Origin of the sequence: Bacteroides sp. AF25-38AC (assembly GCF_003602995.1) — a bacterium.
GTDB lineage: Bacteria > Bacteroidota > Bacteroidia > Bacteroidales > Bacteroidaceae > Bacteroides > Bacteroides uniformis.
The window spans coordinates 57,672-115,342 of record NZ_QTMD01000009.1 but is presented as its reverse complement, the minus strand read 5'-3'; the positions used below and the strand labels follow the sequence as shown (position 1 = coordinate 115,342).

Here is a 57,671-nt window from a genome sequence, read left to right as displayed (position 1 = left end):
CCTCTTCACGCGCCTTTTGTGTCTGGCGCACAATCTCCAGTTCCGTATCAAGGGCTACCAGCTCATAATAAGCCTGCGCCACTTCGGCAACGATGGTCATGCGCAACGCACGCTGCGCCTCCACACTTTGCAAATATTCGGCCACAGCAGCCACTTTCTTCCATCTCAAGTTTCCCCAAAGGTCCAGTTCCCAAGAGAGCAACGCCTTGGCTTCGTAAGTATTGCCTACATCACGGCTATGACCACCGTAATTCTCCACCTCGCGCTCAGCCTCCACCTTTCCGGTGAGCTGCGGCAGAAGGTTGGCAACACTGATACGTTTTTGGGCAGCCATCTCCTTGACACGGGAAGCTGCAATCAGCATGTCTTTGTTATATTCCAGAGCACGGTCTATCAAAGCACGCAGCGTGCTGTCCGTATAAACTGCCTGCCACTGTTCATCGGCTACGCTCATGCTATCCTGCTGCTGTGCCAGGCTATCCGGCAATGCCATCTCCGGACGCACATAGCTCTTGCCCACCTTGCATGAGGTAAGGGCAAACATACTCAGCAACAAAATAATATATATGTTCTTTCTTTTCATAAACGTTGTCTTTAAAATCAGTCTTTCTTAATCTTATGCTGCACTTTGGCTTTTGTCTTGTATACCAGGACAAAGAAGAACGGTACAAGCACAATACCGAATACAATGGCAAATATCATTCCGAAGAAAACACCCGTACCGATGGCCTGACGGCTCGCCGAGCCCGGTCCGCTTGCCAACACCATAGGAAGCATTCCCAATACAAAGGCGAGGGAAGTCATCAGGATAGGCCGGAAACGGAGTTGGGCAGCATGGATGGCAGACTGTATCAAGTCTCCTCCCTTGTCAACCTGCACCTTGGCAAACTCCACAATCAAAATGGCATTCTTTGCCGCAAGCCCCACCAGCATCACCAAGCCGATTTGGAAATAAATATCATTCTCCAATCCGCATATCACAACGCCCAGATAGGCACCCAAAGCGGCAACCGGCAGTGAAAGCAATACAGCGATAGGCACCGTCCAACTTTCATATTGCGCAGCCAAAAAGAGGAATACGAAAAGGAATACCAGCGTAAGCACAAGACCCGTCTGTCCTCCCGCCTTCTTTTCCTGATAGGAAAGGCCACTCCACTCCAGACCGATATTGTCCGGCAAGTGGTCACGTGCAATCTGCTCCATAATCTCCATTGCCTGGCCGGAACTGTAGCCTTGTGCCGCAGAACCGCGGATGACGGCAGTGGTAAACATATTGAAACGCTTGATACTGCCCGGACCGGTGGTATAAGAGGCATTTCCCAAGGAAGTAAGCGGCACCATCACTCCGTCCTTTGCCTTTACAAAGAACAAGTTGATATTGTCCTTATGCTCACGATAAGGAGCCTCGGCCTGGATATACACCTTATATATACGGTTGAACATATTGAAGTCATTCACATATACTGAACCGGTATAGGCCTTCATGGTAGAGAATACATCCGCCAGGGGCACACCCAGCATTTTCACCTTATCACGGTCCACATCAAAATAAAGTTGCGGTATTTCAGACTGCAAGGATGATGAAAGCCCCGTCAGCTCCTTATGCTTCTGGGCATAATACATCAGCGTATCTGCCGCCTGCACCAAGTTGTCAAACGTCGCCTCTCCACGCGCCTCAAGCTGCATTTCGAAACCTCCCGAGGTACCCAATCCCGGAATGACCGGAGGCGTGGAAAGATAGACCTTGCATTCGGGATATTCCTTCAAATCCTGCTCCACATTCTCCATTATCTTATCGATGGAAATCCCCTTACGCTCTTCCCACGGTTTCAGAATAACCGTCAGCTCACTGCGTGCCTGGTTGCTACCCACACGGGGGCTGCTACCCGTCACGTTCTGCACATAGGCCACATAGGGATTCTTCTCCAAGTATTGCACGGCACGGTCGGTCACCACACGGGTTCGCTCCAAAGTAGCACCTTCCGGCAACTCCAACTCTATCTTAAAATAGCCCTGGTCTTCTACCGGCAGGAAGCTGGTAGGCACCAACCGGTGGATAATGAAAATGGCAACCAGTACCAGGCCGAACGCACTCATCAAGCGGCGGGGATTCCTGATGACCCGGTTAATGACAGCCACGTATTTGTGATTGCCCAAGTTCAGCCATTCATTGATTTTGCGGAAAACTATGTTCTTTTTCTTTCCACTGTCGGGCTTCAATATGAGCGAACACATGACGGGACTAAGCGTCAGGGCCACTACCGTAGAAAGCAATACGGAAACGGCGATAGTAATGGTAAACTGACGGTATAACTGTCCGGTGATTCCGCTCAAGAAACTTACCGGCACAAACACGGCACAGAGCACCAATGATGTGGCAATCAAGGCACTTGCCAATCCGTTCATCGCCTTTTTGGTAGCTTCATACGGGCTCAATTTCTCCGTCTCCATAAGATGTTCTACATTCTCCACCACCACAATGGCATCATCCACCACAATACCGATGGCGAGAATCAATCCAAGCAAAGTCAGTATGTTCAGAGAGAAACCGAAAATAAGCATGAAACCGAAGGTACCAATCAGGGAAATAGGTACCGCAACAATCGGTATCACCGTCGCACGCCAACTTTGCAAGGATAGAAATACAACCAGCACCACCAGAATCAGCGCTTCGAACAACGTCTTGTACACTTCGTGAATGGATTCGGAAATATAAGTCGTCATGTCGAAGGGAATCTCATAACTCATCCCCTCAGGGAAATTTGCACTGATTTCCTCCATAGCAGCCTTTACGCTCTTTGCAACTTCCATTGCATTGGCCCCGGGAAGCATATAGATACCGAGAACGGCAGCATTCTCACCGTTGATGCCACTCTCTGTGCTATATGAAGATGCTTCCAATGAAACACGCGCCACATCGCGCAGACGGATAATGGAACCGTTGGCATTGGCACGGACCACAATGTCCTCAAACTGCTTTGCCGAACTTAAACGTCCCTGGGTAGTGATAGGGATAGTAATGTCGAGTCCCTTCACCGGCTGTTGTCCCAAAACACCCGCAGCAGACTCACGGTTCTGGTCCTTCAGGGCATTCTGCAAATCCTGCACCGTCAGTCCGAAGTTGGCAAGTTTGTCGGGCAACGCCCATATCTGCATGGCATAGTAGCGGCTACCGATGTTGGAAACACGTCCCACACCGGGGATACGGCGCAACAAGTCGAGTACATTGATAGTAGCAAAGTTACTCAAATAAATTTCGTCGAACTTCGGGTCACTGGAAGTCAGACAGATAGTCATCAATTGGCTGGGAGCCTGCTTTTCCACAGAAATACCGTTCTGAATCACTTCGGCTGGCAAACGGCTCTCCGCCAGTTTCACACGGTTCTGTATTTCTACGGCAGCCAAATCCGGGTCGGCAGACACGTCGAAAGTGACCGTAGCTGAAAATCCTCCGGAATTAGAACTGTTGGACTCCATGTACAGCATACCGGGAGTACCGTTTATCTCTTGCTCGATAGGGGTTGCCACCGCCTGCGAAACAGTCAATGCACTGGCTCCCGGATAGGAAGCACTGATTTTCACTACGGGAGGCGTTATCTGCGGATATTGGTCTACCGGCAGCATGGTCAGGCCAATGATACCGACAATTACAATCACAATCGATATCACCGCCGAGAATACCGGGCGGTCTATAAAGAAACTTACTTTCATAACATCATTACTTTGAAGGGTTGTTGTCCTTTGATTTATTCTCAGCCGGAGTAGTCTGCTTCGTTTCGGAAACAACCTGCTTGTTCAGAGAATCACTCGTCTGCTCTTCCTCCTTTTTAGGAACGGCAGCCTGGGCACGTACTTTCATACCCGGAGTCAGCTTGTGGAAACCTTCAGTCACAATTTGTTCTCCGGCAACCAGACCACGCTCAACCACCCAATTGTTGCCAAATTCAGGTCCCAGTTCAATGAAACGCTTTTCAACCGTAGAGTCCCGGCGCATCACAAAAATATATGCACCACCTTTCTCAATGGTAACCGCCTTTTGAGGAACGGCGACAGCACCCTCACGTACATCCAGCAATAGCTTAACCTTTGTAAACTGCCCCGGTAACAACACTTTGTTAGGGTTCGGCATTTCGGCACGCACGGAGAATGTTCCGGTCTGAGGGTCCACCTGAGGTTCGGCAAAATCCACATAGCCCTTATAAGGATAGACGGTATTATCCGCCAAAGTAATCGTAATGTTCGGCTGCCAGGAACGTGTAGAGTCCTGACGCCCTATATCGATATTCCGTTCCTTGCTTTTCAGGTAATCCAATGCCGTCATGCTGAAATCTACCAGAACCGTATCACTTTTCACAACCGTAGCCAGCAAGGACTTGCCTCCCGGTCCGACCAATGTTCCCAAATCCACATTTCTTTCACTGATATGTCCCGATAGCGGAGAACGGACCAACGTATATCCCAATTCCAATTCAGCCTGGTCCAAATCGGCCTGGCTCATCGCTACTGAGGCTTCTGCAGTCTCGTAAGCAGCCTGGGCATTGTCCAAATCCAGCTGGCTGGCAGCGTTCTGCGCATAGAGGGGGCGGATACGCTCCAAATCGCGCTTTGCCTTCAATGCCTGCGCTTCATCCTTCTTTAACTGTGCACGAGCTTTGTCAGCCTTTGCCCTATACTGGTCCTGGTTTATCACAAAAAGTACCTGGTTCTTGGTGACATATGTTCCTTCTGCGAAAAGCATATTCTCCAAATACCCTTCCACACGCGCACGTACCTCTACAAACTGCTGAGCGCGAATACGTCCCACGTACTCGCCATATATCTCCACATCTCCTTTTTCCGCAGATTCCACAATCACGGTAGGAGCTTCCGATTCCACCTTCTTAGGCCAAGTCAGAATAACGTAACCTGCCAACAATACCGCCATGCAGGCAACCATCATCAGCAACCTCTTCTTCTTTAGTTTCAATTCTTTTTTCGTAAAAAACTGTCTCATGCTTGTTTGTATATTAAATTTAACCCTGTTTCTTTCTATTAAAGCAAATCCGATGCCAATCTATCACTATCTCATCCATTACGTCTAACAAACTATATATCAAGCAGAAAAGCAGACGGCAGTTCTTTATTCATGGTGGCATCCTCCATTTTTCCCTGTGGAATGTGTCCACAGTTTGTGGAATAATTCCACAAAACTACTAAATTAAAAACACATAAAAACCCTTTTTTGCTCTACACTAACAAAGAAAAACATTATCTTTACCGAAAATAATTCAGATTATTCATTTTAAACGTAAAGATTATGGCAAGTAGAAAAGAACTAAAGAAGAATATAAACTATATTGCAGGTGAATTGTTCACAGAGTGTCTTGTAAACAGCTTATATGTGCCTGGAACAGACAAACAAAAAGCCGATGAACTGATGGCTGAAATTCTGAAAATGCAAGATGAATTCATAAGCCGCATCAGCCACACCGAGCCAGGAAATGTAAAAGGTTTCTACAAAAAACTTCGTGCTGACTTCAATGCAAAAGTAGACGAAATTATTGACGCAATGGGCAAACTGAAATAAGATGAAGAAAGCCTTTTATAGCTTCATTTATTATCGCCTGCTGGGCTGGAAGACAAACGTGACGGTGCCCGACTACGACAAATGTGTAATTTGTGCGGCACCCCATACTTCCAATTGGGACTTATTTATCGGTAAATTGTTTTATGGTGCCATCGGTCGCAAGACCAGTTTCATGATGAAAAAGGAATGGTTCTTTTTTCCTCTGGGACTGATATTCAAAGCCGTTGGCGGCATTCCGGTGAACCGGGGACGTAAATCTTCCTTAGTGGACCAAATGACCGAAAAGTTTGCAAACAGCAAGCATTTCCACCTGGCTATTACACCGGAAGGAACCCGTAAAGCCAATCCCAACTGGAAGAAAGGTTTTTATTACATAGCACTTAAAACACAAGTGCCCATCATGCTTATCGGGATTGATTATCCTTCCAAGACCATCTCCTCTACCAAGGCTGTCATGCCTACCGGAGACATCGAAAAGGATATGCGCGAGATAAAACTGTACTTCAAGAACTTTAAAGGAAAAAATCCCGAAAATTTTGATTTAGGAAATATCTAATCAGGTATTAAGCATTAATGCCATGCGAATAAGCATCTTGCAAACAGACATTGTCTGGGAAAATAAACAAGAAAATCTCCGTCGTCTCCGCGAGAAGTTAGAAACTCTTCGTGGAACAACGGAGATTGTTGTTTTACCGGAAACATTCTCCACCGGCTTTAGTATGGACACCGCCAGCTTGGCCGAACCCACAACGGGAGAAACCATCGCAACACTGCGCCAATGGTCCGAAGAGTACCGGCTTGCTCTTGCCGGCAGCTATATTGCCTGCGAAACAGCCTCGGAAGGCGGAAAGCCATCCTACTACAACCGCGCATTCTTCCTTACGCCCGAAGGCAATGCTTACTATTACGACAAACGCCACCTCTTCCGGATGGGGCACGAGACAGAACATTTCACCCCCGGCAACCGGCGTCCCATCATCCGATATCGCGGCTGGAATATACTGCTGCTTGTATGCTATGACCTTCGTTTCCCGGTCTGGAGCCGCAATACGAGCAATGAATACGACCTCCTGATTTACGTCGCCAACTGGCCCATTCCCCGCCGGAAAGTCTGGGACATCCTGCTGCAAGCGCGCGCGCTGGAAAACATCAGTTATGTCTGCGGTGTCAACCGTATCGGCAAGGACGGCAGAGACATTCCACACAGCGGAGGCAGTGTGGTCTACTCTCCGAAGGGGGAAGTGCTTGCCACTGTGCCCGACAACGAAGAGGCGATTGCCACCGCCTCCCTCAACCTTTCCTCCCTGCAGGAGTTCAGGCTAAAGTTTCCCGCTTGGAAAGATGCGGACGAGTTCGTTATTTCTTCAAATAATAGTTCACAGTAGTCACTACACGTACGCTTTTTATATAAGGAGTATAGGCATCGCGGTCACTTATGGAGAACTGCCCTTGCGAGGCATTGCGGATTTTCCCCAGTTCACTGTCCGAATCCTTGGCAAACTTCTCGGCTGCAGCACGAGCGTTCTTCGTGGCCTCCTCTATCATTCTGGGCTTCACTTCGTTGAGACCGGTGAATTCATAAGACACATTATATTTATAATCCCCTCCCGTGATGGCAATACCCTGCTTCAAGAGTTCAGCCTGCCCCGACATGAGCTTACGCACCCTATCCACATTCTTGGAAGTGACAGTGATGACAGACGTGGCATTATAACGATAGGCCACGTTGCGGTCAACGTAACGTTCGGCCTGCATATCAATCACTTCGGGCGGTGCAATACTGATTTCCTCCTTCTCAATACCGTTGTTTTCAAGGAAACTCACGACGGCAGCGTTTTTCTTCTCCATATTGGCATAAAGCAGTGCAGGGTCATTACCTATGTCTTTGTAGACAAGAGGCCAGACTACCTTGTCGGCAGGCACTTCCATTTCGGCCAGCCCTTTCACACTGACCACACGGTCCTTATTCACAAAATTGTTGATACCGCCTTTTACCATGATTCCCAACAAAAGCAGCCCCACGGCTATGATGGCTGCTTCTACTTTCCAGCTTTTCATACATTGATATTTTAGAGTTTATAAACACACACAAATATAACAAACCCAAACGACAAAAAGTGCGATGAATGGTCTATTTTTATATGATTATCCTCACTTATACCCCAAACGAACGAGACATTATACAAAATGCACCAAATCCTCTTTTTTAGAGTATTTAATGAAAATACCCAAAAGAAGGAGTACATCTTCTCCAAAAAGTACCTATTTTTGTCCTTCGAAACAATGTCAAAGCGACAACATGATTAATTTAATAATTCTAACCCCTAAATCCTATGTTGACCCAACGTAAAATCCATACTCACGGTGGCGGTTGGCCGTGACTTTATGGAATGACCGAAGACACTTTCCGTACAACCGTCAAAACCCATATGAGATATGGGACGACCAGTATTTCTTAATTAATCTTCAGCAATATGCGGATGAACATTGTTTTTCGTATATTTGTTGATTGAAAGAACAGTTCAATACTTAATCATTTATTAATAATAAATTTTATGAAAACCAATCTAAGCTCTCAAATCACTCTCAACAGAGTCTCCCCCAGGTACTATAGACCTGAGAATGCATTTGAACGGTCGGTATTGACCCGACTGGAAAAAATCCCGACTGATATTTATGAGTCTGCAGAAGAAGGCGCCAACCAGATTGCCCTTGACATTGCACAGTTAATCCGTGACAAGCAAAAGGCGGGACGTTTCTGTGTCTTGGCACTGGCAGGCGGTAACTCTCCGCGCAATGTATATGCAGACTTGGTACGTATGCACCAGGAAGAGGGATTAAGTTTCCGCAACGTAGTCATATTCAACCTCTACGAATATTATCCATTAGCTCCCAATGCCATCAACAGCAACTTCAACGCATTGAAGGAAATGCTGATAGACCATGTGGACATTGACAAACAGAATGTTTTCACCCCCGACAGCACCATCGCCAAAGACGCCATCTTTGAATATTGCCGTCTTTACGAGCAGCGCATTGAAAGTTTCGGTGGCTTAGACATCGCTTTGCTGGGCATTGGCCGTGTAGGTAATATAGGTTTCAATGAACCGGGTTCACGCCTGAACTCTACCACTCGTCTGATATTGCTGGACAACGACTCCCGCAATGAAGCTTCCAAGATGTTCGGTAGCATTGAAAATACCCCCATCAGCTCCATCACCATGGGAGTAGCCACCATCCTCTCGGCAAAGAAAATATATCTGCTGGCATGGGGTGAGGAGAAAGCGCAAAAGGTGAAAGAATGCGTTGAAGGTCCGGTAACAGATACTATCCCTGCATCTTATCTGCAGACTCACAACAATGCACATGTAGCTATCGACTTGTCTGCCGCCGCCAATTTGACGCGTATCCAACGCCCCTGGCTGGTAACCTCCTGCGAATGGAACGACAAGCTCATCCGCAGTGCCATCGTCTGGTTGTGCCAACTCACCGGAAAACCCATTCTGAAACTGACCAACAAGGACTACAACGAAAACGGTCTGAGCGAACTGCTGGCATTGTTCGGCTCAGCCTATAACGTGAACATCAAGATATTCAATGACCTGCAACATACCATCACCGGATGGCCGGGCGGCAAGCCGAATGCTGACGACACCTATCGTCCTGAGCGTGCAAAGCCCTATCCAAAACGTGTGGTCGTATTTTCTCCGCATCCCGATGATGACGTTATCTCCATGGGAGGCACCATCCGTCGTCTGGTAGAGCAGAAACATGACGTGCATGTGGCTTACGAAACTTCCGGTAACATTGCCGTAGGCGATGAAGAAGTTATCCGCTTCCTGCACTTCATCAACGGGTTCAACCAAATCTTCAACAACAGCGAAGACCAGGTCATCAATGACAAATATACTGAAATCCGTAAATACTTGAAGGAGAAGAAAGACGGTGACATGGATACACGCGACATCTTGACCATCAAGGGACTGATTCGCCGTGGCGAGGCACGCACTGCATGTACATACAATAATATCCCTCTGGATCACTGTCATTTCCTTGACCTGCCATTCTACGAAACGGGCAAGATACAGAAGAATCCTATCAGCGAAGCAGACGTGGAAATTGTACGCAACCTATTGCGTGAAGTGAAACCCCATCAGATTTTCGTTGCCGGCGACCTGGCCGACCCGCACGGCACACACCGTGTTTGTACGGACGCCGTATTTGCCGCCATTGACTTGGAAAAAGAAGAAGGTGCCAAATGGTTGAAGGAATGCCGCATCTGGATGTACCGCGGTGCATGGGCCGAATGGGAAATCGAAAACATCGAGATGGCTGTGCCCATCAGCCCGGAAGAACTGCGTGCCAAGCGTAACTCTATCCTGAAGCATCAATCGCAGATGGAAAGCGCACCGTTCCTGGGCAATGACGAACGTTTGTTCTGGCAACGCAGCGAGGACCGTAACCGCGGAACAGCTGCCTTGTATGACAGCCTCGGACTTGCTTCCTATGAGGCGATGGAAGCCTTTGTGGAATACATTCCGCTATAAACGGATAAAATATTAACAATAGGATGAGATGTATTGCTCCGGCAATGCATCTCATTTTTTCATGTCTCAGCCTTCTTATATTCCCAAGGAATATTTGCAGATATAAAAACAATCAAATAATTTTGTTACTTATTTATCGAAACGACAAAACTTAAAAACAAACACCATTATGAAAAAGTATGCTATCAACATCCTTGTCATTTTATTCCTACTCACGCCATTTACATTGTTTGCAAATGGATGCCATGCCAATAACGACACCATCAAAGTATTGGCAATAGGCAACAGCTTTTCACAAGATGCAGTAGAGCAATATTTGCACGAACTGGGAGAAGCTGAAGGTATCACCATGATTATCGGCAATATGTTTATCGGAGGATGTTCACTGGAACGGCACGTGCAAAACATACGCAACAACGCTCCGGCCTATGCCTATCGCAAAGTAGAGAAAGACGGGGAAAAAACAGAAACCCGGTCAATGACTATTGAGAAAGCACTGGCCGATGAGAAATGGGACTATATCAGTGTTCAGCAGGCCAGCCCTTTGTCTGGTATCTATGACAGCTACAAAGCTTCCCTACCTGAATTGGTTAACTATATCAGGGAACGAATTGGAAAGGAAACCGTATTAATGGTGCACCAGACATGGGCTTATGCTACCAATGCCAACCACACCGGATTCAAAAACTATGACCAGAACCAAATGAAAATGTACACCAGCATTGTGGATGCAGTAAAGAAAGCCGCCAACCTGGTGGGTATCAAGAAAATTATCCCTTCGGGAACCGCCATACAAAATGCACGTACCTCCTTTATCGGCGACCATATGAATAGGGACGGATACCACCTTGACTTAACCATAGGCAGATATACAGCTGCCTGCACATGGTTTGAGGCATTGACCCATCAGAATGTAACAGAAAACCCATATTCTCCCGAAGGAATGGACCCAATCCATAAGAAAGCAGCTCAAATGGCTGCGCACAACGCCATCCTCTATCCGGACAAAGTTACGGAACTGACAGAACTGAAAAAGATTGCCGATTAATGCTTTTTAATTCTTAAGACTTACTTATATGTCTGCAAAATAATAAAAAGAAAGTAACCCGCTCATCAGTGAAGCTTTCTTTTATGTACTTTTGCACGCACCACCGTCTGGTAAAAGCAGATATTGGCAACTTCAATATTTCATCAGTATGAAAAAACTTATCCTAACCGGCATATGGCTCTTGTGTGGATTCCTCCTTCCGGCACAAGAACTAGAGCAGAATGTGGAAGAACGCCTCCAGACATTCTTTAGGGAATACACCACCCATACGGCCAACATAGGTACCTGCAAGCTGGATAGTTTCTGCATTGACTTCCGGAAGAAGAAATTGCTTGTCTATACAAACGAGCGCTTTGCCTACCAGCCTCTACGGCCTGAAACCGTTGATGCCATTTACCGCCATCTGGGACAAATCCTGCCAGGACCGGTGAACTATTTCGACCTCACCGTCTTTGCTGACGGGAAGAGCATCGAAGAGCTTATCCCCAACCTCTACCGGAAAGGGAAGAAAGACAAGGCACGTCTGTTCAGCCACCTGGAATACAAAGGTACCCCCTGGGTAACCCGTACCTCGCGCCCCTACGACATCACCCGCGGACTGGAAGGACGCCACATCGCCCTTTGGCAAAGCCACGGGAAATATTATATCAATGACAAGGACAAATGGGGATGGCAACGCCCGAGGCTGTTCTGCACTACAGAAGACCAGTTCACCCAATCCTTCATCCTGCCCTACCTCCTGCCCATGCTAGAGAATGCAGGAGCCAATGTATTCACTCCCCGCGAAAGGGACACGCAGAAGCAGGAAGTCATCGTAGACAATGACGGTAGCCTGAGCGGACATGGAGGACAAGGTTCCCTTTATCTGGACGTGAAAAGCCGGAAAGCACGTTGGGAACAGACCTCCCGACCCGGATTTGCCCAACGGAAACGAGTCTATCAAGACAATGAAAACCCTTTCCTCTCCGGCACGGCACGCTTTGCCAAAACTGAAAAGAAGAAAGACAAGGCTTTTGCCGAATGGGTACCCGATATTCCGGAAACGGGAGAATATGCTGTATACGTATCTTACCAAACACTGCCGGGCAGCGTAAGCGATGCCAAATATCTTGTATTTCACAATGGAGGCGTCACGGAGTTCAAGGTGAACCAGCAAATAGGAAGCGGCACATGGGTGTACCTCGGCACATTCACTTTTGACAAAGGCCGGAACGACTACGGCATGGTGGTATTGAGCAACGAAAGCAAAGAGAAAGGCGTGGTCTGTGCCGATGCCGTCCGCTTTGGAGGGGGCATGGGCAACATTGCCCGCGGGGGACAAACCAGCGGCTTGCCCAGATACCTGGAAGGCGCACGCTACTTTGCCCAATGGGCAGGCATGCCCTATCCCGTCTATGGAGGCTATGAGGGAAAGAATGATATGAACGACGACATCAACGTACGTTCCCGTACAGTGAATTACCTTGCAGGAAAATCACTATTCAACCCAACGGAAGAAGGTTTGGGCATCCCCTTTGAAATGAGTATGGCCCTGCATAGCGATGCCGGTTTCAGTAAGGAAGATGAGATTATAGGCACTCTCGGCATTTATACCACCAACTTCAACAACGGCCGACTGCATGCCGGTACAGACCGCCATGCCTCCCGTGACCTTTCGGACATTCTGCTAACGCAGTTGCAGCGTGATATCCGCTCTACCTTCAACGTAGACTGGACACGCCGCAGCCTATGGAACCGCAACTACAGTGAAACACGCCTGCCCGCCGTCCCTTCCACCATCGTAGAACTGTTGTCGCACCAGAACTTCGCAGATATGCGCTTGGGACATGACCCTAACTTCAAGTTCACCGTCGGGCGTGCGCTCTATAAAGCCATTCTGCAATACATATGCAGCCAGCACGGCAGAGACTACGTTGTCCAACCCCTTCCCGTCAGCCACTTTGCCATCCGCTTCGGTCAAAAGAAGAATACTTTAGAGCTTTCCTGGCAAGGAGAGGAAGACCCGTTGGAGCCGACTGCCAAACCACGTGAATACATTGTATATACACGTATCGGTCGTGGAGGATTTGACAATGGCGTACGCGTCAGCTCCCCATCCCACACCGTAAAAATAGAACCGGGCATCGTCTATTCCTTTAAAGTAACCGCCGTAAACCGGGGTGGCGAAAGCTTCCCTTCGGAAATTCTTGCCGCCTACAAGGCAAAGCGTGAAAAAGGACAGATACTTATCGTCAACGGATTCGACCGCATCAGCGGGCCTGCCGTTATAGACACCCCCGATGCGGCAGGCTTCGACTTGTCACAAGATCCCAGCGTACCCTATCTCTATGACATCTCCCTCTGCGGCGCCCAGCAGAATTTTAGCCGGAAGGAAGCAGGACGACGTCTGGGAGAGAGCAGTGACGAATACGAAGGCATGAAAATCATCGGAAACACTTTCGATTACCCCTTCGTACATGGCAAAGCCATCCAGGCAGCCGGAAATTACAGCTTCGTCTCATGCAGCGACGAGGCTGTGGAAAAGGGCATCCTCTCATTAGAGGATTATCCGATAGTGGACTATATCCTCGGACTTGAGAAAGAAGACAATTCCAGCAATCCGGCACGCAATACCTACTACAAAACATTCTCCTCGCCCATGCAGCGCATACTGACTTCCTATTGCCAGTCGGGAGGTCATCTCCTGGTCAGCGGTGCCTATGTAGGCAGCGATATGGACAGCTCGCAGGGCAATAAAGAATTTATTCAGAATATCTTGAAGTACCGGCATGGCAACTCTCTGAAAACAGACGGGGACAAAATCGCTGTCCGGGGACTGGGGCATACCTTCACCCTTCCCCGCCTGCCGAATGAGCAAAGCTATCCGGTCACTTCCCCTGATTGCATCCTGCCCATGTCTCCCGCTTTTCCAGTCATGACCTATGCCATCGGCAACACACCCGCCGCCGTAGCCTATCAAGGCAGTGATTATCGCACTTTTGTCATGGGATTCCCTTTTGAAAGCATCCGGGAAGAAACATCCAGAAATGTAATTATGGCATCCATACTCCGCTTTCTCACCACAGATTACACAGATTAACACAGACAAAATAGCAATCCCTATAAATAATCTGTGAAAATCTGTGTAATCTGTAGTGAAAAAACTATCTTTGCTTCCATTAATCATTAAACATTAACCACTAAACATTAAACATCATGTACACTATACAAGCCAACCCCAGCGGAACCCGTAGTTTAGAAGTTTCTGAAGAGAATCTTGCCACCATCGAGAAATACGGCCTCTTCCGCCATCTCATCGACAGCAACGGTATTGTGGACGAAACCGTGCTCGACAAGTTGAAACTGAACATCCGCTCCCTCATCGCCGCGCAAGAGGAAGACAGCAAAGACCTGCTCGACCTCTGTATCGACGTTATCTATCACAACAACATGAAGGCCTTCGGACTACAACAGCTCATCAAGCTCTATCTGCAATGGCTTTCCCAACAAGACACCATAGAAGAAGAATAAATGAAAACCATCGACACCTGCGGACAACAGCATTACAGCCCTTTAATCCCTGCCATCAAAGCCATGTGCGAGGCCGGAAAAGGCGAGAAGCTGGAAATCATCATGGACGACGCTGCTGCCTTCAATGACATGAAAGAGTATCTTTCCGAACAGCAGATAGGCTTCCGTGAGATTTACGACGGAGAACGGATGACATTACAGTTTTTAATGTGCAAATGAAAGAATATCGCCTTACAGACTGGCTTCCTACTACCAAGAAAGAAGTGGAACTGCGTGGTTGGGACGAATTGGATGTAATACTTTTCAGCGGTGACGCCTACGTGGATCACCCTTCTTTTGGAGCCGCTGTCATAGGCCGCATCCTCGAAGCAGAAGGATTGCGCGTAGCCATCATCCCCCAACCCAACTGGCGCGACGACTTGCGCGACTTCAAAAAACTGGGACGTCCCCGTCTGTTCTTCGGCATCAGTCCCGGCTGTATGGATTCGATGGTCAACAAATATACTGCCAACAAACGCTTGCGCAGTGATGACGCCTATACCCCGGATGCACGTCCGGATATGCGTCCGGAGTACCCTTCCATTGTATATACCCAGATATTAAAGAAGCTATTCCCCGATGTCCCCGTCGTACTGGGCGGCATCGAGGCAAGCATGCGCCGCCTGACGCACTATGACTATTGGCAGGACCGTGTACGCCCCAGCATCCTCCTCGACAGCGGAGCCGACTCACTCATCTACGGTATGGGAGAGAAACCGGTGGTGGAACTTGCGGAAAGGCTGAAACGCCAACAGACACAGATGGACGCCCCAAGCTTCAAAAAGCTCATCGCCGATATTCCCCAAATGGTTTACCTTGACAAGGAAGTAGTGGTACAAGAAGGGGATATCACCCTCTTTTCCCATGAAGAATGTCTGAAAGATAAAAAGAAAGAAGCTGCCAACTTCCGTCATATCGAGGAGGAAAGTAACAAATATACAGCATCCCGCATCTTGCAAAAGAGCGGCAAGCTGACGGTAGTAGTCAATCCTCCCTATCCCCCTTTGACGGAAGCTGAACTCGACCGTTCTTTCGACTTGCCATACACGCGCCTACCCCATCCCAAATACAAGGGAAAACGTATTCCGGCATACGACATGATAAAGTTCTCCGTCAACCTGCATCGCGGATGTTTCGGAGGATGTGCCTTCTGCACCATCTCCGCACACCAGGGCAAATTCATCGTAAGCCGCAGCAAGGAGAGCATTCTGAAAGAGGTGAAAGCCATCACGGAGCTGCCAGACTTCAAGGGTTATTTGAGCGATTTGGGAGGCCCGTCGGCCAATATGTACCGCATGAAGGGACGGGATGAGGCCGTCTGCAGGAAATGCAAACGCCCGTCGTGCATCTACCCCAAGGTATGCCCCAACCTGAATACGGACCACCGTCCGCTGCTCGACATCTATCATGCCGTAGATGCCCTGCCCGGCATCAAGAAGTCCTTCATTGGCAGCGGTGTACGCTATGACCTGCTGCTGCACCAGAGCAAGGACCCGAACACTAACAAAAGTACGCAGGAATATACCCGCGAGCTCATTGCCCGCCATGTCAGCGGTCGCCTGAAGGTAGCACCGGAGCATACGTCAGACCGCGTGCTCAACATCATGCGCAAGCCTCCGTTCAGCCAGTTCGGTGAGTTTAAGAAGATATTCGACAGGATTAACCATGAAGAAGGACTACGCCAGCAGCTTATTCCTTATTTCATCAGCAGCCATCCCGGATGCAAGGAGGAAGATATGGCGGAACTTGCCGTCATCACCAAGCGACTGGACTTCCATCTGGAGCAAGTGCAAGACTTTACCCCTACTCCCATGACTGTTGCCACCGAAGCATGGTACACGGGCTTCCATCCTTATACGCTGGAACCGGTATTCAGTGCCAAAACGCAGCGCGAGAAACTGGCTCAACGCCAATTCTTCTTCTGGTACAAACCCGAAGAGCGCAGGAACATCATAAACGAACTGCGCCGGATAGGACGGACGGATTTGATAGACAAGCTATACGGGAAACGATAAAAATACGATATTTCCAAGAAACTCACAGCAACTGCATGAAACGATTCCTCCTCCTCTGCCTATCCCTACTCCCCATCGGAGCGACAGGTCTGCTGGCACAAAGCGAATGCCTGCCGCAAAATTACAGTATCATCTTCGGTGGCGGTGTATCCTTACCTCATGTAGAGGGAAACCGTAACGACTTCTTCAGCAAGAATGGCAACCGGGTGGGATATGACCTGATGACAGAAGGCCGCTACTACATCACGCCCCTATTTGCCGCAGGACTTCAATATGACTATCTACGCATGGCACGCCTGCCGGATAAGGCACATCTGCACTGCATACGCCCCAACATCACATACCGGCCCTTGTGGAGCAACGGGAATCAAGGACTGTTCCTCTCGTTCGGCATCGGGTATATGAACTATCAGGAACGGACATATAAACGCGGTGAACGGAACGGACACCTTTTCCATAAAGGATATTGTGGAATAACTTTCGCAGCAGGCTATGAGTTCCGCATCAGCCGTAAACTCTCGGGTATGATTCGCTGTGATTTCCTAACAGCAGACTGGTTTGCCAACCCCGATGCACGACTTTACAACACGGACGGCTATGATGACGGAGTAGACCATAGCTGGTTCAAAAACAACATCACTTTCTTCAATTTGGGATTCGCCTTGCAGTTCGGACGTTAGTGGCAGGAGTGGCAACAGTTTACTCTTCCACCTGCATTGCCACTACCTCCTGCAACACACAGACAGCTTCTTCTACCGTCCTGACATCCTTCACCAGCATACTCCGTTTGTTGTTCTGTTCGCGCAGGTCACAACGCCGGGTGTACTTCATCATGTAGGCAATGACCTTACCGAAAGCCTGGCTCTGATAGTACGGGCTGTCCGGATTGGAGACGAAGAACAGGGACATGCGCCCACCTTTCAGAAAGACTTTCTCCACGCCGAGGCGGGCAGCCAGGCGTCGCAAGGGAACGATGCGCAGCAGTTCTTCCGTTTCGGGAGGAATCGGGCCGAAGCGGTCTTCGAGGCGGGAACGGAAAGCATCCACATCCTTGTCGAGTGTCAATCCGTCCAACTCGCGATAGAGCAACATACGCTCGCTGCTGCCAGTCACGTAATCGGCAGGCAACAGAAGTTCGAGGTCGCTTTCCACCTGGCATTCGTCGACAAACTGTTCTCCACTGATGACGCCTCCGTCTGCTTTCAGTTCTTCGGCATAAAGGTCGGCAAACTCGTCGGTCTTCAGTTCATGCACAGCTTCGGAGAGAATCTTTTGATAAGTCTCGTAGCCCAAGTCGGCAATGAAACCGCTCTGTTCGGCACCGAGCATATTGCCTGCGCCACGGATGTCAAGGTCCTGCATGGCAATGTGGATGCCACTGCCCAGGTCGGAGAAGTTCTCGATGGCTTGCAGGCGTCGTTTTGCTTCGGGAGTAAGGGAGGACAAAGGCGGTGCCAGCAGGTAACAGAAAGCTTTTTTATTGCTCCGCCCCACACGTCCGCGCATCTGGTGCAAGTCACTGAGGCCGAAGTTCTGCGCCTGGTTGATGATAATGGTATTGGCATTGGGTATGTCGATGCCACTTTCGATGATGGTAGTGGCAAGCAGCACATCGTAATCGTAATTGACGAAATCAAAGATTATCTTCTCCAGTTCGGCAGGCTCCATCTGTCCGTGTCCGATACAAACACGGCAGTCGGGAATGTGCCGCTCTATCATGGCCTTCAACTCAACCAGATTGGAAATACGGTTATTCACGAAGAATACCTGCCCGTTACGGCTCATCTCAAAATTGACGGCGTCGGCAATGATTTCCTCGTTGAAGGTGTGCACTTCCGTCTGGATGGGATAGCGGTTAGGCGGCGGTGTCTGGATGACGCTCAAGTCGCGCGCACCCATCAGCGAAAACTGCAAGGTACGGGGAATGGGTGTAGCCGTCATGGTCAGCGTATCCACATTCACCTTCAATTGGCGGAGTTTCTCCTTGACGGAGACGCCGAACTTCTGCTCCTCATCAATAATCAACAAACCAAGGTCTTTGAACTTAACGTCTTTTCCCAGGATACGGTGGGTACCGATAAGAATATTCACTTCCCCTTCGGCAAGCCCTTTCACTACAGCCTTTGCCTGAGCAGCGGTGCGGGCACGACTCAGATACTCCACCCGGCAAGGCAAGCCTTTCAAGCGCTCCTTGAAGGTCTGGAAATGCTGATAGGCAAGTACGGTAGTGGGCACCAGTACAGCCACCTGCTTATTGTCCGCCACAGCCTTGAAAGCGGCACGAACAGCCACCTCCGTCTTGCCGAAGCCCACGTCACCGCACACCAGGCGGTCCATCGGACGGGTACTCTCCATGTCGGCCTTCACGTCGGAAGTAGCCTTGCTTTGGTCGGGGGTATCCTCATAGATGAAGGAGGCTTCCAACTCCCGTTGCAGGAAGCTGTCGGGACTGTATTGGAACCCCTTCTCCTCGCGGCGTTGCGAGTAGAGTTTTATCAAGTCGCGGGCAATATCCTTTATCTTCGTCTTGGTGCGGTCTTTCAGCTTCTCCCAGGCTCCGGTGCCGAGCTTGTTGAGGCGGGGCGCTTCACCCTCCTTTCCCTTGTACTTGGAAACCTTGTGCAGAGAGTGGATGGAGACAAACACCACATCTTCGTTCTGATAGACAATCTTCATCACCTCCTGCGTGGTGTCACCGTTGGGGATACGTACCAGTCCGGCAAAACGCCCCACACCATGGTCGGTATGCACCACATAGTCGCCGGGGGTGAATTGGTTCAGCTCCTTCAGGCTCAAGGCCACCTTGCCGCTGCGTGCCTTGTCGCTCTTCAAGTTATACTTGTGAAAGCGGTCGAACAGCTGATGGTCGGTAAAGACGCAGATACGCAAAGTGTCGTCGGCAAAGCCTTCGTGCAGTGTCCGTTCCACGGCGGTAAAGGATATGTTGTCTCCACGGTCCTCAAAGATGGCACGGATGCGGTCGGTCTGTTTCAGGCTGTCGCTGCATATGTAGATGGTGTAGTGACGGGAGAGGTATTCGCGGAAACTCTCCGCCACCATGTCGAAGTTTTTATGGAAGATAGGCTGTACCGTAGTATGGAACGAGACGGTGGCATCCGGTGTTCCGGTGGGCTTGTTGCCAAACTCCATCCGGCGAAAATCGAGGGCGCGCAGGGTGAACTCGCCACCATCAATCAGCTTGCCTTCCAGCGTGATGGCTCCATTCTCCTCCGACTCACGGGCGGCGATGGCCTGTAGGGTGAGCGATTCGTCGTGCACGGTCTGGATGCGTTCGCGTAGCCAGAGGAAATCGCGCATGGCAAGCAAGCTGTCCGACGGAAGGAAATCGAGGAACGACACCATGCCGCCGCTTCCCTTTTTTTCCAGGCTATGGCTCAAGTCGGGAACTATCACGATGCTTTCTTTCTTCTCCTTCGAGAGCTGTGTTTCCACCTCGAAAGTACGGACGCTTTCCACCTCATCGCCGAAAAAGTCTATACGGAAGGGATATTCGGAAGAGAAGGAAAAGACGTCGATAATACTGCCACGAACGGCATACTGCCCCGGCTCGTAGACGTAGTCCACATATTCGAAACCGTAACTGCGCAACACGTCCGTCACGAAGTTCATGTCTACCCTCTCTCCTGCATGCAGTTTCAGTGTATTGTCTCCAAGTTCTTTACGTGAGACAACCTTTTCGGCCAGCGCATCCGGATAGGTCACCACGCAAAGCCCCTCTTCTCCTTTTTGCAGGCGACTCAGCACTTCTGTACGGAGTATTTCGTTTGCCGCATCCTTCTGCCCGTACTTGATGGCGCGGCGGAACGAAGAAGGAAAAAACAATACCTGCTCTGTCCCCAATATCTGCGTCAAATCATGATAGAAATAACCGGCTTCCTCCATATCGCCCAGAATGAAAACGAGCGGACAAGTAGCCCGCTGAACCAATACAGACGAAAACAAAGAAGCGGCAGAGGCATATAAACCTCCGCAATATAGGTGACGGACAGAGTTATCTTTCAGAAGCCTGCACACCCCCTCTACATTGGGATGGGAAGCATAAGATTGTTGCAGTTCAGTTATATTCATTGCTTTGCGCTTTTTCCCCCGGTATTGCCTCTCATAAGGTATCCTACCGAAATAAATTCGGTGCAAAAATACACAAATAATCTTTAGCTTTGACCTGTCGGCAACTATGTTCTCTGAAATAATCTTTCTGCTGTCAGCCTGCACATCCTTCACCTTTTTTCTGTATCGCCCTATTTATCGGGGAAGGCAATGAAACTTCTTTTCCTCCAATTATGAATAACACAGCCTGCACAATCCCTATTCAGGAGTTATATTACACAAAGTTTATCCCCAGCCTGCGGACATGTATCCCAGGGTTTGGTCTGTCTATCCCAAGGCTTGGGATAGACAGACCAAGACTGAAGAGCACTTTTTCTCCCTATATCTACCCACTTTATCCTTTATACTTCGAAAGTTTTTCTTTAATAGTTTGAATGTTTTCTGTTAATGATTGAAACGGGAATAGCTAAAGATTGAGGCTAAAGTTCAAAGTCAAGCATACGGTTCTTTGATTTAACCTGCATTCCTTATAGTCAGGAGTTAGAAGGAGCTACATAAATGAAAGAGTCGTGGTGCCAGAACTTTGCAAAATCAAGATTTGTGTGAAAATGCTGCCAGATAAAAAAGAAATGTATTACATTTGTTCCCAGTTATAACCCCCATTACCTATAAGTATGCAAACATCAGACAGCATTGTCATCATCCCCACCTACAATGAACGGGAGAATATAGAAAATATCATCCGTGCCGTTTTTGCTCTGAAACATGGTTTTCACATCCTTGTCATTGAAGACGGTTCGCCCGACGGAACGGCTGCCATTGTAAAGACCTTGCAGCAGGAGTTTCCCGAACGCCTCTTCATGGTGGAGCGCAAAGGAAAGTTAGGACTGGGTACAGCCTACATAGCCGGCTTTAAGTGGGCATTGCAACGAGGTTATGAGTATGTATTCGAAATGGATGCCGACTTCAGCCACAATCCCCAAGACTTGCCGCGACTCTACCGCGCCTGTTCCGAAGAGGGTGCCGATGTAGCCATCGGTTCACGTTATGTGAGTGGTGTGAACGTAGTGAACTGGCCCATGGGACGTGTACTGATGTCTTATTTTGCCTCCAAGTATGTACGCTTCATCACCGGGCTGCCCATCCACGATACTACAGCCGGATTTGTATGTTACCGCCGCCGGGTATTGGAGACCATCAATCTGGACGGTATCCGCTTCAAAGGATACGCCTTCCAGATAGAAATGAAATTCACCGCCTACAAATGCGGCTTCAAGGTAAAGGAAGTGCCTGTCATCTTCATCAATCGCGAACTGGGCACCTCCAAAATGAACAGCAGTATTTTTGGTGAAGCCGTATTCGGAGTGATTCGGTTGAAATGGAACAGTTGGTTCCATAAATATCCTACCGTAGATAAGGAGATGAAGTGATAGGTGATAGAGTGATAGGGGTTTACTATAAATATTAGGAAGATATGAAAAGAACATTGATACATAACGCTACGATTGTCAACGAAGGACAATCCGTGAAAGGTTCCGTAGTGATAGAAGACGGGCGCATTGCAGAGGTACTGACCAACTGGAAACCGCTCTCCGCCCCTTGTGACGAGACCATAGATGCCACCGGATGCTATCTGTTGCCTGGCATCATCGACGACCATGTACATTTTCGCGATCCCGGGCTGACCCACAAAGCGGACATCCTCACCGAAAGCCGTGCGGCTGCCGCAGGTGGTGTGACCTCCATCATGGATATGCCCAATACAAATCCGGTGACCACTACGCTGGATGCCTTGAACGCCAAACTTGATTTGCTGAACGAGAAGTGTATCGTAAACCATTCTTGCTACTTCGGCGCAACAAACGACAATTACAGCGAATTCGGCAAGCTGGACAAGCACCGCGTCTGCGGTATCAAGCTATTCATGGGCTCCAGTACCGGAAACATGCTGGTAGACAAGATGAACAGCCTGCTGAACATCTTCAACGGTACAGACATGCTGATTGCCGCCCACTGCGAAGACCAGGAAACCATCAAGAACAATATTGCCAAGTATAAGGAAATGTTTGCCGGAGAGAATGATATTCCCATAGGCAAGCATCCCTACATCCGCTCCTCGGCAGCATGCTATGCATCTTCTGAGCTGGCAGTACGGCTGGCAAGGATTGCCGGTGCACGGCTGCATATTCTGCATGTGTCCACAGCCAAGGAACTGCAACTGTTCAATGACTATTCACTTTCCGAGAAGCATATCACCGCCGAAGCATGCGTTGCCCATCTCCTCTTCACGCTCAGTGACTATCGCACGTTGGGCACACGTATCAAGTGCAATCCTGCCATTAAGAAGCAAGCCGACCGCGATGCCCTGCGTGCAGCCGTCAACTCCGGCCTGATAGACGTTATAGCCACCGACCATGCGCCCCATCTGCTCTCCGAAAAAGAAGGAGGTGCCTTGAAGGCCATGTCCGGCATGCCGATGATACAGTTCTCACTTGTCAGCATGCTGCAACTGGTGGATGAGGGAGTATTCACACTCGAGACCATCGTTGAAAAAATGTGCCATGCTCCCGCACAAATTTACCGCATCAACGAGCGCGGCTATATCCGTGAAGGTTACCGGGCAGACCTTGTGCTGGTACGCCCCGATACCCCGTGGGAAGTGACAGCCGACAAAGTTTTGAGCAAATGCGGCTGGAGCCCATTGGAAGGGCATACCTTCAACTGGAAAGTGGAAAGGACTTTTGCCAACGGACATCCCGTTTATAGCGACGGCATGGTGGACGACGCTTATCGTGGCGAGGAACTGAGATTTGGGGAGTGAAGGTTAGGAATTAAGGATTAGGGATTAGGGATTAAGGATTAGGGATTAAGGATTAAATGGGATGAAAAGGACAATACTGGCACCGGGGCATGAATTGCTTTCGTATCGGATTCATGAAGTAACCCCTTACATCAACTGGATTTATTTCTTCCATGCCTGGGGCTTCCAGCCTCGCTTTGCGGCTATTGCCAACATCCATGGCTGCGATTCTTGCCGTGCACTTTGGCTGACAACCTTTCCCGAGGAGGAACGTACCAAAGCTTCCGAAGCCATGCAGCTCTTCAAGGAAGCCAATAGAATGCTCGGTCGACTGGACGAAACAATCTCCATCCATTGCATCTTCAGGCTTTGCCAGGCAAATGCAGACGGAGATAACCTCTTGATAGAAGGAACAACCTTCCCACTGCTCCGCCAGCAGACACCCCAACCCGATGGCGGTCCATTTCTCTGTCTGAGCGATTTTGTACGTCCCCTCTCTTCAGGCACGCCCGACATCGTAGGACTTTTCGCCTCCACCATCAGTGAAGAGGCCGAAGAGACTTATAAAAGCGACCCTTACAAACATCTCCTTGTACAGACTCTGAACGACCGCCTTGCCGAAGCCGCCACAGAAAAGATGCACGAATATGTCCGCAAGGAGGCTTGGGGGTATGCCCCCGACGAATCCTTGTCCATTCCGGATCTGCTGGTCGAGAAATACCAAGGCATCCGCCCCGCTGTGGGATACCCCTCCCTACCCGACCAATCCGTGAATTTCCTGCTGGACGAACTGCTCGGCATGAAGCAGATAGGCATCACGCTGACTGAACATGGAGCCATGCACCCTCACTCCTCCGTCTGCGGCATGATGCTGGCACATCCCGCATCCCGATACTTTTCAGTGGGCAAGATTGGAGAAGACCAGCTGGACGACTACGCCCGCCGCCGGGGAATGCCAATAGGGGATATGCGGAAGTTTTTAGCCACTACAATATGAATAATGTGCTAATGTGCCTATATGCTAATGTGCCAATTGGCTGCGCTATATGTATATTGTGCTACCATGCCGCAGGTCATTGGCACATTAGCATATAGGCACATTAACACATTAAAATAATCCTTTTTGAACTGTGATTTATCGCCACACAATGCGACTAACAGTGCAAAAGCAATTCGAAAGAAGCTAAAAGATGGAAAATGCAGAACAAGAGTTTGTATCCGTGGTACGGGAGTATGAGCGCGTGATATATAAGGTGTGCTATCTGTACACCACGCCCAATGCTACCCTCAACGACCTGTATCAGGAAGTGGTGCTCAACTTATGGAAAGCATTTCCCAAGTTCCGGCGGGAGTGTAAGATTTCCACATGGATTTACCGCATCGCACTGAACACGTGCATCAGCTTTATCCGCAAAGAAAAGAACATCCCCGAAATCGTCACCCTCACCCAGGAAGCCGACCGGACTGAAGAAACCGACGAGACACAAGCCATGCTACGGCAGCTCTACCGGATGATAAACCGACTGGGACAATTGGAAAAGTCCATCATACTGCTCTATCTGGAAGAGAAAAGCTACGAAGAAATTGCCGAAATCACCGGGCTGACCTTGACAAACGTTGCCACCAAACTCAGCCGCATCAAGGACAAATTGAAAAAAATGAATAAGGAGGAATAAATATATGGAACTGGATGAACTGAAGAAATCATGGAACGCACTGAATGAACAGTTGCAGAAAGAACCGATTGCTGACGAACAGCAGATTACCGAACTGATTGCCGGCTACAAGGCCAATACCCGCAAAAGTCTGGGACGACTCGTAGTCATACAGCGTTTCTCTATCGGAATGGGAGCGGTAGGTCTGGCAGCCCTTCTGCTTATATGGCTGTTGCTGCCCACCTTCGGCTTCAATGAGCAGCTGCAAGGCAAGATTGTCGCTTTACTGGGATTCATCGCTATAAGCATCCTCATAGGCATGTGGTGGGACTGGAAAACATACCGCTGGAACAAGGACACGCGTATTGATGAAATGGGGGTTGCCGAAGTCAGTCGCCGTATGACCACCTTCCGCCAATGGACCAGATATGAAGTGATGGGCATCTCCATTTGGATTATCCTTTTCAATATCCTCAACTATTGGGTGATGGAATATCATCTGGCACCAGCCAGCGTACAAGCCCTACTGATTACCCTTTTCGTAGTATTTGACGCGCTAATTATCTATATTCTCTACAAAAAAGTGATTTACAAACATCTGGACAATATTAAAAAGAACATTGAAGAATTGAAAGATATATGCACCGAGTAACTCTTGTTTTCATCCTTTTCCTTCTCATCCCCGACCTTTACATTTACTTGGTTTATGTAGTAAGAAAAACCAGAAAGGCAGTCCTTCACTGCCTTTATTGGCTTCCCACCTTGCTATTAGCGGCAGGCTATGTTTACTTCATATTCCTTACGGGCGACAATGCGATGTCAAACCATACGCAGGCCATAGGCAGACTGGCAATTACCATCATGCTGTTTGTCTTTCCAAAAACCATATTCATGCTTTGCTCGCTGGTGGGAGTACTGGCGCACTTCATCATCCGTCGTTGTCCCCGCAGCCCGTTCACCGCTATAGGACTGGTTTTGGCTGTCGTCAGCTTCTTCAATATCCTTTACGGTACCCTGGCAGGCATCACCCGTTTCGATACAAAAGAAGTGGAATACCGTTCTGCCAATATTCCGGAAGGTTTCGACGGCTACCGCATCGTGCAAATATCGGACATACACATCGGCAGTTGGCAAGGCAATCCGGAACCCATCAAACAGTTGGTCGATTTAGTCAACGGACAGAAGCCGGACCTGATTGTCTTCACCGGTGACCTCGTGAACCAGCAGAGCCACGAACTGGATGGTTTCCAAGAAATACTCTCCCAACTGTACGCACCGGACGGAGTATACTCCATCCTCGGTAACCATGACTATGGCTCATACTATCACTGGCAAAGCCCGAAAGCAGAAATCGCCAATCTGGACTATTTAATCCGGCAGCAGAAAGCAATGGGATGGAAACTGCTGAACAATGAGCATGACATCCTTTATCACAAAGGTGACAGCATAGCCCTCATCGGTGTGGAAAACGATGGCGAGCCTCCTTTCTCCCAATTTGCAGACTTACCGCAAGCCATGCAGGGTACGGAAGGGATGTTCCAAATATTGCTCAGCCATAACCCTACCCACTGGAGGCGCGAGGTACTGCCCCAATCGGATATTTCACTGATGCTTGCAGGACATACCCACGCCATGCAAGGCATCTTGTTCGGACACTCCCTTGCCGAACTTATCTATCCGGAATGGAGAGGAATGTACTACGAAGGCAAAAGGGCTTTGTACGTAAATATTGGCATCGGCTATGTGGGACTGCCGTTCCGGTTCGGGGCATGGCCGGAAATTACAGTACTAAAATTAGTAAGAGAGAAAGAGTGACGAAATAAGAAAAAGGTATATCTTTGTAGCAATAAAAAATCCGACACCTATGAAGATACTTTATATCACTTATCAGGTTTGCTTTGCGTTGCCTATTTTATTGGTACTGACTATCCTTACAGCATTGGTCACCATTATCGGTTCGCTGATAGGGGGGGCGCATACCTGGGGGTACTATCCCGGTAAAATCTGGTCACAGCTCATCTGCTATATACTGCTTATTCCGGTGGAGGTACATGGAAGGGAGAAAATACACAAACGTACTTCCTACGTGTTTGTGCCCAATCACCAAGGTGCCTTCGACATATTCCTGATATACGGATTCCTGGGACGGAACTTCAAATGGATGATGAAGAAGAGCCTGCGCAAAATCCCGTTTGTCGGCAAGGCATGCGAGAGCGCAGGACATATCTTCGTCGACCGTTCCAGCCCCAAGAAGGTGCTTGCCACCATGCGGCAGGCAGAATCATCTTTGAAAGACGGCGTGTCACTGGTAGTATTTCCCGAAGGGGCACGTACCTTCACGGGACACATGGGCTACTTCAAGAGAGGAGCCTTCCAGCTGGCGGATGAACTGCAACTGGAAGTGGTGCCCGTCACTATAGACGGCTCGTTCGAGATTCTTCCACGCACCGGAAAGTGGATACACCGCCACCGGATGATACTGACCATCCATGAACCTATTCCTCCCAAAGGGAAAGGGGCAGAAAACATCAAGGCAAGCATGAACGAGGCTTATGCGGCGGTGGAGAGTGCATTGCCGGAAAAGTATAAAGGGATGGTGAAGAACGAAGACCAGGACAGATAAAGACATAATGACAAACGGGAATGCCTGAATATCTTGATAGGATATTCAGGCATTCCCGTTTGTCATTATCAACTCATTCCTGTTTATTTCTGTCCTCCTACAGAAGCATTTTGCTTCATGCGTTTCTGCTCTTCAATCAGCTGCATGTTCTCCTTCGCCTTTGTAAGGAAATCCTTCACCAAAGTATTCTCTTTAAAAGACAAGGGAGCAGTCCTCATGATGTCCTCAATCTGCGGAGTCATCACCGGATAGGGCAGTGTGCTGCACATCATCATGAATACACTGGGGCCCAGCACATTCTCAAAGTTATCTACAATGAACTGCCGGACGTAGTCGTTCATCTCCTTCACAAGTGCTTCGCCTTCCTTTGCCAACTGCCCATGCACGTCATCCAGATTGGCACCGTCCAGCACCATACGCGCCTCTTTCCGTTCCAGCTCCTCTATCTTCACTTCCAGGGAATTGCGCTTGTCTATGAACTCGTACAGTTTGTCATTCAAAGGAGTCCCTTTGGCAATCAACTGAGTATTGGAGATGGAAACCACGATTTTGCCGTCTTCCAGCACCAAAGGCATAATGCCCTCGTGGTCCATATAAAGAGTCACCATCATCACGGAATCGGCCCGGCCTTTCATCTTGAAATGCCCATGGATAACCTCTGCCGAGTCGACGTTCACCCATTGCCCGTCCCGAAGCGTCTTGAGGAACAACATCTTTCCGTCAAGGCTGGTTACCGAGGAACTGCCCTCTATCTTATACTTGCGGTTGCAAGAAGTAAAGAGCACAAGCAGGAGCAAAAAGGGTAAAATGCGGTTCACACTCATTCTAATCATGCAAGAAACGATTTTTGAATTACACCCAGCAAAGGTATTAATATTCCTTATAAACCGAATAGAAAGAAAGGATTTTTCATTCGGTTTACGTATTTTTGCACAATTATAAATCATAAAAATAGAGAAAATATACATGTCAACCTATGCACCTTTTGCCAAACCGCTCTATGTAATGCTGAAACCGGTAGGTGCGGTATGCAATCTGGCATGCGATTATTGCTATTATCTGGAGAAATCCAAACTATATAGAGACAACCCCAAGCATGTGATGAGCGAGGAACTGCTGGAAAAGTTCATCGAGGAGTACATCAACTCGCAGACCATGCCCCAGGTTCTGTTCACCTGGCATGGCGGAGAGACGCTGATGCGTCCGCTCTCTTTCTACAAACGTGCCATGGAGCTGCAAAGGAAATATGCCAACGGACGCACCATAGACAACTGCATACAGACCAACGGCACGTTGCTGACCGATGAATGGTGCCGGTTCTTCAAGGAGAACAACTGGCTGGTGGGTGTCTCCATAGACGGGCCTCAGGAGTTCCATGACGAATACCGGAAGAACAAGCAGGGCAAGCCCTCTTTTGTCAAGGTGATGCAGGGCATCAACCTGCTGAAAAAGCACGGTGTGGAATGGAACGGAATGGCAGTGGTCAATGACTACAACGCCGACTATCCGCTGGACTTCTATAATTTCTTCAAGGAGATAGGATGCCATTACATCCAGTTTGCCCCCATCGTGGAGCGCATTGCCCCTCATGGGGACGGACGCCATCTTGCCTCCCTGGCAGACAAGGAAAAGAGCACGCAGCTGGCAGACTTTTCCGTCACGCCGGAACAATGGGGAGACTTCCTATGCGCCTTGTTCGACGAATGGGTAAAGCAGGACGTGGGTACTTACTACATACAGTTATTCGACTCTACCCTTGCCAACTGGATAGGCGAACAGCCGAGTGTATGTTCCATGGCAAAGACGTGCGGCCATGCAGGCGTCATGGAGTTCAACGGAGACGTATATACCTGCGACCATTTTGTTTTCCCCGAATATAAACTGGGCAACATCCATCAGAATACACTGGTGGAGATGATGTACGGAGAACGGCAACAAGCCTTCGGACTGATGAAGCAACAATCGCTCCCCACCCAATGCAGGGAGTGTGAATGGCTGTTTGCCTGCAACGGCGAATGCCCAAAGAACCGTTTTGCATGTACAGCCGACGGGGAGCCGAGACTGAATTACCTTTGTGCAGGATATCATAAGTTCTTCAGTCACGTAGCTCCATACATGGACTTTATGAAGAACGAACTGATGAACCAGCGTCCGCCTGCAAACATTATGGAAGCAATAAGAAACAATGCCATCAAGCCATAAGCCCACAAGCGATGACAATGAAATTCAAAGACATTACTTAATAATTGATTATATGAAGATTACATTTAAGAAAGGTTTGCTTGCGGCCATTGCCGCACTGACAGTCTGCTCTGCGCGTGCAGACGAAGGAATGTGGTTGTTGCAACTGATGAAGCAGCAGAACTCCATCGACATGATGAAAAAGCAAGGACTGAAGCTGGAGGCTGACGACCTTTACAATCCCAACGGCGTGTCACTGAAAGATGCCGTAGGTATCTTTGGCGGCGGCTGTACCGGCGAAATCATCTCTCCGGAAGGACTGATTCTGACCAATCACCATTGCGGATACGGTGCCATACAGCAGCACAGCAGCGTGGAACACGATTATCTGACAGATGGTTTCTGGGCCATGAACCGTAGTGAAGAACTGCCCACCCCGGGATTGAAATTCCGTTTCGTACACCGCATTGTAGACATCACCGACCTTGTCAATGCTAAAATAAAGGCAGGCGAAGTGACGGAAATCGATGCACTGACTTCCCCGTTCCTCAACAAACTGGCAAAAGAGGAACTGGAGAAGAGCGATTTGAAGGGTAAACCGGGCATTGAAGTGCGCGCACTCCCCTTCTATGCAGGAAACAAATTCTATATGTTCTATTATAAGGTATACAGCGACGTGCGTATGGTTGCCGCTCCTCCCTCCTCGGTAGGTAAGTTTGGCGGTGAGACCGACAACTGGATGTGGCCGCGCCACACGGGCGACTTCTCCATGTTCCGTATCTATGCCGATGCCAACGGAGAGCCGGCTGAATACAGTGAAAGCAATGTACCCCTGAAAACCCCGAAGTTCCTGCCCATCTCCATCAAAGGTCTGAACGAAGGTGACTACGCCATGATTATGGGCTTCCCCGGCAGCACAGAACGTTACCTCACCCAGAGCGAAGTGAAACAACGCATGAACGCCGTGAATCAGGCAATGATTGATATGCGCGGCGTACGCCTCGAAGTGCTGCGCAAGTATATGGATGCCAGTGACAAGACCCGCATCCAGTATGCCAGCAAGTTTGCCGGAAGCAGTAACTACTGGAAGAACTCCATTGGTATGAACAAGGCAATCATCGACAATGACGTGTTGGGCGCCAAAGCCGAAATCGAAAAAAAGTATGCCGCCTTTGCCCAAGGAAAACCCGAATACGAGGGTGTGGTAGAGAAAATTGATGCCATCATCGAGAAAAGCACCCCCACGCTGCGCCAGCTCTACTATACCAACGAAGCATTGCGCGGTGCTATCGAATTCGGCAGTACCTACCTTATTATGGATAACATAAAGAAAGCGCTCGAAGAGAAGAACGACTCATTGCTGCAAGCTTCGAAGAAGCAGTTGGAAAATGCATACGATGGTATCCACAATAAAGACTACGACCACGAAGTGGACCGCGCCGTAGCCAAAGCCATCCTGCCCGCCCTTGCCAAGGCACTGAACGCCGACGAGCTGCCCTCCTTCTACCAAACCATCAACGGAGAGTTCAAGGGCGACTACAACGCATACGTAGACAACATTTACGACAACTCCATCCTCTCCAACCGCAAGAACCTGGATAAATTCCTGGCAAAGCCCACCGTGAAAGCCATCGAGAAAGACCCTGCTACGGCTTACTCGCGCTCCAAGAACGAAAAGCTGCAGGAACTCGGAAAGCAATACATGGAACTGGAAAGCGGAATGGAACTGCTCCACAAGGCCTACATCCGTGGCTTGGGTGAAATGAAACAGCCCGTCCCCTCCTATCCGGATGCCAACTTCACCATGCGTCTGACCTATGGTAATGTAAAATCATACAGCCCACGCGATGCCGTACACTACGACTACTATACCACTACCGACGGTATCCTTGAAAAAGAGAATCCCGAAGACCGTGAATTCGTGGTACCCGCCAAGCTGAAAGAACTGATTCAAAAGAAAGACTTCGGACGCTACGCCATGGCAGACGGCACCATGCCGGTTTGCTTCCTCACGACGAACGACATCACCGGCGGCAACTCGGGCAGCCCCGTCATCAATGGCGAAGGACAGCTCATCGGTACTGCTTTCGACGGCAACTGGGAATCTCTGAGCGGTGACATCAACTTCAACAATGACCTGCAGCGTTGCATTGCACTGGATATACGCTACGTGCTCTTCATCCTCGACAAACTGGGCAATTGCAGTCATCTGATAAAAGAAATGAACATTATAGAATAAATTAAAGCCTCTGAGAGATTACCTCCCATACTGAATGGCATTCAGTCGTATAGTGAATGCCATTCAGTCGTATACTTAACCCTATTCAGTCGTATACTGAATAGCCCCCCTCTCAGATGCTCTTCTAACGCACATCACCATGAAAAGGATCCTATTATCATTATTCATTACATCTTCTGTCCTTGCCGCACACGCCGACGAAGGTATGTGGATGCTCACCGACCTGCAAAAGCAGAACGAAGTAGCCATGACGGAACTCGGACTGCTCATCCCCACCAACCAAATCTACAATCCCGACGGCATTGCCCTGAAGGATGCCGTGGTGCATTTCGGCGGTGGCTGTACCGGCGAAGTCATCTCTGCCGAAGGCCTGGTACTGACCAACCACCACTGCGGCTATGGCGCCATACAGCAACACAGCTCGGTGGAACACGACTACCTGACCGACGGTTTCTGGGCTATGTCCCGCGAAGAGGAGCTTCCCTGCAAGGGACTCACCGTCACCTACATCGACCGGATACTGGACGTGACAGACTACGTAAACGAACAACTGAAAACCGACGACGACCCGAACGGCACCAATTATCTGTCTCCCAAATACCTGAAGACAGTAGCCGACCGCTTCGCCAAGTCCGAAGGCATCGCCCTGACACCCGGCCGCAAGCTGGAACTGAAAGCCTTCTACGGTGGAAACAGATACTATCTGTTCGTAAAGACCACCTATAGCGACATCCGCATGGTAGGCGCTCCCCCCTCCTCCATCGGCAAGTTCGGCGCAGACACCGACAACTGGATGTGGCCCCGCCACACGGGAGATTTCTCCATCTTCCGCATCTATGCCGACAAAGACGGGAAACCCGCCGCTTACAGCAAAGACAACGTTCCCCTAAAAGTGAAGAAACATCTCACCATCAGCCTTGACGGCTATCGCGAGGGCGACTTTACCTTCGTCATGGGATTCCCCGGACGCAACTGGCGCTACATGATTTCCGACGAGGTGGAAGAGCGTATGCAAACCACCAACTTCATGCGCCACCACGTGCGCGATGTCCGCCAGAAAGCTCTGATGAAACAAATGTTGCAAGACGATGCCGTACGCATCCACTATGCCAGCAAGTATGCATCTTCTGCCAACTACTGGAAAAATGCCATTGGTATGAACGAAGGTCTCGTCCGTCTGAAAGTATTGGACACCAAACGTGCACAGCAAGAGGCACTCCTGGCACGCGGACGCTCGCTGAACGACAATAGCTATCAGCAAGCATTCGACCAGATACGCGCCATCGTAAAGCAACGCCGTCCAGCCCTCTACCACCAGCAAGCCATTCAGGAAGCACTGGTGACGGGACTCGATTTCATGCGTATCCCCAGTACCGCAAGACTGGTGTCTGCCTTGAAGAACAAGGACAAGAAACAGATTGCAGCAGCTAAAGACAGCCTTCAGAAGGCAGCCGACCGCTACTTCGCCTCTGTCCCCTTCCCCGAAGTGGAACGTATCGTTGGCAAGGAAATGCTGAAAATCTACATGAAGTATATCCCTGCCGAACAACGCATCGGTATTTTCCAAATCATAGACAAGCGTTTCAAGGGCAACAGCGACGCTTTCATCGACGCCTGCTTTGAACATTCCATCTTCGGCAACAAAGAGAACTTTGCCAAGTTCATCCGCAAGCCCAGCCTCTACAAGATTAATACAGACTGGATGGTCTTGCTGAAATATTCCATCACAGACGGCCTGCTTCAGACCTCCATTGCCATGATGGATGCCAATAAAAACTACAATGCCGCCCACAAGGTATGGGTAAAGGGCATGATGGACATGAAACTTGCCAATGGTCAGCCCATCTATCCGGATGCCAACTCCACCTTGCGCCTGACCTACGGTCAAGTGCTCCCCTACGCTCCGGCAGACGGTGTGAAATATGATTACTACACCACTCTGAAAGGAGCTATGGAGAAGGAAGATCCCGACAATTGGGAGTTTGTAGTCCCCGCCAAACTGAAACAGCTGTATCAGGCAAAGGATTTCGGACGTTATGCCATGCCGAACGGCGAAATGCCCATCTGCTTCATTGTCAACACAGACAATACCGGTGGAAACTCCGGCAGCCCAGTGTTCAATGCCAAAGGAGAACTGATAGGTACCGGCTTTGACCGCAATTACGAAGGTCTGACTGGCGACATTGCCTTCCGTCCGTCCTCCCAACGAGCAGCATGTGTAGACATCCGCTACACCTTGTTCATCATCGACAAATACGCGGGAGCTTCGCATCTCATTGAAGAGATGACGATTAAATAATGATTTAGCGAACAAATCCTCCTCCTATTTTGTTATCATTACAAATAAATAAAAACAGAAAGGAAAAAATTATGGAAAAGTTTGAAGAATTGATACAATCAGAAAAGCCCGTTTTAGTTGATTTCTTTGCAACCTGGTGTGGCCCGTGCAAGGCCATGCATCCGGTACTGGAGGAACTCAAAAACGAAATAGGAGATGCTGCCCGTATCGCCAAAATAGATGTAGACCAGCACGAAGAGCTTGCTGCCCGCTACCGCATACAAGCAGTACCGACATTTATCGTATTTAAGAAAGGTGAAGCCGTATGGCGCCATTCGGGTGTCATCAGCGGTAAGGATTTGAAAGCCGTTATAGAACAAAACTCTTAACAAGAAGAAATGAAGAAGATTATAGCAATGGTTGCCCTCGTGTTTTCTTGCATGCTGGCCTATGCTCAAACAAACGGAGAAGTTATCGTCATGAACAAAGCCATGTTCATCAAGGATGTGTTCGACTATGAGAAATCCCAGGACTGGAAATACAAGGGAAACAAGCCTGCCATCATAGACTTATATGCCGACTGGTGCGGACCTTGCCGCATGGTGGCTCCCATTATGAAGGAACTGGCCAAAGAGTATGCCGATAAAATCGTTGTCTACAAAGTCAATGTGGATAAGGAAAAGGAACTGGCAGCGTTGTTCAATGCAACAAGCATCCCTCTTTTTGTATTCATCCCTATGAATGGAGAGCCTCAGCTCTTCCGCGGAGCAGCCGATAAGGCTACCTACAAAAAGGCGATTGACGACTTTTTACTGAAAACAGAATAGTTCATAATAGAAAGAAAAAACTCCTGACTACCTTTACAAAAAGGCAAGTCAGGAGTTTTTGTCTCCTATTCACTCAAAACACGATAGGCATCTCTTTCCATTCTCCTCCGTGTAGTTCCATCACCGATTCATATCCAGCTTTCCTCAAGGCACACAAAGCTTCGGGACGTCCGTTGCTTATCCGTTCCGGATAGTGTGAATCACTGTTTACCTGCACACGTACACCCAAATCATGCAGGTAGGAGAAATACCGCTCATTGGGGTAAAAAGTACCCAGGTCATGATAGGCTTTGGTATTGACCTCTACCTGATAGCCGCGACGGGCAATATCTGCGAAATACGCCCTAACCAGCTCATCATACCAAGGCTCGTCCAGCAATCCCGGGCGATAGCATGCTGCATTGTAGTGCATCTTATCGGCATGGCCCACAATATCAAAACCACCCAGCTCAAGCATCCTCGTCAACCTACCATAATAGAGACGGACCACATGCTCCAAGTCACCGCAGAAATGTCCGTCTACAATGGTCTTAAAGGTATCCGCAGGTACATCTACATCCACCACTTCCCCTTTGTCATTGTAGAGAAGATGTACAGAACCAATACGGTAGTCCAACGGCAACTCCCTGAAACGGGCGATGGACGGATTACTCGCTTCATTCAGATAATCAATCTCCAGACCGATATACAGTTCGATACGTCCGGCATACTTCTCCTTCAGACGATGGAATTCAGATAGATAGTCGTCCATGATATCCCACTCCATAGTCCATGCCGTAGAAAAAGGCAATGGAGCATGCGATGAAAAGCCATAAGATGTAAAACCTTCACTCAATGCAAAACGCACAAAGTCCTCCATGCCGGCACGCCCGTCACAATAAAGGCTATGGCTATGATAATTCGTCAGATTTCCCACTTTCTCAGTTCTAATTTTTAATTCTTAATTTTCAATTTCGAACTTCAGTTCGATTCTATCTCACTCAGCTCCAGCCAGCGCAATGTTTTTTCGTCAATCAAGTCCGACAATTCCGGCAAACGTTTCGACTTCTCCGTCAGTTCGTCCACAGACAAAGTACCGCTGCACAAAGCCTCTTCAATTGCATTCTTTTCGGTTTCCAGGTCAGCTATCTCCTGCTCCAATTGTTCAAACTCGCGTTTTTCCTTAAAAGACATGCGCCGCTTTTCGTTCAGACGCACCTTCGCCGTCTTGTCCTCCTGAGCCTTGGCGGCTTCTTTCTCTTTCTCCTTTTCTTGATGGACTTTCGCATCTTTCCAGTCGCGATATTGTGTATAGTTGCCGGGAAAGTCGCGGATGTCCCCTTGTCCGTTGAACACTAACAGATGGTCTACCACTTTGTCCATGAAATAACGGTCGTGGCTCACCACAATCACGCATCCTTTGAAATTCTGCAAATACTCTTCCAGCACATTCAGCGTCACAATATCGAGGTCATTGGTCGGCTCATCCAGCACCAGGAAGTTGGGATTGCGCATCAGGACCGTACACAGATAGAGGCGGCGGCGTTCTCCCCCACTCAGCTTGTAGACATAGCTGTGCTGTGTCTCGGGAGTAAACAGGAAATGTTGCAGGAATTGCGATGCCGTCAGCTTCTTGCCGTTGCCCAGTTCTATGACTTCGGCAATGTCCTGCACTACATCAATCACTTTCATCTGCTCGTCAAACTGCAAGCCGTCCTGCGAGTAGTAACCGAAGCGGACCGTCTCGCCAATGTCCAGCGTACCGCTGTCTGCCTGCTCCAACCCCATCAGTATCTTGATGAAGGTCGACTTGCCCGTACCGTTATTCCCTACGATACCCATCTTTTCGTAACGGGAGAAGATGTAGGAGAAATCATCCAGAATCTTCAAGTCACCAAAGGATTTGTACAGATGGTCTGCCTCGAATATCTTACTGCCTATATAAGAAGCCTTAACGTCCAGCTTTACATTGTCGTTGTTGAAACGCTGCTTAGCCACCTTCTCCAACTCGTAAAAGGCATCCTCCCGATAGCGTGCCTTGTGCCCGCGGGCTTGCGGCATGCGGCGCATCCATTCCAGCTCTGTGCGGTAGAGGTTATTGGCACGTTCTATCTCCACAGTCTTGGCCTCGATACGCTCTTGGCGCTTCTCCAGATAATAACTGTAATTGCCTTTATACTGATAAATCTGCCGGTTGTCTATCTCTACGATTTCGGAGCATACCCGGTCGAGGAAATAACGGTCGTGCGTCACCATCAGCAAGCTGAGGTTGTTCCGGCGGAGATATTCCTCCAGCCACTCCGTCATATCGAGGTCGAGGTGGTTGGTAGGCTCGTCCAGTATCAGCAAATCGGGTTCAGTGATAAGGGTATTGGCAAGTGCCACACGCTTCAACTGCCCGCCGGACAGATGTTTTACGTGCTGACTGAAATCACGTATTTTAAGTTGAGACAGAATCTGTTTCGCCTTCTGCTCGTACTCCCAAGCTTTTTCATGGTCCATACGCACCAGAATTTCGTCCAAGCCGGGATGCCCCTCCGTTTCCATGCAACGTTCATATTCCTTGATTAACTCGACAGTACTGTTGCCATGATGGAAGCACGCTTCGAGCACGGTCAGCTCTTCGGGATATTGCGGGTCTTGTTCCAGATAACCCACACGCAAATCACGACGGAAGGAAATGGTGCCATTGTCATACCCTTCCTTGCCGGAAAGGATATTGAGCAATGTCGTCTTGCCACTGCCGTTCTTGGCTATCAACCCGACACGCTGTCCCTCGGACAAGCCCAAAGAAATATTTTCGAATAGTACCAAGTCACCGAACGACTTGGTCAAGTTTTCCACCTGAAGAATTGAATTTACTGCTGCCAATGCTTTAATAGTTGAAAAATGAAAATTGAAAGTTAAAAATCACAGTACCGAGATGACCGGACCTTAGAACAAGGAGCTGTATATCTCCGGCAGATTCACTTTACCTCCTGCCTTTACTTTGCTCCAAACCAGCTTCATGGGGTCTATCCATTCACCGGTAGACGTGTTCAGCAATATGGGCGCTTCCCGGTTTCCGTCCACCAAGGTACGCCATTCCATACCGTCCACTTCATTGGCGAAAATAACACAAAGCGCGATGCCAAAAGCCAGCCATGCATCCTTCTTCTTAGGACCGATGTTGCTTTCTTCCATCATCTGCTGCATCTTGGCAATGTCTTCCTCGGCTCCCTGGAAATCCTTCTTCAACGATTCCTTTATAGTAGTATCCACCCACTCGTATGCTTCATTAATCTGGTAGATTTCCGAAAGGCGCACCGGAATTATCTCCGCTGGATACTTCACTCCATCCTTCCGCGTTTCCAGCGAAGCGATAATCTTCTCCGCTTCTGCAACCGGCTCTCCTTTCTTCACCGTAAACGAGCATTCAAAGGCAATTTCATCCACGCCCGTTATCCATAAATGGGAAGTATAGTACGCACCTTCTTCCTCGAACATCTCCTTACTATATGCACATTCCATCCGGCCTATCCTAACCGGAATGGCAGAGGAGTTTTCCCGTAACTCTTGCTTCACGGAGTCCTTGCCATATGTAGCATTCCCTTTGAAAGCCGAAATGCGAAAATTACCGGTCCACTCATTGGGGTTATAAAAAAGGAAAGAGCCTTCCCCGTCCTCGAATTCATTCCAGTCTACCGGATAAGTCATGGAGAACCATGCCCCCGGAGAGATAAATTTCTTGCTTTGTTCCATATATAGACTAATCTTTGCAAAGACAGTTCCTACCATCTCAGCTATTTCTCGCAAAGATAGTACAAACCGAATGCAAAATAAAATGAACTTGTCCATTTTTTATGCTGAGGTGCAGCCTATCTTCGGTTTTAGGGCAAAAGTAACATATTACCGCCGTTGATATGCAAACAAACGAAACAAAAAAAACAGCCGATTCTCACGAACCGGCTGTTCCAATCATCATCTATGAATGAAGACCATTAGAGCCTTCAATATCTTAACTATATCTTAAAATCCACATTTTGGGCGTAAAGATAATGAATTTGTATCACAAAATAAAATGCAATGAAAAATTAGTTTTGGGCACTGTCCCACCATACGGGTAAAGTCCATACGTCCTCGGCAGCATTCCAAAGTGCAATTGAAGTATCAGCTCCCGGAACAGTGGCACCGATAGCTTGCAGATTGGCCGTATTATAATTGAGTTCATGACTGCATTGCTGCCAACGACGGAACTGTTTACCTTGCGGAATATTCTTTTGGGCAGTAGCATCAACGCCATAGCGTGCAGGAATACCCCAGCCTAAGAAAAGCTCCGGATTAAAATCGTAGCGACGCATATCGTTCCAAATTTCCATGGAAAAATGCAATGCCAAACGCTTTTGAGTAAGAATCTTGCCCAAAGTAATATTCTCTTCAGTGCCGATACCATTGTTCAAATAGTTGTCAATATCGGTTTGCGTCATAGGAGAGAACGAGGGGCATGCTTCCAAATTGGCATCTTCACGGCACCACACTTTCAACTTATCGTTCATACCGTCGATACTGGCTGCAATACCTTTCTTATAAGCATTAAAAGCCGCTCCTTTATTACCTTGGTTAAAGAGTACTTCAGCACGTATGAAACAAGCTTCGGCATAGGTTCCAATATAGGTGGGAGAAGACACGCGAGTATAGAAAGTTCCCGATTCGCGAGAGGCATCAGTGCCATCGCGACGATAAAGTAAATCAGGACGTCCTTGATAAGCTTTGCACTGACTGGTACACTCTACATAAATAGTGTCCCCCTTACGGGTAGAAGATTCACTGTCAATCCACCAACCTTTGGCTGCCGAGAAGTTCGAGCGCAACGGTCCGCCGGTAAGGCTGGGACTATCATTGCCAATCATGTCTACACCCATAGAACGACGCCAACCGTTTTTGAACTTCACCTCTGCGGGTGAATTACTTGATTGCTTCGAATATGCCCAAGGTAAAATCTTATCGGCACGCGGATCTTCTATTCCACTTCCGGCAAAATTTGTCAGATTATCGTAAAGCATCTTGGTAGGCATATAGCCGGCATTCATGCCACATACAGAAAAGAGCGGTGAATAATCAACCGGTTCGTCCCATCCCAATACATCATGCGAATTATTGGCATCAATATGATTGAATACGGTATTGTCGGCATTGCTTTGCTGAGCCTTGTCAAGACAAGCCAAGATTTCTGCGGCATCGTATTTCCCTTCAAGATAACTGCCTTCACCCTTTTTAATAAGCTTGTTAATGTAACGTGCTTTAAGTAAATATGCCAATTTAAGCCACTTGTCTACACTACCACCATTCCAAATATCGCCTACAGCCAACGAAGCTGTCGCAGACCCTTGCTCTTTTTGGAACATCTCGATAGCGGTGTCAAGATCGGCCAAACAGCCCAAATAGATTGTTTTTCCGTCATTATAGGTAGGAGTAACACCGGCTTCAGCCTCACTCGACTTGTAAGGCATTTCTCCATAAAGGTCTGTCATAAGCATAAAACCATAGGCACGAATTACGCGAGCTGCACCCACATAATGCCAAGCCTCGGCTGCCGTAGCCTTGTCAATCAAAAATGGAATATTTACAGCAGCTCCACAGAACCACCATTGGTAGGGAGTGGTAACGGCACCGGTCTGAGGACTCCAATAAGACATGCTCCAATAAGTGCCGCCGTCATAATAGCGTGTCCAATCGCCCATAGACATACTGGAACGCCAAGCAGCAAACTGAGTGGCACTGTTGGTATAAAATTCAATATGTGCCAATCGTGAATCATAGGTCGCATTTCCGGCTGTGGGATTTTCGGGATCGACATTTACATCGAGCCAGTCACTACACCCCGAGAACAAAGTCATAAGGGCACCCACACTACATAATATCATAGATTTGAATAATTTCATATTGCTTCTGTTTTTTAAGAGTTAGAAAGTAAGATTCAAGCCAAATGACATGGTAGAAGTGGCAGGTACACCGCAGTAGTCAAATCCTACTGATGATGAGCCACCTACACCCGCACCAGCGGCAGCCACTTCAGGATCACCGTCGTAATTGGTGATGAGCAATAGATTGGTAGCAGCTACCGATACCGAAGCACGCTTTACAAATCCAATCTTGGAAAGCCACGTTTTAGGAAACTCATAGCTCAATGAAACAGAACGCAAACGCAAAGAGTTGACATCGGTAATATAGTTGGCTGACTCCTTAGAATAATAGTTCTGATAGTAATCCTTAATGATGTTGTAACCACTCATTTGTACTCCATTAAAAGTATAGGTTTTATCGGCCTCCCAAGTATTGGTCACTGGGTCACCATTGGCATTGACACCCGTTACAGTGAGAGAACGATTGCGTACATCGGCAGAGAACTGGCTCACACCGCTGTTATCCATAGCATATTGAGTACCGTTGACCACATCGCCACCTACACGGAATTCCCATAGCATATTGAAAGTAAAATTCTTCCAAGTAAGGGTGTTGTTCAATCCACCGGTAAACGATGACTCACGATTACCTACTGCTACAAGGGTTTTGTCATAAGTAGGCATACCGTTTTTGTCGAGTATCACCTCACCGGCGTCATTACGTTTCCATTTGGTACCGGCAATACCCATAAAATCTCCACCGCTGAACGAGGCTGCCTGCATACCGGCATATTGCACATCGGTAACATACATCACGCCCATACCTTCGGGAAGCCCGTCCAAAGTACCACGATTACCTGCCATGTTCAAGCCAATGTCCCATGTCCAGTCCTTAGTCTGTATGGGAGTTCCCGAAATAGAGAGTTCCATACCTTTGTTATACACATTGCCCGCATTGATACTCCAAAAGATGTAACCGGTAGATTGCGGACCGCGAGGAGCAAGAATCTGATTATATGAATCGTTGGTATAGTAAGCATAGTCTATGTGCAGGCGGTTTTTGAAGAAACTCAATTCCACGCCTATTTCGGTAGACTTGGTCATTTCCGGTTTCAGTTTGTCATTACCGCGTGTCCAAGTATTTCCCACACCTACCGTACCGTCAAGATAGGTACCCGTAGGCCATAAGGCAGTTTCCAATTCGTACACACCGGTATCTTTACCTACCTTGGCCCACGATGCACGCAATTTACCAAAGTTGAGCACACTGTCATCCAGCCAACCGAGTCGCTGCAAGGCTTCAGTAAATACGAATGAACCGCTTACCGAAGGATAGAAGTACGAACGGTTTTCAAGAGGAAGAGTAGAAGTCCAGTCATTACGACCGCTCACAGTGAGATAGAGCATATTTTTCCATGATGCACGGAATTCTCCAAAAGCTCCTACCAAACGTTTCTTAGTAGCTGCATGTGTGAATTGCTTATTGTCTTTACTGGCATTGGCGTATGAGAAAAAATCAGGAACGGAAAAGTTCCAAGCCATCATCGAGCTACGGTCTGTCTTGGTTTCGTCCATTGTGGCACCCAACAAAAGATTCAAATCGAAATCACCGAACTTATGGCTCATGTTCGACATAAAGTCATGGCTCATATAGCGGAACTGCTGGGTGTTGTCACTCATCATACCTTTTTGCCACACTTGTTTAAGCACGCCATTGGCAGCCAAACGGTTGGAAGCAGTTTGGGTATAACGGTCAATACCTATTTTATAAGAAACAAACCACCATTTGGCAATATCGGCTTTTATACTGAGCATCCCATTGAAACGGTCGATGTCGTCATACATGTGGTTACGATTGACAATCCAATAGGGGTTGTCGCGTTCGTCCCATGGATCAAGACGATCGCCAAACAAACGATAACGGGTACCATCCTCGTTCTGATAGTGGGTCATTCGGTCGAAAGGAGACCAGTTGTACACACCATAAAGAGCACCATTACCACTCGAATTATAAAGTCCGGCACCCGTCAAAGTACGGTCCGTATGAGCATCGCTATATGCGGCACTGGCGTTAAAGGTAAAAATCCCCACCTTCTGCTCACCATTGAAACGGAAAGCATATTTCTTGTATCCGGTCTCGGGCACAACACCTACCTGATCATAGTAAGACCCTGAAAGATAGAATTTACTATTCTTGGTACCCCCGGCTACGCTGGCACTTTCATCGAAAATGTTTCCGCCTTGAAAGAAATCACCTATGTTATCATAAGTAGCTGCGTTCGACTTCTCTCCCCACGAAGTATAAGCAAAGTCATTAAACACAGTACCAGTATAGTTCTTCTTTGAATCATATTGGTCTTCCATATATCCACGGGCATATTGGCGTTGCGTTTGCGGCAGGCTCTTTACCCATGAAGCAGTAAACTTAGAATTGATATTCACTTCAACCACGCCCTCTTTACCTTTCTTGGTAGTGATAAGAATAACTCCGTTGGCTGCACGTGAACCGTATAAAGCGGCAGCTGCAGGGCCTTTGAGCACCGACATACTTTCTATATCTTCGGGGTTTATATCCATCAAACGATTGGAAGTAGTAGAGGCAGAACGCATAGAACCATCGAAAGCCGAATTGCCCACCACTGATGAAGAGTTATCAAAAATAACACCATCCACCACAAAGAGCGGCTGATTGTCTTTGCCTTCAGCACCCGACGTTCCTCCACGCAATATAATCTGAGCGCCCGCACCAGCGGCACCGGATGACTGAGTAACATTCACACCGGCCACTTTCCCCGAAAGGGATGAAATAGGATTGGCAGTTTTCATCTTCATCAATTCATCCGACTTCACATCCTCCATTGAATATCCCAAAGCTTTGCGCTCTTTCTTGATACCCATTGCCGTCACAACCACTTCGTCCAGCGCTTGCGAGTCATCTTGTAAACTCACAGTATAAGTAGTGGCGTTCGTCACCTTCAATGTCACTGTTTTGTACCCAATGAAAGATACCTCCAATGTGCTACCCACCGGCGCCTCTACAGAAAAATTTCCATCAATATCCGTCACAGCGCCGGTACCAGAACCTTTTACTAACACGCTGGCGCCGATGATGGGTTCGCCTGCCGCATCTAAAACTTTACCTGTGATTTTCTTGGCTTGCTGAGCACTTTGGGAACTTAGCACACTTTCAACAGCTGCATTAGCAGCAAAAGGTGCAGACACCCCAAACAATGCAAGCAACACTAATGATAAGCAATAATTTCTTTTCATAAGCTCTATTATTTGGATTTGTTTGCAAACATATGAATTAATTTAGAAATTACATCATCAATCGAATTAAAAATTACTAAATAAATATTAAAACATTTGCATTTATATTTTTGCAAAGTTTTAAATATCTATTTAGTAATTATTCAAAGCATTAACTCTTAATCATATTGATGCCGTACTTGTATATAATATATCTCAATGATGCAAAAAAACGGAAAAACACATCACATTTATCATTTATATATAGCAATATTTTGAACTATTTGATTTACGCATTAAAGCATATGCATAAATCTTTTTATATAAAAAGAACTTAATTACGTGGGGATATTGGTATAGATAAGGGTTCTAAAAAGCAAATTAGTTAAAATGATTCATAAGTTCATCAAAAAATAGTGTTAGACTATTAACAATAACAAATTCCATATATAATCTACATCAACATTTTATTTTTCAGCATAATACTAATATATACAAGTTTCACTTATAAGAACTGGTCTCTTTCCATGTTGTGGAATTTCCATATCAGTAGTGGTGACATATATAATGGTACAGATTATTTCATGACAGCACGTAGCATGAGTGTGAGATTTAATTCATTGAAGCCTCTCAACGGTCTTCATTCATAGATGATGATTGGAACGGCCGGTTCGTGAAAATCGGCTGTTTGCATTCTACGCCTCATTTCCCTATCGGCTGTATTCTCCTTCTCACCTCTTTGGATATTTCCAGAAACATATAGTTCAGTTTGCCGGAATGAATGCCTTCCTTATTCTGGGCATACTTCTTATTGGCATACTCCTTGGACTTGTCAAAGGTGATGCGCGACATCTGGTTCTGCGACTTTCCCACCATCGTCGAATCCAATTGTTCGTCCGGAAAGAAATCATCCAAATCCACATCACCAATCATGGTCGTTTCAAGGAAATTCATGTCTTTATGACTGGAATCCGTGTAGTATCCTACAAACATATGCCCCGGGGTGCGCACCAATATAGGTTCTATGTTGATGGCACGGAGCAGAGAAGCAAAAAGCACACTTCCATCCACACAGTTGATTTGCGAGGACTCCAAGGCGTCATCGAACGTGCGCACACGCTGTGAAAAGACCACATTGCTGGAAAGGCTCGTATTGGAGACCGAGCTATAACGGAACTTACGCTTCTGCAGTACATTCCACAAGGCATAAACCTGCCTGTCCACCACTTCGGCACCTCCCTGATAGCCTAAAAAACGGTTGACGATACGCGTATCCAGCGCTTCACGCAACAGTTTGTCAATCATAGGATTCTCCTCATTTACATATGCTGCAAAAAAGATGCCGGTATCATGGAATTTTGTACCATTCGTGACATACCCCAACAGACATTCATTAATGCTGCGAACGGAAAAAGTACGCACCCTCTGCCCCAAATCCTTACCGTTCATCTCTACCATAACGGCCACACTAATGGGTTCCGCCTGGTTGTTATTCTTCAGAGCCTCATAATTCCATATGATATCAGGATAGATAATATACTCCGTACGCGGTTTTGCCAGCACAAATTCCGACACTGAACGGGAAAAGAACGGAGTCTCCGCAACTTCTACCCGCACCCGGCTATAAGCATTCCTCGAACGGACACGGACAGCGATGCACGACTTCGGATTACCTACATACATGGAGTCTACCGGCACTATGACCTGAGCATCGGTGGTAGCCACTGAAAGGATACTGGAAGGGAATATATTACCGCCCAGCTCATCCGCGATATCAAAGCCCGAACGGAAAGGAGCCGTATTCAGCCAGACAGAGCCGATTATCACTAAAAGCAGAGTTTCCACAATAACCGGCAAACGCCTTTTAGAGAAACTCCTGATATACATAAGTTCTTTCATACAATTCAATATTTACGAAGCAAAGATAATATTTTATATGTGACAGGGCTTTTAGATAAACGAGAATTTAATGTAACCCAAATGTAACACTTGTTTCATCATTCCGTAACAAATTAGCCTCACTTTTGTACCCAGAAAGTAGAAATGGCCTGCATCTCAGCACAAGTTTTCATGCAAACATGAAAATTCTGCATTCGGTTTGCACTATTTTTGCCGATAAAAAGAAATAAAGTTTAACTTTGTGACAAGAGAATTGTTTTATCCTTGTCATACATAAACAACAAAGCAATGAACGATTACCGGATTTTAGTAGTGGACGATGAAGAAGACTTATGTGAAATTCTGAAGTTCAACCTCGAAAACGAAGGCTACGAAGTGGATACGGCGAACTCTGCCGAAGAAGCTCTGAGAATGGACATTGGCAGCTACAACCTACTACTGCTGGACGTGATGATGGGAGAAATTTCCGGCTTCAAAATGGCAAGTATGCTGAAGAAGGACAAGAAGACGGCCCAGATACCCATCATCTTCATTACCGCCAAAGATACGGAAAATGACACCGTGACTGGCTTCAACCTGGGAGCGGACGACTATATATCCAAACCCTTCTCGCTGCGCGAAGTAGCGGCACGTGTCAAAGCCGTACTGAGACGCACCCAGCAAGGAGAGACAGAGCATGCACCGGAACAGATTGTCTACAAGACGCTGGTGCTGAACGTCATCAAGAAGAAAGTCTGCATTGACGGTGAAGAGGCACCGCTCACCAAAAAAGAGTTTGAAATCTTATTGCTGCTTTTGCAGAATAAAGGACGCGTATTCTCGCGCGAGGATATACTGAACCGCATCTGGAGCGACGAAGTATATGTGCTGGACCGCACCATCGACGTGAACATCACACGTCTGCGCAAGAAAATCGGAGTTTATGGCAAATGTATCGTAACACGCTTGGGATATGGTTATTGTTTCGAAGCCGAATAACGACAGACACTTTCTGTCCTTCAGCCGGAAGCTTTTCCTTTCGGTCATCTCGTTGTTCCTCGTATTCGCCGCCTGCTTCATCGCCTACCAGTATCAGCGGGAAAAGGAATACAAAGTGGAGCTGCTGGACATGCAGCTGCAAGATTATAACGACAGACTGCACCAGGAGCTTCGCTACCTCCCCGACAGCCTATGGACTTCCATGCTGGACAGCTACATCTCCAAGCATGTGAACAAGGAATTGCGCGTCACTGTGGTAGACCTTCATGGCAACGTATTGTTCGACAGCTCCCAGAACGACAGCCATGAACTGGACAACCACATCAAACGCCCCGAAGTGCAGAAAGCGCTGAAAGACGGCAAGGGCTACGACTTACGGCGCATCTCCGAAACCACCGGCAAGACCTATTTCTATTCTGCCACCGCCTACGAAGGCTGCATCATCCGTTCAGCCCTCCCCTACAACGTCAACCTGATGAACAATCTGGCTGCCGACCCACACTACATCTGGTTCACGGTCATTGTATCACTGCTGCTGATATCCGTCTTCTACAAATTCACCTCCAAACTGGGCAGCGCCATCAACCACCTGCGCGAGTTTGCCAAAAGAGCCGACAAGAACGAACCTATAGACATGGACATACAAGCCGCCTTTCCGCACAATGAGCTTGGAGAGATTTCGCAGCATATCATACAGATATACAAGCGCCTGCGCGAAACCAAAGAGGCGCTTTACATTGAGCGCGAAAAGCTTATCACCCATTTGCAAACCTCCCGCGAAGGACTGGGCGTATTCAACAGAGACAAAAAGGAGATATTGGTAAACAATCTGTTCACCCAATACGGCAATCTGATTTCAGACTCCAACCTGCAGGCTACCGAAGAGATATTCTCCATCTGCGAATTCCAGAAGATAACGGATTTCATCAACAAGGCGCAGAAGCGCCCCTCCTACAACGAAGAACGAAGGATGTCCGTACACATCAACAAGAACGGACGCACCTTCATCGTGGAGTGCATCATCTTCCAAGACCTCAGCTTTGAAATTTCCATCAACGACATCACCCAGGAAGAAGAGCAAGTACGGCTGAAACGGCAGTTGACCCAGAACATCGCCCACGAGCTGAAAACCCCCGTAAGCAGCATACAAGGTTATCTGGAAACCATCGTGAACAACGAAAACATTGCACCCGAAAAGATGCAGGTCTTCCTGGAACGCTGCTACGCGCAAAGTAACCGCCTGAGCCGCCTGCTGCGCGACATATCCGTACTGACCCGCATGGACGAAGCCGCCAACATGATTGATATGGAAAAGGTGGACATCAGCATGCTGGTTTCAAACATCGTCAACGAAGTGTCCCTGGAACTGGAACAGAAGCAAATCACCGTTGTCAATTCCCTAAAACCGAAGATACAGTTGCGGGGCAACTACTCTCTACTCTACTCCATCTTCCGCAATCTCATGGACAACGCCATCGCTTATGCCGGCACCAACATACACATCAACATCAGTTGTTTCCGCGAAGACGAGAATTACTACTATTTCAGTTTTGCCGATACCGGCATCGGCGTTTCTCCCGAACATCTGAACCGTTTGTTCGAACGCTTCTACCGTGTAGACAAAGGACGCTCGCGCAAGTTGGGCGGCACCGGCTTGGGGCTCGCCATAGTGAAGAATGCAGTCCTTATTCACGGAGGCACCATCTCTGCCAAAAACAACCAAGGTGGAGGACTGGAGTTTGTATTCACACTGGCAAAAGAGAGATAACAGCCCGTTTTACCACACCAAACAAAATGCTTTGCATACCTCTGGAGAAGGTTCTTGTGGCAAGTGTGGCTTGTATTGGTATCTTTTCACCTTACCGACATGACGGATTGCTTAAATCGCCTTAAGTCACTATCAATCAGAGAGTAATTTTGCCAACCTATTGCCATGCTTTTGGCAAACTTTTGCCATGCCTATGGCAAAGTTTTGCCAACGCGGTGACAAAGTCTTGCCAAGAGGGTGGCAAAACCTTGCCAATTTGTCGGCAAAAAGAAAGAGAGCGGGGAAGAAAATTTATCACTCATAGAATTGTTTTCTCAAAAAGAATCCGTATCTTTGTCATGCATTGGTTCGCTCCCCCTCTTCTGGGAAAGCGATTAAAAGGGAATCAGGTGTAAATCCTGGACAGTCCCGCTGCTGTAAGTTTCGTGCAACGTTGCAGACAATTACTCTATGCCACTGGAATATTCTTCCGGGAAGGCGCCTGCAACAGAAACAAGTCAGAAGACCTGCCATGCATACTTTATCATTGCTTTCGAGGAAAAAGCGTTGAGTCTAATGAGCCGGACAAACCGTCCATCATTTCATTCATCAAACCTAATTCAGAGAAAGTAAAGAAGGTAATAAACTCTGCCAAGTTTATTTGATGATGTCCGGCCGAAGTGATTTCGTCCGGACATTTACATTACAAAAAGTCATATTTAAATTGGTTATTACATAGATTTTGTCTAAATTCGGCACATTAAACCGCAATAATCGGTTTATCCGTTAACCTATTGTCAAATTATTAAAGATACAGAGTCTATGGAATTACCATTTGCCGAAGCATGGAAAATCAAAATGGTGGAACCTATCCGCAAAAGTACCCGCCAGGAACGCGAACAATGGCTGAAAGAGGCCCACTACAACGTATTCCAACTCAAATCGGAACAAGTTTATATCGACCTCATCACCGACTCGGGCACCGGAGCCATGAGCGACCGCCAATGGGCAGGCATGATGCTGGGTGACGAAAGCTATGCCGGAGCCACCTCATTCTTCAAACTGAAGGAAGTCATCACCCGCCTCACCGGATTTGAATACATTATCCCCACCCACCAGGGACGCGCTGCCGAAAATGTACTCTTCTCCTACTTGGTGCACGAGGGCGACATTGTGCCGGGAAACTCCCATTTCGACACCACCAAAGGACATATCGAGGGACGCCGGGCATTGGCTCTGGACTGCACCATAGACGAAGCCAAACAGACACAGCTGGAAATTCCCTTCAAAGGCAATGTAGACCCTAAAAAACTGGAAAAAGCATTACAGGAACATAGCGAACGGATACCGTTCGTCATCGTCACCATAACCAACAACACTGCAGGCGGCCAGCCGGTTTCCATGCAGAACCTGCGCGAAGTCCGCGCCATTGCCGACAAGTACGGCAAGTCCGTTCTCTTTGACTCGGCACGCTTTGCGGAAAATGCCTACTTCATCAAAATGAGAGAAGAAGGTTACCGCAACAAGAGCATAAAGGAAATTACCCGCGAGATGTTTGACCTTGCCGACGGTATGACGATGAGTGCCAAAAAAGACGGTATTGTCAACATGGGCGGATTCATAGCCACCCGCCGGAAAGACTGGTATGAAGGTGCCAAAGGCTTCTGCGTGCAGTTCGAAGGCTACCTTACTTACGGAGGCATGAACGGTCGTGACATGAACGCCCTTGCCATCGGCCTGGATGAAAATACTGAATTTGACAATCTGGAAACCCGCATTCACCAGGTGGGCTATCTAGCCATGAAACTGGATGAGTACGGGATACCCTACCAACGTCCCGCAGGCGGCCATGCCATATTTGTGGATGCCCCCAAAGTGCTGACACATGTGCCCAAAGAAGAATTCCCGGCACAAACACTGACCGCTGAGCTCTATCTGGAAGCAGGCATACGCGGCTGCGAAATCGGGTATCTGCTGGCAGACCGCGACCCGGTGACCCGCGAAAACCGCTTCAACGGCCTGGACTTGCTTCGGCTTGCCATCCCCCGCCGCGTGTATACCAACAACCACATGGATGTGGTGGCAGCCGCTTTGAAAAATGTATATGACAAACGGGAAAGTATTACCCGCGGAGTGCGCATCACCTGGGAAGCTCCGTTGATGAGACACTTCACGGTACAACTGGAAAGGCTGTAAGAGATTTACAGACTCAATGTCAAGACAAAATCCGGAAACAAATAATAATGAATAGTGAACCGGCGTTTCTCCACCGTACGATATTCTTCGGCGGAGAATACGCCGCTTTCATTTACAGCAAAAGGCAGAATGCGCATGTGCCCGCGAAAATCAACCTCGGAAGCATTCAGGCATTTGAACATGGTCTCCTTAGCCGACCAGTGCAGCAACAGTGACCAAGTGTCTGTTCCGCGAAACACGGATGGCTGTTCATCTTCGCGCATGAATTTATGTGCCACCTTCCTTACCCGCTCACCATACTGCTCGATGTCAACACCCACTTCCCGACCCGGCAATCCCAAGACAACAGCCACATAACCTTTCGTATGCGAAATACTGAGAGAGGCGGAGTCATCCGCCAGATAAGGTTTCCCACTGGGATGATAGGCAATCTCTTTCTCTTCTCCCGACAGAGTATAAAGCAATACGCGGACAGCCAACCACTCCAAACGGCGGTGTGCCGCGGTGAAGCGCCGCATACCTTCCCGGTATACTTCCTGATGAGGAAGCATGGCCAGCAATTCCTCCGGAGATTCCTCCGTTTTCCAAATTCCCCATCGACAGGGAAGAGCGGTATGTTGCAAGAAGAGGGGCACGGAACAATTTAAAAATTAATAATTAAAAATTAAAGGGAAGAAGAGTTGGGTTCTGCCGGGGCATTTACTGTGAACTTCACTTTCAGGATACGGCGGTTGTCCATCTCCAACACCTCAAACTCATAACGGCCGTAGGTCACCTTTTCATGGAGAGCAGGAAATTCCCCCTTCAGTTCCAGCAGAAGTCCGGCAAGCGTATCGGCATCCCCTGCCACCTCATCGAACGTTTCCTCGTCTATCTTCGTTATTTTATAGAAATCAGTCAGCTGGGTCTTGGCTTCAAATACCCAAGTGTGGTCATTCAGTACGGCATATGTACGTTCTTCATCATCGTATTCGTCATGAATTTCGCCCACAATCTCCTCAATAATGTCCTCCATGGTGACAATGCCCGACGTACCACCGAACTCATCGACCACAATGGCTATATGAATCTTGTTTGCCTGGAAATCGCGCAGCAAATCATCAATCATCTTGGTTTCGGGCACAAAATAGGCGGGCCGGATAAGCGACTGCCAACGGAAATTATCCCCTTTGTTCAGATGGGGAAGCAAATCCTTGATATAAAGCACCCCCTTGATATTGTCACGGCTATCCGCATAGATGGGAATACGGGAGTAGACATTCTCTACGATGCACTTCACCACATCTTTGAAAGGGGTACGGATATCCAGGTCCACCACATCAAGGCGAGAGGTCATGACCTCCTTGGCCGTTTCCCCGCCAAAGCGGATGATACCTTCCAGAATATTATTCTCCTCCGAAAGCTCTGCCTTGTCGGTCAGCTCCAACGCATGCGAGAGTTCATCGACCGATATGTTATGGTTCTTGCGGACCATATGCTTGTTCAAGAAAGAGGTGGAACGTACCAGCATAGATGCCATCGGATAGAATACGGAACGGCAAAACGTGATGCCGGGAGCGGCAAAACGGCAGAAAGCCAGCGTCTTCTGAGCCGAATATATCTTAGGCATGATTTCACCGAAAAGCAACAGCAAAAATGTAAGGACTACTGTCAGAATGAGGAACTCTGCAATGGGAGAATGAAATTGGAACACATTCATAAAGAAGAAGTTGCAGAGCATGATTATGGTTACATTCACGAAGTTGTTCGTAATCAGAATCGTTGCCAACAAACGTTCGCTGTTGTCCAGCAGATTACTGATTTTCTCATCCGAAGGATGCTTTCTCTCCGCTATTGCATTCAGGTCTGACGGAGAAAGAGAGAAAAAGGCTATTTCGGAAGCTGATGCAAAACCGGAAACAAGCAAAAGCAAACCTGCCAACACAATGGCTACAACGGCCGAAATAGAAGGAGTCTGTACGGATATACCGTTAAAAACATCTGCCAACTGGCATAAATAAGCGTCTGGGTCCAAAGATTTTGGTTTTAGTTAAACAATTAGAACGGCAAGTCGTCCGTCGGGTTATCTTGTGCAGGGGCAGCCTGCGGTTGTACTGGTTGTTGTGGCTGGGGGGCGGCTCCCGCCTGCGGCGCATAAGGGCCAGCACCGGGAGTTGCCGTTCTCGGAGTCAGCATCTCCATATTGTCGACAAATATCTCAGTCACATAACGCTTGATGCCTCCCTGGTCATCGTAAGAACGGGTACGTATCTTACCTTCCACGTAAAGCTTATCGCCTTTATGCACATATTTCTCAACGATTTCGCCTAAACGGCCACGGAATATCAGGTTATGCCATTCGGTACGGTCCGGAATCTGCGTACCATTCTGCAAAGTGTATCCTTTCTCCGTAGTGGCCAAAGAAAGCTGGGCAACACAGTTTCCACCTTCATAATAGGTTATTTTAGGGTCTTGTCCCACATTTCCTATCAATATCACTTTATTTACTGACATAAGCTTCTATTTTATTAATTTGCTGCCAAAATTAACGAGAATATTCACACCATGCAAGAATACAAACAACTTTTATACATATTTCTCCAAGAAAGCATGTATAAGGCGGGGCACCGCATAACGACCCAAATCTTCGACTGCAACCCGTTGGTAACTTGAGAAGGAGCTCGAATTATCGGGCAGAGTAACCTCGTAGAAGTTGGTGTAAATCACTCTGTGGGACAATACATGTTTCACCCCCCGAAGCAGTGTACGGACCATCCGCACCTCTCCCTCTGCAAACAGCGCATGAAACTGCGGACATGCCAGAAATTCCTCTTCGGATAAATCTTTTTCCGTTTCAACCAGAGGCAATTCAAAGAGATTTTTCCAGATATCGTCCTCCGTCCTCTTATGTATCAAGGTATGCGCGCCCATGCGTACATATATATAATTAAAATAGCGGTTGGTGGTCTTGGTTCTGTGCTGCTTCACGGGCAGTTGCTGCACTTTTCCTTCAGACAATGCCCGGCAGCTGCCGGACAAAGGACAAAACAGACAGTTGGGCGACTGCGGCGTACACTGCACGGCTCCGAAGTCCATAATTGCCTGGTTATAATCTGCCGGCCTGGATTTATCGAGCACCTCACCCGCCAAAGCGGTAAAAGTCTTTTTCCCTTCAGTAGAATCAATGGGAACATCAATGCCGAAATAGCGGGAAAGCACCCGATACACATTCCCGTCGACCGCCGCATAAGGCATGTCATAGGCAAAGGAGCAGATGGCCGCTGCCGTATAATCCCCCACTCCCTTCAAAGCACGTACCTCTGCATAGGTTTTCGGAAATGTCCCCTTCATGCTTTTGGCTGCGGCATGCAGGTTGCGGGCACGCGAATAGTACCCCAGGCCCTGCCAATATTTCATCACTTCGTCCTCGGACGCAGCAGCCAGCGACACCACATCCGGGAAGCGTTTTATGAAACGCAGAAAATACTCATACCCCTGCGCCACTCTTGTCTGTTGTAAGATGATTTCAGAAATCCATATCAGATAAGGGTCCGTGGTATTTCGCCACGGAAGGTCGCGTTTGTTCTCCGCATACCAGTCCAACAATGTTCCGCTAAAAATATTCATGCTGCAAAAATACTTCATTTTCAGCCTAACAAAGCTTAATGCCAAGACTTTTTTAGAAAATTGTCCGAAATATATTTTTTAGAGCCACGGAAAAGCTATATATTTGCAGTCCAAAAAATTAGGAAAACTATAGTAATAATATTTTTTTTAAAGAAAAATGACTAAAGCTGATATTGTAAACGAAATTACAAAGAACACCGGAATTGATAAGACAACCGTACTTACAACCGTTGAAGCATTCATGGACGCAGTAAAGGCATCTTTATCCAAAGATGAAAATGTTTACCTCCGCGGGTTTGGTAGTTTTGTAGTGAAGAAAAGAGCTCAGAAAACTGCTCGCAACATCTCCAAGAACACTACAATAATCATTCCGGAACATAACATTCCGGCATTTAAGCCTGCAAAAACGTTCACCCTCTCAGTGAAGAAATAATAAACAATAGTATTAACCCATAAAAATTTTGAAGCTATGCCAAGCGGAAAGAAGAAAAAAAGACATAAAATGTCTACGCACAAGCGTAAAAAAAGACTAAGAAAGAACAGACATAAAAGCAAAAAGTAATTTTTAGTCTGAAGGACAAAATAAAGAACAAACTTGTGAAGCAAAATGTCTCGCGGGTTTGTTCTTTGTTTAAGTAGTAAATTGAATCATTTAAAAGCCAATTATTGTGACAAGCGAACTCGTTGTAGACGTACAGCCCAAAGAGGTATCCATTGCACTGCTTGAAGACAAGCAGCTGGTGGAACTCCAGAGCGAAGGAAGAAACATCTCCTTTTCGGTGGGCAACATGTATTTGGGACGCGTCAAGAAATTGATGCCCGGCCTGAATGCCTGCTTCGTGGACGTGGGTTACGAGAAAGACGCTTTTCTTCATTATCTGGACCTGGGTCCTCAATTTAACTCGTTAGAGAAGTACGTAAAGCAAACTTTAAGCGACAAGAAGAAGCTGAATCCCATTACCAAAGCAACCATACTTCCCGACCTTGAAAAGGACGGAACGGTTTCCAACACACTCAAGGTGGGACAAGAAGTAGTGGTGCAAATTGTCAAGGAACCTATCTCTACCAAAGGGCCGCGACTGACTTCCGAACTTTCCTTTGCCGGAAGATACCTCGTGCTGATTCCCTTCAATGACAAGGTTTCCGTATCACAAAAAATTAAATCGAGCGAAGAGCGCGCACGCCTCAAGCAACTGTTGATGAGTATCAAGCCGAAAAACTTCGGCGTCATCGTCCGCACCGTGGCCGAAGGAAAACGTGTTGCCGAGCTCGACGGAGAGCTTAAAGTATTACTGAAACATTGGGAAGATGCCATTACAAAAGTACAGAAGGCCACCAAATTTCCGACACTGATTTACGAAGAAACCAGCCGTGCCGTAGGACTGTTGCGCGACTTGTTCAATCCTTCCTTCGAAAACATCCACGTGAACAACGAGGCTGTGTACCACGAAATCAAGGATTACGTAACCCTCATCGCCCCTGAACGGGCAGGAATTGTGAAGCTGTACAAAGGTCAACTCCCCATTTACGACAATTTTGGTATCACCAAACAAATCAAGTCGTCATTCGGCAAGACCATTTCATACAAAAGTGGTGCCTACCTGATTATTGAGCATACTGAGGCGCTTCACGTAGTAGACGTGAACAGCGGTAACCGCACCAAGAATGCCAACGGGCAGGAGGCCAACGCACTGGAAGTGAATCTGGGTGCAGCCGACGAACTGGCACGCCAGCTCAGACTAAGGGATATGGGTGGTATCATCGTGGTGGACTTCATCGACATGAATGAAGCCGAAAACCGACAGAAGCTTTACGAACGTATGTGTGCCAACATGCAGAAAGACAGAGCACGTCACAACATCCTGCCGCTCAGTAAATTCGGACTGATGCAGATTACACGCCAGCGTGTACGCCCGGCTATGGATGTAAATACGACGGAAACCTGCCCCACCTGCTTCGGTAAAGGCACCATCAAATCGTCCATCCTCTTTACGGACACCTTAGAGAGTAAGATTGACTACCTGGTCAACAAATTGAAGATAAAGAAATTCTCGTTACACATCCACCCGTACATCGCAGCCTACGTCAATCAGGGACTCGTCTCCTTGAAACGGAAGTGGCAGATGAAGTACGGATTCGGTATCAAGATTATTCCAAACCAGAAATTAGCATTCCTGGAATATGTATTCTACGACCTGCAAGGGGAAGAGATAGACATGAAGGAAGAAATCGAAATCAAATAAAAAAGACGGCGAAGGGTATTTATCTTCGCCGTCTTTTTTAGCTCTTGCTTTGGGGGAGCTCTCCCCAAACATGCCTTTCGTTATAAAGCCAAACGATAGATTTCCCTGCAATCAGTCATGGTCAGCTTCACGTAGTTGCCAAGCAGTTCGCCTTTATTGCGCCGCAGACTGACGAGCATACGGTCTATATCGGGATGCTCGATACCCAACTCCTTAAAGCTAACCGGCAAGCCCATGTAACGGAAAAAGTGTTTCAGTCGGGCAGTACCTGCCAAAGCCATCTCTTCCAAATCTTCGGACTTGGGTATATCAAAAACACGATGGGCAAACTGGGCTATCTTTGCCGGATTATGTTCTGCCATAAAAGCCATCCAGGCAGGGAAGATTACAGCCAAGCCGGCACCGTGGGCTACATTATAGATAGCACTGATTTCATGTTCCAGTGCATGGGATGCCCAGTCTTCCTCACGCCCTACCCCACAAGTTCCGTTATGCG

At 47.9% G+C, this 57,671-nt stretch carries 44 protein-coding genes and 1 riboswitch (2 of these 45 cut by a window edge); of the genes, 27 read left to right on the top strand and 17 right to left on the bottom strand.

Annotation, left to right across the window (positions count from 1 at the left end):
* The 3 genes in view from DWY55_RS08185 to DWY55_RS08175 are tightly spaced (at most 17 nt apart) and all read right to left on the bottom strand, a layout consistent with a single transcriptional unit that may run on beyond the window.
* On the bottom strand, positions 1–583 hold the start of the coding sequence (locus tag DWY55_RS08185; protein ID WP_057281794.1) for an efflux transporter outer membrane subunit. It extends 794 nt beyond the left edge of the window; only the first 583 of its 1,377 coding nucleotides appear in the window; its start codon is at positions 581–583; the stop codon falls past the left edge of the window.
* Between the two features lie 17 nt (positions 584–600).
* Positions 601–3,711, bottom strand: a complete 3,111-nt coding sequence (locus DWY55_RS08180) for an efflux RND transporter permease subunit (RefSeq protein WP_016273398.1) — start codon at positions 3,709–3,711, stop codon at positions 601–603.
* Between the two features lie 7 nt (positions 3,712–3,718).
* The gene (locus DWY55_RS08175; RefSeq protein WP_005826657.1) at positions 3,719–4,993 is read right to left on the bottom strand and encodes an efflux RND transporter periplasmic adaptor subunit; all 1,275 of its coding nucleotides are present in this window, start codon (positions 4,991–4,993) and stop codon (positions 3,719–3,721) included.
* A gap of 303 nt (positions 4,994–5,296) precedes the next feature.
* Here DWY55_RS08175 and DWY55_RS08170 point away from each other — a divergent pair, with 303 nt between their 5' ends.
* Genes DWY55_RS08170 through DWY55_RS08160 form a run of 3 tightly spaced genes read left to right on the top strand, consistent with a single transcriptional unit; the run spans position 5,297 to position 6,951 of the window.
* Entirely contained in the window at positions 5,297–5,566 is a 270-nt protein-coding gene (locus DWY55_RS08170) for a hypothetical protein (RefSeq protein ID WP_005826660.1), read from the top strand.
* A 1-nt stretch (position 5,567) separates the two neighbouring features.
* Entirely contained in the window at positions 5,568–6,122 is a 555-nt protein-coding gene (locus tag DWY55_RS08165) for a 1-acyl-sn-glycerol-3-phosphate acyltransferase (protein ID WP_117866212.1), read from the top strand.
* 22 nt (positions 6,123–6,144) lie between these two features.
* Positions 6,145–6,951, top strand: coding sequence for an amidohydrolase (locus DWY55_RS08160; protein ID WP_009036814.1), 807 nt, complete (start codon positions 6,145–6,147; stop codon positions 6,949–6,951).
* On the opposite strand, the gene DWY55_RS08155 is transcribed toward DWY55_RS08160, so the two are convergent.
* On the bottom strand, positions 6,923–7,624 hold the full coding sequence (locus DWY55_RS08155; protein WP_005826670.1) for an SIMPL domain-containing protein: 702 nt from the start codon (positions 7,622–7,624) through the stop codon (positions 6,923–6,925). The genes DWY55_RS08160 and DWY55_RS08155 overlap by 29 nt on opposite strands.
* 497 nt (positions 7,625–8,121) lie before the next feature.
* Between DWY55_RS08155 and DWY55_RS08150 the strand changes: the two genes are divergently transcribed.
* The 7 genes from DWY55_RS08150 (at position 8,122) to DWY55_RS08120 (ending at position 17,405) form a co-directional block, all read left to right on the top strand.
* The gene (locus DWY55_RS08150) at positions 8,122–10,113 is read left to right on the top strand and encodes a glucosamine-6-phosphate deaminase (protein WP_005826674.1); all 1,992 of its coding nucleotides are present in this window, start codon (positions 8,122–8,124) and stop codon (positions 10,111–10,113) included.
* A 169-nt stretch (positions 10,114–10,282) separates the two neighbouring features.
* Positions 10,283–11,161, top strand: a complete 879-nt coding sequence (locus tag DWY55_RS08145; RefSeq protein ID WP_005836017.1) for a DUF4886 domain-containing protein — start codon at positions 10,283–10,285, stop codon at positions 11,159–11,161.
* Positions 11,162–11,309: 148 nt separating this feature from the next.
* The gene (locus tag DWY55_RS08140; protein WP_120178055.1) at positions 11,310–14,240 is read left to right on the top strand and encodes a xanthan lyase; all 2,931 of its coding nucleotides are present in this window, start codon (positions 11,310–11,312) and stop codon (positions 14,238–14,240) included.
* A gap of 116 nt (positions 14,241–14,356) precedes the next feature.
* Positions 14,357–14,671, top strand: a complete 315-nt coding sequence (locus DWY55_RS08135; RefSeq protein WP_005826681.1) for a hypothetical protein — start codon at positions 14,357–14,359, stop codon at positions 14,669–14,671.
* Positions 14,672–14,890, top strand: coding sequence for a sulfurtransferase TusA family protein (locus DWY55_RS08130; protein ID WP_005826683.1), 219 nt, complete (start codon positions 14,672–14,674; stop codon positions 14,888–14,890). It abuts the gene before it with no gap.
* Complete coding sequence (locus tag DWY55_RS08125) at positions 14,887–16,725, top strand: YgiQ family radical SAM protein (protein ID WP_005826685.1); 1,839 nt, start codon at positions 14,887–14,889, stop codon at positions 16,723–16,725. The genes DWY55_RS08130 and DWY55_RS08125 overlap by 4 nt, the downstream gene beginning before the upstream one ends.
* 35 nt (positions 16,726–16,760) lie before the next feature.
* Complete coding sequence (locus tag DWY55_RS08120; RefSeq protein ID WP_005826687.1) at positions 16,761–17,405, top strand: hypothetical protein; 645 nt, start codon at positions 16,761–16,763, stop codon at positions 17,403–17,405.
* A gap of 19 nt (positions 17,406–17,424) precedes the next feature.
* Here DWY55_RS08120 and mfd read toward each other — a convergent pair whose 3' ends face one another.
* Positions 17,425–20,814: a transcription-repair coupling factor gene (mfd, locus tag DWY55_RS08115; RefSeq protein WP_120178060.1), complete on the bottom strand. Its 3,390-nt coding sequence runs from the start codon at positions 20,812–20,814 to the stop codon at positions 17,425–17,427.
* A gap of 653 nt (positions 20,815–21,467) precedes the next feature.
* On the opposite strand from mfd, the gene DWY55_RS08110 reads away from it, so the two are divergent.
* The 7 genes from DWY55_RS08110 to DWY55_RS08080 all read left to right on the top strand — a co-directional run bounded on the left by DWY55_RS08110 (position 21,468) and on the right by DWY55_RS08080 (position 27,871).
* A complete protein-coding gene (locus DWY55_RS08110) occupies positions 21,468–22,223 on the top strand; it encodes a polyprenol monophosphomannose synthase (protein ID WP_005836010.1) in 756 nt (251 codons plus the stop codon).
* Between the two features lie 44 nt (positions 22,224–22,267).
* Entirely contained in the window at positions 22,268–23,614 is a 1,347-nt protein-coding gene (locus DWY55_RS08105; protein WP_061412044.1) for a dihydroorotase, read from the top strand.
* Positions 23,615–23,675: 61 nt separating this feature from the next.
* A complete protein-coding gene (locus DWY55_RS08100) occupies positions 23,676–24,590 on the top strand; it encodes a vitamin B12 dependent-methionine synthase activation domain-containing protein (protein WP_035448012.1) in 915 nt (304 codons plus the stop codon).
* 193 nt (positions 24,591–24,783) lie between these two features.
* A complete protein-coding gene (locus DWY55_RS08095) occupies positions 24,784–25,269 on the top strand; it encodes an RNA polymerase sigma factor (protein ID WP_005826701.1) in 486 nt (161 codons plus the stop codon).
* Positions 25,270–25,273: 4 nt separating this feature from the next.
* Positions 25,274–25,900, top strand: a complete 627-nt coding sequence (locus DWY55_RS08090) for a hypothetical protein (RefSeq protein WP_005826703.1) — start codon at positions 25,274–25,276, stop codon at positions 25,898–25,900.
* Positions 25,888–27,063, top strand: coding sequence for a metallophosphoesterase (locus tag DWY55_RS08085; RefSeq protein ID WP_117887542.1), 1,176 nt, complete (start codon positions 25,888–25,890; stop codon positions 27,061–27,063). The genes DWY55_RS08090 and DWY55_RS08085 overlap by 13 nt, the downstream gene beginning before the upstream one ends.
* A 49-nt stretch (positions 27,064–27,112) precedes the next feature.
* Complete coding sequence (locus tag DWY55_RS08080; RefSeq protein WP_009036804.1) at positions 27,113–27,871, top strand: lysophospholipid acyltransferase family protein; 759 nt, start codon at positions 27,113–27,115, stop codon at positions 27,869–27,871.
* 83 nt (positions 27,872–27,954) lie between these two features.
* On the opposite strand, the gene DWY55_RS08075 is transcribed toward DWY55_RS08080, so the two are convergent.
* Positions 27,955–28,704 (bottom strand): DUF4369 domain-containing protein, encoded by a 750-nt coding sequence (locus DWY55_RS08075; RefSeq protein WP_008663699.1) that lies wholly within the window; start codon positions 28,702–28,704, stop codon positions 27,955–27,957.
* Between the two features lie 133 nt (positions 28,705–28,837).
* Here DWY55_RS08075 and DWY55_RS08070 point away from each other — a divergent pair, with 133 nt between their 5' ends.
* The 5 genes from DWY55_RS08070 to DWY55_RS08050 all read left to right on the top strand — a co-directional run bounded on the left by DWY55_RS08070 (position 28,838) and on the right by DWY55_RS08050 (position 35,396).
* Positions 28,838–30,073 (top strand): anaerobic sulfatase-maturation protein, encoded by a 1,236-nt coding sequence (locus DWY55_RS08070; RefSeq protein ID WP_120178054.1) that lies wholly within the window; start codon positions 28,838–28,840, stop codon positions 30,071–30,073.
* A gap of 52 nt (positions 30,074–30,125) precedes the next feature.
* Positions 30,126–32,291 carry a S46 family peptidase gene (locus tag DWY55_RS08065; RefSeq protein WP_044467893.1) on the top strand — a complete coding sequence of 722 codons (2,166 nt, stop codon included), beginning with the start codon at positions 30,126–30,128 and terminating at the stop codon, positions 32,289–32,291.
* 139 nt (positions 32,292–32,430) lie between these two features.
* Positions 32,431–34,590, top strand: coding sequence for a S46 family peptidase (locus tag DWY55_RS08060; RefSeq protein WP_057281791.1), 2,160 nt, complete (start codon positions 32,431–32,433; stop codon positions 34,588–34,590).
* A 71-nt stretch (positions 34,591–34,661) separates the two neighbouring features.
* On the top strand, positions 34,662–34,958 hold the full coding sequence (gene trxA / locus DWY55_RS08055) for a thioredoxin (RefSeq protein WP_005826711.1): 297 nt from the start codon (positions 34,662–34,664) through the stop codon (positions 34,956–34,958).
* A 9-nt stretch (positions 34,959–34,967) separates the two neighbouring features.
* Complete coding sequence (locus DWY55_RS08050) at positions 34,968–35,396, top strand: thioredoxin family protein (RefSeq protein ID WP_005826712.1); 429 nt, start codon at positions 34,968–34,970, stop codon at positions 35,394–35,396.
* A 73-nt stretch (positions 35,397–35,469) separates the two neighbouring features.
* On the opposite strand, the gene DWY55_RS08045 is transcribed toward DWY55_RS08050, so the two are convergent.
* From DWY55_RS08045 to DWY55_RS08020, 6 genes are all read right to left on the bottom strand, one after another.
* Positions 35,470–36,312, bottom strand: a complete 843-nt coding sequence (locus DWY55_RS08045) for a histidinol-phosphatase (protein WP_034525511.1) — start codon at positions 36,310–36,312, stop codon at positions 35,470–35,472.
* 44 nt (positions 36,313–36,356) lie between these two features.
* The gene (locus tag DWY55_RS08040; RefSeq protein ID WP_005826716.1) at positions 36,357–38,246 is read right to left on the bottom strand and encodes an ABC-F family ATP-binding cassette domain-containing protein; all 1,890 of its coding nucleotides are present in this window, start codon (positions 38,244–38,246) and stop codon (positions 36,357–36,359) included.
* Between the two features lie 63 nt (positions 38,247–38,309).
* A complete protein-coding gene (locus DWY55_RS08035; protein ID WP_165859512.1) occupies positions 38,310–39,116 on the bottom strand; it encodes a DUF3805 domain-containing protein in 807 nt (268 codons plus the stop codon).
* 332 nt (positions 39,117–39,448) lie between these two features.
* Positions 39,449–41,296 (bottom strand): SusD/RagB family nutrient-binding outer membrane lipoprotein, encoded by a 1,848-nt coding sequence (locus DWY55_RS08030; protein WP_005826719.1) that lies wholly within the window; start codon positions 41,294–41,296, stop codon positions 39,449–39,451.
* 21 nt (positions 41,297–41,317) lie between these two features.
* Positions 41,318–44,527, bottom strand: coding sequence for a SusC/RagA family TonB-linked outer membrane protein (locus DWY55_RS08025; RefSeq protein WP_016273377.1), 3,210 nt, complete (start codon positions 44,525–44,527; stop codon positions 41,318–41,320).
* Between the two features lie 681 nt (positions 44,528–45,208).
* Positions 45,209–46,405, bottom strand: coding sequence for a hypothetical protein (locus DWY55_RS08020; protein ID WP_117878037.1), 1,197 nt, complete (start codon positions 46,403–46,405; stop codon positions 45,209–45,211).
* A 288-nt stretch (positions 46,406–46,693) separates the two neighbouring features.
* Here DWY55_RS08020 and DWY55_RS08015 point away from each other — a divergent pair, with 288 nt between their 5' ends.
* From DWY55_RS08015 to DWY55_RS08005, 3 genes are all read left to right on the top strand, one after another.
* Complete coding sequence (locus DWY55_RS08015; protein WP_117878035.1) at positions 46,694–47,383, top strand: response regulator transcription factor; 690 nt, start codon at positions 46,694–46,696, stop codon at positions 47,381–47,383.
* Positions 47,358–49,151 carry an ATP-binding protein gene (locus DWY55_RS08010; protein ID WP_005835971.1) on the top strand — a complete coding sequence of 598 codons (1,794 nt, stop codon included), beginning with the start codon at positions 47,358–47,360 and terminating at the stop codon, positions 49,149–49,151. Before DWY55_RS08015 ends, DWY55_RS08010 begins: the two co-directional genes overlap by 26 nt.
* A 327-nt stretch (positions 49,152–49,478) precedes the next feature.
* Positions 49,479–49,680, top strand: a riboswitch (cobalamin riboswitch).
* A 272-nt stretch (positions 49,681–49,952) separates the two neighbouring features.
* Complete coding sequence (locus tag DWY55_RS08005) at positions 49,953–51,326, top strand: tryptophanase (RefSeq protein ID WP_120178053.1); 1,374 nt, start codon at positions 49,953–49,955, stop codon at positions 51,324–51,326.
* 5 nt (positions 51,327–51,331) lie between these two features.
* Here the strand turns inward: DWY55_RS08005 and DWY55_RS08000 are convergent, their stop codons facing one another.
* From DWY55_RS08000 to mutY, 4 genes are all read right to left on the bottom strand, one after another.
* A complete protein-coding gene (locus DWY55_RS08000; RefSeq protein ID WP_005826741.1) occupies positions 51,332–51,961 on the bottom strand; it encodes a 4'-phosphopantetheinyl transferase family protein in 630 nt (209 codons plus the stop codon).
* A gap of 29 nt (positions 51,962–51,990) precedes the next feature.
* Positions 51,991–53,340, bottom strand: coding sequence for a gliding motility-associated protein GldE (gldE, locus tag DWY55_RS07995; protein WP_005826743.1), 1,350 nt, complete (start codon positions 53,338–53,340; stop codon positions 51,991–51,993).
* Between the two features lie 23 nt (positions 53,341–53,363).
* Entirely contained in the window at positions 53,364–53,819 is a 456-nt protein-coding gene (locus DWY55_RS07990; RefSeq protein WP_005826745.1) for a single-stranded DNA-binding protein, read from the bottom strand.
* Positions 53,820–53,891: 72 nt separating this feature from the next.
* Positions 53,892–54,932, bottom strand: coding sequence for an A/G-specific adenine glycosylase (mutY, locus tag DWY55_RS07985; RefSeq protein ID WP_008663717.1), 1,041 nt, complete (start codon positions 54,930–54,932; stop codon positions 53,892–53,894).
* A gap of 157 nt (positions 54,933–55,089) precedes the next feature.
* Between mutY and DWY55_RS07980 the strand changes: the two genes are divergently transcribed.
* Together DWY55_RS07980 and DWY55_RS07975 are read left to right on the top strand one after the other, a co-directional pair.
* Positions 55,090–55,365 carry an HU family DNA-binding protein gene (locus DWY55_RS07980; protein ID WP_005826750.1) on the top strand — a complete coding sequence of 92 codons (276 nt, stop codon included), beginning with the start codon at positions 55,090–55,092 and terminating at the stop codon, positions 55,363–55,365.
* A gap of 235 nt (positions 55,366–55,600) precedes the next feature.
* Positions 55,601–57,175 (top strand): ribonuclease E/G, encoded by a 1,575-nt coding sequence (locus tag DWY55_RS07975; RefSeq protein WP_005826752.1) that lies wholly within the window; start codon positions 55,601–55,603, stop codon positions 57,173–57,175.
* Between the two features lie 80 nt (positions 57,176–57,255).
* On the opposite strand, the gene DWY55_RS07970 is transcribed toward DWY55_RS07975, so the two are convergent.
* Positions 57,256–57,671 carry the 3' end of an iron-containing alcohol dehydrogenase gene (locus tag DWY55_RS07970; RefSeq protein WP_005826754.1) on the bottom strand. Its footprint extends 757 nt past the window's final position, so only the last 416 of its 1,173 coding nucleotides appear in the window; the start codon falls outside the window, past its right edge; the stop codon is at positions 57,256–57,258.

Bases quoted from the DNA above. Each gene is read 5' to 3' on its own strand.
- DWY55_RS08180 (WP_016273398.1), bottom strand. From the start codon at position 3,711: ATGAAAGTAAGTTTCTTTATAGACCGCCCGGTATTCTCGGCGGTGATA.
- DWY55_RS08175 (WP_005826657.1), bottom strand. From the start codon at position 4,993: ATGAGACAGTTTTTTACGAAAAAAGAATTGAAACTAAAGAAGAAGAGG.
- DWY55_RS08170 (WP_005826660.1), top strand. From the start codon at position 5,297: ATGGCAAGTAGAAAAGAACTAAAGAAGAATATAAACTATATTGCAGGT.
- DWY55_RS08165 (WP_117866212.1), top strand. From the start codon at position 5,568: ATGAAGAAAGCCTTTTATAGCTTCATTTATTATCGCCTGCTGGGCTGG.
- DWY55_RS08160 (WP_009036814.1), top strand. From the start codon at position 6,145: ATGCGAATAAGCATCTTGCAAACAGACATTGTCTGGGAAAATAAACAA.
- DWY55_RS08155 (WP_005826670.1), bottom strand. From the start codon at position 7,624: ATGAAAAGCTGGAAAGTAGAAGCAGCCATCATAGCCGTGGGGCTGCTT.
- DWY55_RS08150 (WP_005826674.1), top strand. From the start codon at position 8,122: ATGAAAACCAATCTAAGCTCTCAAATCACTCTCAACAGAGTCTCCCCC.
- DWY55_RS08145 (WP_005836017.1), top strand. From the start codon at position 10,283: ATGAAAAAGTATGCTATCAACATCCTTGTCATTTTATTCCTACTCACG.
- DWY55_RS08140 (WP_120178055.1), top strand. From the start codon at position 11,310: ATGAAAAAACTTATCCTAACCGGCATATGGCTCTTGTGTGGATTCCTC.
- DWY55_RS08135 (WP_005826681.1), top strand. From the start codon at position 14,357: ATGTACACTATACAAGCCAACCCCAGCGGAACCCGTAGTTTAGAAGTT.
- DWY55_RS08130 (WP_005826683.1), top strand. From the start codon at position 14,672: ATGAAAACCATCGACACCTGCGGACAACAGCATTACAGCCCTTTAATC.
- DWY55_RS08125 (WP_005826685.1), top strand. From the start codon at position 14,887: ATGAAAGAATATCGCCTTACAGACTGGCTTCCTACTACCAAGAAAGAA.
- DWY55_RS08120 (WP_005826687.1), top strand. From the start codon at position 16,761: ATGAAACGATTCCTCCTCCTCTGCCTATCCCTACTCCCCATCGGAGCG.
- mfd (WP_120178060.1), bottom strand. From the start codon at position 20,814: ATGAATATAACTGAACTGCAACAATCTTATGCTTCCCATCCCAATGTA.
- DWY55_RS08110 (WP_005836010.1), top strand. From the start codon at position 21,468: ATGCAAACATCAGACAGCATTGTCATCATCCCCACCTACAATGAACGG.
- DWY55_RS08105 (WP_061412044.1), top strand. From the start codon at position 22,268: ATGAAAAGAACATTGATACATAACGCTACGATTGTCAACGAAGGACAA.
- DWY55_RS08100 (WP_035448012.1), top strand. From the start codon at position 23,676: ATGAAAAGGACAATACTGGCACCGGGGCATGAATTGCTTTCGTATCGG.
- DWY55_RS08095 (WP_005826701.1), top strand. From the start codon at position 24,784: ATGGAAAATGCAGAACAAGAGTTTGTATCCGTGGTACGGGAGTATGAG.
- DWY55_RS08090 (WP_005826703.1), top strand. From the start codon at position 25,274: ATGGAACTGGATGAACTGAAGAAATCATGGAACGCACTGAATGAACAG.
- DWY55_RS08085 (WP_117887542.1), top strand. From the start codon at position 25,888: ATGCACCGAGTAACTCTTGTTTTCATCCTTTTCCTTCTCATCCCCGAC.
- DWY55_RS08080 (WP_009036804.1), top strand. From the start codon at position 27,113: ATGAAGATACTTTATATCACTTATCAGGTTTGCTTTGCGTTGCCTATT.
- DWY55_RS08075 (WP_008663699.1), bottom strand. From the start codon at position 28,704: ATGATTAGAATGAGTGTGAACCGCATTTTACCCTTTTTGCTCCTGCTT.
- DWY55_RS08070 (WP_120178054.1), top strand. From the start codon at position 28,838: ATGTCAACCTATGCACCTTTTGCCAAACCGCTCTATGTAATGCTGAAA.
- DWY55_RS08065 (WP_044467893.1), top strand. From the start codon at position 30,126: ATGAAGATTACATTTAAGAAAGGTTTGCTTGCGGCCATTGCCGCACTG.
- DWY55_RS08060 (WP_057281791.1), top strand. From the start codon at position 32,431: ATGAAAAGGATCCTATTATCATTATTCATTACATCTTCTGTCCTTGCC.
- trxA (WP_005826711.1), top strand. From the start codon at position 34,662: ATGGAAAAGTTTGAAGAATTGATACAATCAGAAAAGCCCGTTTTAGTT.
- DWY55_RS08050 (WP_005826712.1), top strand. From the start codon at position 34,968: ATGAAGAAGATTATAGCAATGGTTGCCCTCGTGTTTTCTTGCATGCTG.
- DWY55_RS08035 (WP_165859512.1), bottom strand. From the start codon at position 39,116: ATGGAACAAAGCAAGAAATTTATCTCTCCGGGGGCATGGTTCTCCATG.
- DWY55_RS08030 (WP_005826719.1), bottom strand. From the start codon at position 41,296: ATGAAATTATTCAAATCTATGATATTATGTAGTGTGGGTGCCCTTATG.
- DWY55_RS08025 (WP_016273377.1), bottom strand. From the start codon at position 44,527: ATGAAAAGAAATTATTGCTTATCATTAGTGTTGCTTGCATTGTTTGGG.
- DWY55_RS08020 (WP_117878037.1), bottom strand. From the start codon at position 46,405: ATGAAAGAACTTATGTATATCAGGAGTTTCTCTAAAAGGCGTTTGCCG.
- DWY55_RS08015 (WP_117878035.1), top strand. From the start codon at position 46,694: ATGAACGATTACCGGATTTTAGTAGTGGACGATGAAGAAGACTTATGT.
- DWY55_RS08010 (WP_005835971.1), top strand. From the start codon at position 47,358: ATGGTTATTGTTTCGAAGCCGAATAACGACAGACACTTTCTGTCCTTC.
- DWY55_RS08005 (WP_120178053.1), top strand. From the start codon at position 49,953: ATGGAATTACCATTTGCCGAAGCATGGAAAATCAAAATGGTGGAACCT.
- DWY55_RS07990 (WP_005826745.1), bottom strand. From the start codon at position 53,819: ATGTCAGTAAATAAAGTGATATTGATAGGAAATGTGGGACAAGACCCT.
- mutY (WP_008663717.1), bottom strand. From the start codon at position 54,932: ATGAATATTTTTAGCGGAACATTGTTGGACTGGTATGCGGAGAACAAA.
- DWY55_RS07980 (WP_005826750.1), top strand. From the start codon at position 55,090: ATGACTAAAGCTGATATTGTAAACGAAATTACAAAGAACACCGGAATT.